The organism is Dolichospermum sp. LEGE 00240, from assembly GCF_015207875.1.
GTDB classification, from domain to species: Bacteria; Cyanobacteriota; Cyanobacteriia; order Cyanobacteriales; family Nostocaceae; genus Dolichospermum; species Dolichospermum gracile.
The window spans coordinates 57672-115342 of sequence record NZ_JADEVZ010000005.1 but is presented as its reverse complement, the minus strand read 5'-3'; the positions used below and the strand labels follow the sequence as shown (position 1 = coordinate 115342).

The 57671-nt window shown below is 36.7% G+C and carries 57 protein-coding genes, 1 tRNA gene and 1 pseudogene (2 of these 59 cut by a window edge); 26 read left to right on the top strand and 33 right to left on the bottom strand.

The window, feature by feature from the left end; translation table 11 throughout:
- From IQ226_RS02925 to IQ226_RS02865, 13 genes are all read right to left on the bottom strand, one after another.
- Window positions 1–48: the beginning of an O-antigen polymerase gene (locus IQ226_RS02925; protein WP_193891879.1), read on the bottom strand. It extends 1179 nt beyond the left edge of the window; 48 of the gene's 1227 nt are visible here — the first part of the coding sequence; the start codon lies at window positions 46–48; the stop codon falls past the left edge of the window.
- Window positions 49–132: 84 nt separating this feature from the next.
- Window positions 133–1236, bottom strand: a complete 1104-nt coding sequence (locus tag IQ226_RS02920; RefSeq protein WP_228039210.1) for a glycosyltransferase family 1 protein — start codon at window positions 1234–1236, stop codon at window positions 133–135.
- A 44-nt stretch (window positions 1237–1280) separates the two neighbouring features.
- A complete protein-coding gene (locus tag IQ226_RS02915; RefSeq protein ID WP_193891876.1) occupies window positions 1281–2423 on the bottom strand; it encodes a glycosyltransferase family 4 protein in 1143 nt (380 codons plus the stop codon).
- A gap of 16 nt (window positions 2424–2439) precedes the next feature.
- Window positions 2440–3210: a bifunctional 2-polyprenyl-6-hydroxyphenol methylase/3-demethylubiquinol 3-O-methyltransferase UbiG gene (locus IQ226_RS02910; RefSeq protein WP_193891873.1), complete on the bottom strand. Its 771-nt coding sequence runs from the start codon at window positions 3208–3210 to the stop codon at window positions 2440–2442.
- A gap of 24 nt (window positions 3211–3234) precedes the next feature.
- The gene (locus IQ226_RS02905) at window positions 3235–3897 is read right to left on the bottom strand and encodes a class I SAM-dependent methyltransferase (protein ID WP_051424356.1); all 663 of its coding nucleotides are present in this window, start codon (window positions 3895–3897) and stop codon (window positions 3235–3237) included.
- Window positions 3894–5342, bottom strand: a complete 1449-nt coding sequence (locus tag IQ226_RS02900) for an oligosaccharide flippase family protein (RefSeq protein ID WP_027402938.1) — start codon at window positions 5340–5342, stop codon at window positions 3894–3896. Before IQ226_RS02900 ends, IQ226_RS02905 begins: the two co-directional genes overlap by 4 nt.
- 358 nt (window positions 5343–5700) lie before the next feature.
- Window positions 5701–6291: a hypothetical protein gene (locus tag IQ226_RS02895; protein ID WP_193891871.1), complete on the bottom strand. Its 591-nt coding sequence runs from the start codon at window positions 6289–6291 to the stop codon at window positions 5701–5703.
- A gap of 102 nt (window positions 6292–6393) precedes the next feature.
- Entirely contained in the window at window positions 6394–7242 is an 849-nt protein-coding gene (locus tag IQ226_RS02890) for a Uma2 family endonuclease (protein ID WP_193891868.1), read from the bottom strand.
- A gap of 78 nt (window positions 7243–7320) precedes the next feature.
- Entirely contained in the window at window positions 7321–7893 is a 573-nt protein-coding gene (locus tag IQ226_RS02885; RefSeq protein WP_193891864.1) for a Uma2 family endonuclease, read from the bottom strand.
- 323 nt (window positions 7894–8216) lie between these two features.
- Entirely contained in the window at window positions 8217–8789 is a 573-nt protein-coding gene (locus IQ226_RS02880) for a Uma2 family endonuclease (RefSeq protein ID WP_193891861.1), read from the bottom strand.
- Between the two features lie 529 nt (window positions 8790–9318).
- Window positions 9319–11511 (bottom strand): polysaccharide biosynthesis tyrosine autokinase, encoded by a 2193-nt coding sequence (locus IQ226_RS02875; RefSeq protein WP_193891857.1) that lies wholly within the window; start codon window positions 11509–11511, stop codon window positions 9319–9321.
- Between the two features lie 455 nt (window positions 11512–11966).
- Complete coding sequence (galE, locus tag IQ226_RS02870; RefSeq protein WP_193891855.1) at window positions 11967–12962, bottom strand: UDP-glucose 4-epimerase GalE; 996 nt, start codon at window positions 12960–12962, stop codon at window positions 11967–11969.
- The gene (locus IQ226_RS02865) at window positions 12959–14377 is read right to left on the bottom strand and encodes a sugar transferase (protein ID WP_193891852.1); all 1419 of its coding nucleotides are present in this window, start codon (window positions 14375–14377) and stop codon (window positions 12959–12961) included. The genes galE and IQ226_RS02865 overlap by 4 nt, the downstream gene beginning before the upstream one ends.
- Window positions 14378–14925: 548 nt before the next feature.
- On the opposite strand from IQ226_RS02865, the gene IQ226_RS02860 reads away from it, so the two are divergent.
- Both IQ226_RS02860 and IQ226_RS02855 read left to right on the top strand, forming a co-directional pair.
- Complete coding sequence (locus IQ226_RS02860) at window positions 14926–16023, top strand: tocopherol cyclase family protein (protein WP_193891849.1); 1098 nt, start codon at window positions 14926–14928, stop codon at window positions 16021–16023.
- A gap of 33 nt (window positions 16024–16056) precedes the next feature.
- Window positions 16057–16130: transfer RNA gene (locus tag IQ226_RS02855), tRNA-Arg, on the top strand.
- A gap of 146 nt (window positions 16131–16276) precedes the next feature.
- On the opposite strand, the gene IQ226_RS02850 is transcribed toward IQ226_RS02855, so the two are convergent.
- Entirely contained in the window at window positions 16277–17320 is a 1044-nt protein-coding gene (locus tag IQ226_RS02850) for a 3-deoxy-7-phosphoheptulonate synthase (protein WP_193891846.1), read from the bottom strand.
- A 315-nt stretch (window positions 17321–17635) separates the two neighbouring features.
- A complete protein-coding gene (locus IQ226_RS02845; protein ID WP_193891930.1) occupies window positions 17636–18013 on the bottom strand; it encodes a DUF1823 family protein in 378 nt (125 codons plus the stop codon).
- 527 nt (window positions 18014–18540) lie between these two features.
- Between IQ226_RS02845 and IQ226_RS02840 the strand changes: the two genes are divergently transcribed.
- The gene (locus tag IQ226_RS02840) at window positions 18541–20646 is read left to right on the top strand and encodes a M3 family metallopeptidase (protein ID WP_193891843.1); all 2106 of its coding nucleotides are present in this window, start codon (window positions 18541–18543) and stop codon (window positions 20644–20646) included.
- Window positions 20647–20731: 85 nt separating this feature from the next.
- On the opposite strand, the gene IQ226_RS02835 is transcribed toward IQ226_RS02840, so the two are convergent.
- Entirely contained in the window at window positions 20732–20989 is a 258-nt protein-coding gene (locus tag IQ226_RS02835; RefSeq protein WP_193891840.1) for a hypothetical protein, read from the bottom strand.
- A gap of 384 nt (window positions 20990–21373) precedes the next feature.
- Here IQ226_RS02835 and IQ226_RS02830 point away from each other — a divergent pair, with 384 nt between their 5' ends.
- A complete protein-coding gene (locus tag IQ226_RS02830) occupies window positions 21374–22360 on the top strand; it encodes a cyanophycin synthetase (RefSeq protein WP_193891837.1) in 987 nt (328 codons plus the stop codon).
- A 3-nt stretch (window positions 22361–22363) separates the two neighbouring features.
- Here the strand turns inward: IQ226_RS02830 and IQ226_RS02825 are convergent, their stop codons facing one another.
- The gene (locus IQ226_RS02825) at window positions 22364–22714 is read right to left on the bottom strand and encodes a hypothetical protein (protein WP_027402922.1); all 351 of its coding nucleotides are present in this window, start codon (window positions 22712–22714) and stop codon (window positions 22364–22366) included.
- A gap of 466 nt (window positions 22715–23180) precedes the next feature.
- On the opposite strand from IQ226_RS02825, the gene IQ226_RS02820 reads away from it, so the two are divergent.
- Window positions 23181–23534 (top strand): type II toxin-antitoxin system VapC family toxin, encoded by a 354-nt coding sequence (locus tag IQ226_RS02820; protein ID WP_193891834.1) that lies wholly within the window; start codon window positions 23181–23183, stop codon window positions 23532–23534.
- Window positions 23535–23621: 87 nt separating this feature from the next.
- Here IQ226_RS02820 and bchH read toward each other — a convergent pair whose 3' ends face one another.
- Window positions 23622–27305: a magnesium chelatase subunit H gene (bchH, locus tag IQ226_RS02815; protein ID WP_193891832.1), complete on the bottom strand. Its 3684-nt coding sequence runs from the start codon at window positions 27303–27305 to the stop codon at window positions 23622–23624.
- A gap of 163 nt (window positions 27306–27468) precedes the next feature.
- Between bchH and IQ226_RS02810 the strand changes: the two genes are divergently transcribed.
- Both IQ226_RS02810 and IQ226_RS02805 read left to right on the top strand, forming a co-directional pair.
- Window positions 27469–28434 carry an N-acetylmuramoyl-L-alanine amidase gene (locus IQ226_RS02810; protein WP_193891829.1) on the top strand — a complete coding sequence of 322 codons (966 nt, stop codon included), beginning with the start codon at window positions 27469–27471 and terminating at the stop codon, window positions 28432–28434.
- Between the two features lie 388 nt (window positions 28435–28822).
- Complete coding sequence (locus IQ226_RS02805; protein ID WP_193891826.1) at window positions 28823–29146, top strand: type II toxin-antitoxin system HicB family antitoxin; 324 nt, start codon at window positions 28823–28825, stop codon at window positions 29144–29146.
- Window positions 29147–29257: 111 nt separating this feature from the next.
- Here the strand turns inward: IQ226_RS02805 and IQ226_RS02800 are convergent.
- The 3 genes and pseudogenes from IQ226_RS02800 to IQ226_RS02790 form a co-directional block, all read right to left on the bottom strand.
- A pseudogene (locus IQ226_RS02800) lies at window positions 29258–29531 on the bottom strand (XisI protein).
- 337 nt (window positions 29532–29868) lie between these two features.
- Window positions 29869–30255, bottom strand: a complete 387-nt coding sequence (locus tag IQ226_RS02795) for a type II toxin-antitoxin system VapC family toxin (protein ID WP_193891823.1) — start codon at window positions 30253–30255, stop codon at window positions 29869–29871.
- Entirely contained in the window at window positions 30252–30491 is a 240-nt protein-coding gene (locus tag IQ226_RS02790; protein WP_193891820.1) for a type II toxin-antitoxin system Phd/YefM family antitoxin, read from the bottom strand. Before IQ226_RS02790 ends, IQ226_RS02795 begins: the two co-directional genes overlap by 4 nt.
- 205 nt (window positions 30492–30696) lie before the next feature.
- On the opposite strand from IQ226_RS02790, the gene IQ226_RS02785 reads away from it, so the two are divergent.
- From IQ226_RS02785 to IQ226_RS02775, 3 genes are all read left to right on the top strand, one after another.
- Complete coding sequence (locus IQ226_RS02785; RefSeq protein WP_228039208.1) at window positions 30697–31161, top strand: hypothetical protein; 465 nt, start codon at window positions 30697–30699, stop codon at window positions 31159–31161.
- A 74-nt stretch (window positions 31162–31235) separates the two neighbouring features.
- Window positions 31236–31553, top strand: coding sequence for a hypothetical protein (locus IQ226_RS02780; RefSeq protein WP_193891814.1), 318 nt, complete (start codon window positions 31236–31238; stop codon window positions 31551–31553).
- Window positions 31550–31912 carry an aspartyl protease gene (locus IQ226_RS02775; RefSeq protein ID WP_193891811.1) on the top strand — a complete coding sequence of 121 codons (363 nt, stop codon included), beginning with the start codon at window positions 31550–31552 and terminating at the stop codon, window positions 31910–31912. The genes IQ226_RS02780 and IQ226_RS02775 overlap by 4 nt, the downstream gene beginning before the upstream one ends.
- Window positions 31913–32018: 106 nt before the next feature.
- Here IQ226_RS02775 and IQ226_RS02770 read toward each other — a convergent pair whose 3' ends face one another.
- The 10 genes from IQ226_RS02770 to ahcY all read right to left on the bottom strand — a co-directional run bounded on the left by IQ226_RS02770 (window position 32019) and on the right by ahcY (window position 37645).
- Window positions 32019–32351, bottom strand: a complete 333-nt coding sequence (locus IQ226_RS02770; protein ID WP_193891808.1) for a XisI protein — start codon at window positions 32349–32351, stop codon at window positions 32019–32021.
- Entirely contained in the window at window positions 32339–32758 is a 420-nt protein-coding gene (locus tag IQ226_RS02765; RefSeq protein ID WP_193891805.1) for a XisH family protein, read from the bottom strand. The genes IQ226_RS02770 and IQ226_RS02765 overlap by 13 nt, the downstream gene beginning before the upstream one ends.
- A 173-nt stretch (window positions 32759–32931) precedes the next feature.
- Complete coding sequence (locus IQ226_RS02760) at window positions 32932–33261, bottom strand: XisI protein (RefSeq protein ID WP_193891802.1); 330 nt, start codon at window positions 33259–33261, stop codon at window positions 32932–32934.
- Window positions 33249–33665 carry a XisH family protein gene (locus IQ226_RS02755; protein WP_193891799.1) on the bottom strand — a complete coding sequence of 139 codons (417 nt, stop codon included), beginning with the start codon at window positions 33663–33665 and terminating at the stop codon, window positions 33249–33251. Before IQ226_RS02755 ends, IQ226_RS02760 begins: the two co-directional genes overlap by 13 nt.
- 25 nt (window positions 33666–33690) lie before the next feature.
- Window positions 33691–34095, bottom strand: coding sequence for a type II toxin-antitoxin system VapC family toxin (locus IQ226_RS02750; protein ID WP_193891796.1), 405 nt, complete (start codon window positions 34093–34095; stop codon window positions 33691–33693).
- Complete coding sequence (locus tag IQ226_RS02745) at window positions 34095–34331, bottom strand: hypothetical protein (protein ID WP_193891794.1); 237 nt, start codon at window positions 34329–34331, stop codon at window positions 34095–34097. Before IQ226_RS02745 ends, IQ226_RS02750 begins: the two co-directional genes overlap by 1 nt.
- Before the next feature lie 192 nt (window positions 34332–34523).
- A complete protein-coding gene (locus tag IQ226_RS02740; protein WP_193891791.1) occupies window positions 34524–34745 on the bottom strand; it encodes a type II toxin-antitoxin system HicB family antitoxin in 222 nt (73 codons plus the stop codon).
- Window positions 34745–34930 carry a type II toxin-antitoxin system HicA family toxin gene (locus IQ226_RS02735; protein ID WP_370567069.1) on the bottom strand — a complete coding sequence of 62 codons (186 nt, stop codon included), beginning with the start codon at window positions 34928–34930 and terminating at the stop codon, window positions 34745–34747. Before IQ226_RS02735 ends, IQ226_RS02740 begins: the two co-directional genes overlap by 1 nt.
- A 333-nt stretch (window positions 34931–35263) precedes the next feature.
- Window positions 35264–36013 (bottom strand): hypothetical protein, encoded by a 750-nt coding sequence (locus IQ226_RS02730; RefSeq protein ID WP_193891789.1) that lies wholly within the window; start codon window positions 36011–36013, stop codon window positions 35264–35266.
- A 354-nt stretch (window positions 36014–36367) separates the two neighbouring features.
- Entirely contained in the window at window positions 36368–37645 is a 1278-nt protein-coding gene (gene ahcY, locus IQ226_RS02725; protein ID WP_193891787.1) for an adenosylhomocysteinase, read from the bottom strand.
- A 237-nt stretch (window positions 37646–37882) separates the two neighbouring features.
- Here ahcY and IQ226_RS02720 point away from each other — a divergent pair, with 237 nt between their 5' ends.
- Window positions 37883–38200: a helix-turn-helix transcriptional regulator gene (locus IQ226_RS02720; RefSeq protein ID WP_193891785.1), complete on the top strand. Its 318-nt coding sequence runs from the start codon at window positions 37883–37885 to the stop codon at window positions 38198–38200.
- A gap of 9 nt (window positions 38201–38209) precedes the next feature.
- On the opposite strand, the gene IQ226_RS02715 is transcribed toward IQ226_RS02720, so the two are convergent.
- Window positions 38210–39019, bottom strand: coding sequence for a hypothetical protein (locus IQ226_RS02715; RefSeq protein ID WP_193891782.1), 810 nt, complete (start codon window positions 39017–39019; stop codon window positions 38210–38212).
- A gap of 198 nt (window positions 39020–39217) precedes the next feature.
- Here IQ226_RS02715 and IQ226_RS02710 point away from each other — a divergent pair, with 198 nt between their 5' ends.
- The 5 genes from IQ226_RS02710 to IQ226_RS02690 all read left to right on the top strand — a co-directional run bounded on the left by IQ226_RS02710 (window position 39218) and on the right by IQ226_RS02690 (window position 44490).
- A complete protein-coding gene (locus IQ226_RS02710; RefSeq protein WP_370567068.1) occupies window positions 39218–40477 on the top strand; it encodes a mechanosensitive ion channel family protein in 1260 nt (419 codons plus the stop codon).
- Between the two features lie 190 nt (window positions 40478–40667).
- Window positions 40668–41603, top strand: coding sequence for an AAA family ATPase (locus tag IQ226_RS02705; RefSeq protein ID WP_193891780.1), 936 nt, complete (start codon window positions 40668–40670; stop codon window positions 41601–41603).
- A gap of 261 nt (window positions 41604–41864) precedes the next feature.
- A complete protein-coding gene (locus tag IQ226_RS02700; RefSeq protein ID WP_193891777.1) occupies window positions 41865–42128 on the top strand; it encodes a hypothetical protein in 264 nt (87 codons plus the stop codon).
- 271 nt (window positions 42129–42399) lie between these two features.
- Complete coding sequence (gene tcmP / locus IQ226_RS02695; RefSeq protein WP_193891774.1) at window positions 42400–43698, top strand: three-Cys-motif partner protein TcmP; 1299 nt, start codon at window positions 42400–42402, stop codon at window positions 43696–43698.
- Between the two features lie 42 nt (window positions 43699–43740).
- Window positions 43741–44490 carry a DUF5131 family protein gene (locus IQ226_RS02690; RefSeq protein WP_193891771.1) on the top strand — a complete coding sequence of 250 codons (750 nt, stop codon included), beginning with the start codon at window positions 43741–43743 and terminating at the stop codon, window positions 44488–44490.
- A gap of 280 nt (window positions 44491–44770) precedes the next feature.
- Here IQ226_RS02690 and IQ226_RS02685 read toward each other — a convergent pair whose 3' ends face one another.
- The gene (locus IQ226_RS02685; RefSeq protein ID WP_193891768.1) at window positions 44771–46153 is read right to left on the bottom strand and encodes a response regulator; all 1383 of its coding nucleotides are present in this window, start codon (window positions 46151–46153) and stop codon (window positions 44771–44773) included.
- A 544-nt stretch (window positions 46154–46697) separates the two neighbouring features.
- Between IQ226_RS02685 and IQ226_RS02680 the strand changes: the two genes are divergently transcribed.
- The 10 genes from IQ226_RS02680 to rfbC all read left to right on the top strand — a co-directional run.
- The gene (locus IQ226_RS02680) at window positions 46698–47372 is read left to right on the top strand and encodes a VWA domain-containing protein (RefSeq protein ID WP_193891924.1); all 675 of its coding nucleotides are present in this window, start codon (window positions 46698–46700) and stop codon (window positions 47370–47372) included.
- 52 nt (window positions 47373–47424) lie between these two features.
- Window positions 47425–48207 carry a PP2C family serine/threonine-protein phosphatase gene (locus IQ226_RS02675; protein WP_193891764.1) on the top strand — a complete coding sequence of 261 codons (783 nt, stop codon included), beginning with the start codon at window positions 47425–47427 and terminating at the stop codon, window positions 48205–48207.
- Between the two features lie 102 nt (window positions 48208–48309).
- Complete coding sequence (locus IQ226_RS02670) at window positions 48310–50502, top strand: tetratricopeptide repeat protein (protein WP_193891762.1); 2193 nt, start codon at window positions 48310–48312, stop codon at window positions 50500–50502.
- A 608-nt stretch (window positions 50503–51110) separates the two neighbouring features.
- On the top strand, window positions 51111–51884 hold the full coding sequence (rfbF, locus tag IQ226_RS02665; RefSeq protein WP_193891760.1) for a glucose-1-phosphate cytidylyltransferase: 774 nt from the start codon (window positions 51111–51113) through the stop codon (window positions 51882–51884).
- A 51-nt stretch (window positions 51885–51935) separates the two neighbouring features.
- Window positions 51936–53147, top strand: a complete 1212-nt coding sequence (lhgO, locus tag IQ226_RS02660; protein WP_193891759.1) for an L-2-hydroxyglutarate oxidase — start codon at window positions 51936–51938, stop codon at window positions 53145–53147.
- 131 nt (window positions 53148–53278) lie between these two features.
- Window positions 53279–54316, top strand: a complete 1038-nt coding sequence (locus IQ226_RS02655) for an NAD(P)-dependent oxidoreductase (RefSeq protein ID WP_193891757.1) — start codon at window positions 53279–53281, stop codon at window positions 54314–54316.
- A 215-nt stretch (window positions 54317–54531) separates the two neighbouring features.
- Window positions 54532–55500, top strand: coding sequence for a glycosyltransferase family 2 protein (locus tag IQ226_RS02650; protein ID WP_193891754.1), 969 nt, complete (start codon window positions 54532–54534; stop codon window positions 55498–55500).
- Between the two features lie 57 nt (window positions 55501–55557).
- Entirely contained in the window at window positions 55558–56571 is a 1014-nt protein-coding gene (locus IQ226_RS02645) for a glycosyltransferase family 2 protein (protein ID WP_193891751.1), read from the top strand.
- A 51-nt stretch (window positions 56572–56622) separates the two neighbouring features.
- On the top strand, window positions 56623–57459 hold the full coding sequence (locus IQ226_RS02640) for a phytanoyl-CoA dioxygenase (RefSeq protein WP_370567067.1): 837 nt from the start codon (window positions 56623–56625) through the stop codon (window positions 57457–57459).
- A 129-nt stretch (window positions 57460–57588) separates the two neighbouring features.
- On the top strand, window positions 57589–57671 hold the 5' end (the start) of the coding sequence (rfbC, locus tag IQ226_RS02635; protein ID WP_015078007.1) for a dTDP-4-dehydrorhamnose 3,5-epimerase. Its footprint extends 463 nt past the window's final position; the window shows 83 of its 546 coding nt (coding positions 1–83); its start codon is at window positions 57589–57591; its stop codon lies beyond the right edge, outside the window.

Sequence of the window (57671 nt, the reverse complement as noted above, 5' to 3'; positions counted from 1 at the left end):
AGTACCTAATAACAGAAGTATTTCAGGACTGACAATTTTTCGCCACATAACTAATTTACGTAATATAGATAACAAAATAAACGTATATGCTTGAAAGTTAAGAAAGTATTTTTCTGATTTTCAGAATAAGATTTACTTTAGTGAATCATACACTAACTGTGTTTGTTCTGCACAAGCATCCCAAGAAAAGTAGTTTACTCTTTCTTTACCTCTGATTATAATTTCTTTCGTCCTTTCTTGAGAAAAAAGAACTCTTTCCAGAGCATCAGCAATGCTTGCCAATTCGTAAGGGTTAAAATATTCACCAGCATCTGAAACTACTTCTGGAATTGAACTTGTATTACTACATACAACAGGACAACTAAACGACATTGCTTCTAGCGGTGGAATACCAAAGCCTTCATAAAGAGAGGGATAAACAAATGCAGAGGCATGAGTATAAAGATTTGCTAATATTTTATCATCTCCTGATATATGTATGAAATGATCATCATCAATATCAAAACTTTTAAACATCGCTATCTCATCATCTGAAAAAGATTTCACACCGCAGCATACTAATTTGAAATTATCAAAAATAACTCGACGACTAGCATATGCTTGAAGTAATCTTTTGAAATTTTTGTATTCCAGTCTTCTCTCTCCCACATAAAGTATGTAAGGCTCAGATACTTTTGGTGTTTCTTCAAAATTTTCATGACTTTGAAGAGAATAACCAAGATAGATCGTAGAGATTATTTTGGGATCTATATCCAAAATATCAATTAAGTCCTGCTTTGTATTTTGAGATATACAAATAATATGATCTGCACGTCTAATTGCCTCTGCTTTGATAATACTAAATTTGCTCTCTCTTTCTGACATCAAATGACCAAATTTTTCATGAATCATGTCGTAAACTGTAATGACAGTTTTACATTGTTTGGGTGCTGTGCGTTTTCTAGAATAGAAAGTTTCGTGAACAATATCAGGTTTACTCTGATTGAACCAGATTTTAGATAGTTCGACATTTACTGCATTTACAATTTTCGATGACTTTGGTATGACGGGGATATGCCATCCTTTAACTAAATCTGGGCTGCATTTTTCCAAATACTTATTGACATAAAAACCAGCAGCAATTTGTACTTCAAAATTATTAGCTTGAGCAATTCTAGTTGCTAGTTCATATATATATCTGGAAATACCGCCATATTTTGACCAAGAAAAAACTTGATGATCGTAAACTATTTTCATGATTTAATCGCGTGTAGTTGGGTTATTAAAACATTGAAGCAAGTTTAGGGGCAATTCTCAATTGCTTCTAAAAAATTTTCTCCAAATATATTTACATTAAATTCGCTCAAAATGCGCTGATTGTTTTTGAATATAAATTCAGAGTTATCAGCTTGCATAACTTTGAAAAAAGTTTCAATCAAGGCGTTACTATCACCGCACTTAAAAAGCCACTGGTTTGGAAGTACTTCTGCCATTCCATCTACATCTGAGGCAATTATAGGAAGACCATAATACATAGCTTCTAGCATTACTAAAGGTAAACCTTCATACCAGGAAGGGATAACTAACATATCTATTGCAGAGTAAATATAAGATAAGTCATTTTCCCAAGGGACGAATGTTACTATATCATTCATATTATTTGACTGAACAATTTTTCTGAGTTGTAATTCATCTGGTCCATCTCCAACAACAAAAAGCTTAATATTTTCGAGCTTTTGTCGATGCTCTAATAATGTTTGAACTAAAAAATCTTGAGCCTTATGTACAAATTGAACTCTACCAATAATGGCTAATATGTAATCTTCCTTAGAAATGCCATATTTTATGCGAGATTCTTCTCTGTTTTTTATTTTACACAAACTAGTATCTGGTCCATAGTAAACAACGGAAATATCGGAGCTTGCACCGCAGGTCAAAAGCATATTTTTAGAACTAGTACTGGTCGTGATAAACTTATCTGGTAACCTGTACAAATATTGTTGAATATTATTTAAAATTAATTCTTTAATTCCCTTACCGCTAATTTTTTTAGCCATCGGGATAAAGCTTATAGTTCTTTTTCCTTCTTTCTTAGCAGCAATTAATCCAGGAGAAGATAGCTCAATATATCCTTGAACCACTACTACAACATCAGGGCTAATACTTCTAATTAAGCTTCTGATATTTTTTATTCTTTGGTAAAATAACAGAATTTCAAAGCTGCGATATTTTATTGGAGTTTTGAAAGAAATAGGATAAAGTTCAATCCTATTATGGTTCTTGCTCATGCAATTTAATCGCTCACAAAGCCTTGTATTACCTTCATAAAATATGAAGCTGATATTTATATTTGTATTTTCTAGTAGGTATTTGACTGCATCAATTGCAGTAACTTGATGTCCACCAAACAAGTAAACATCATCGTAAAAAAGTATATGCTTCATCCTTTCCGTCTTCATATTAACTATTTTTTTCAATAACTACAAAAAAACCTGCTGTGAATAAAGATGGCTGTTTTTTTGCTAAAAAATTAACTAATGAGCGTATACCTAGCCTGGTCATATATCCAGATAATGGAACTGTATAGAATCTAAAAGAACGGTCATCAATAATAGTAAAACCAGCAGTGTTAAGCATTTTTTTATATCCTGAAAAAGTAAAAAAACGTAGGTGAGGATTATTCCATTCATCACTGTCTGGGAAGAAGTTATGTACATCAAGATCTGAACCCATCAATATCCTTAATCTACCAGTAAAATTCAAATGATTAGGCACATTAATAATTGCTTTTCCATCCTTTTTAAGAATCCGTTTTATTTCTGACATTAGGTTAAAAGGATTAATTAAATGTTCCAAGACATCAAGGCATATAATCCAATCTTGAGAGTTATCAGGAAAGCTTAATTTATCTTCTAAATTAGCTTGAACAACATCTAAACCAAGAGATTTAGCTGCATGAACGACATCCGACAAGCCTTCTACTCCTTTCACAATGTTATCTTCTTTAAAAATCTCAATATTTTGACCTAAGCCACAACCTAATTCTAGGACTTTACAATCTATAATATCGTATTTATCTTTTAAAAGAATTAGCTCATTAATAATATGATTTCTGCTGTTCTTGTCTCTTTTAAGTAGCTCTAGTGAGTAATTTATATTCATAATTATTTTCTTTGTTATTACTAATTGTTCAATTTGCTGGCTAGTTTTGTCTGTGGTAATAAATGGCATTAATTATCCATATTGTTAATTCTTCTAACGCTTTGCTAATAACGTATAATTTGAAGGTGAATTATATCTAGGGTTTAGCTTATCAAGCATAATTCCAATACAATTAGTAATTATGCGTAAAGGTAGAAGCCATCTACGTGATAAACGCAAATTTATGGATAATAAAATTTGCGCCCAATCTCCACCGTCTGGTTTAATCTCCCATTCAGAGAAACCCGCTTGGCGTAATAAATTTTCAAACCCATACTTCGTAAAACGATGAAAGTCATAAGGCTCTTCATGTAAAGGCCAGTAAAATGGGCCTGTCAAAATTAAAAATCCACCTGGTTTTAATACACGATAACATTCTCTGACCATTGCTTGTGGGTCGGGAACATGTTCAATTACTTGGGTAGTAAAGACAATATCTACAGTAGATGTATCAACAGGAATATTAACTGCATCACCTACTATATCTGGAGAGGAATCATCTGTTGTCCGATCCAAACCTTGGTAATAGCAACTCTTAAATAAATCAGCATATGGTTTATTACCGCAACCAACATCCAATACAAATGGTATGTTTTTAGATGTTTCTTGTAGTGCTTTTGCCGCAGCCCATTCAATGTTCTTCCACAAATAGTAATTTTGCAAATAATCGGATCTCCAAATCTTCAAATCTCTAGATGCAAGTCTTCTCTGATTCATAGCTTTATTCCTAACTTATTACGAAACTCTTTTTCTGATAAATAAGAAATCAAGATAATGCCAATTGAAAATAAAGTGGCATTATATATGTTTATTAAATTAATTCCTAGACTATTGCAATATAAATAAACTAATATTGTTAAGAATATTGCTACATAAATACTAGAGCCTTTAAAAAGCGATTTTCCTACTTCATAAACAAGTTTATTTGTTATCTCTGACATATAGAATAGAAAAATCCAAATGCCTAGCCAAACTACTAATGCGTAACTCCAGGCTAAACCAGTAGGACCGATTAAAAGAATAAATATGCCACCAATCACAAATTCTAAGACCGTCCAAGTTATATTGGCTATGGCAAATGTACGACCTCCTTTGTCTACCATTAGCATAGCACCTACTGGAGTTATTGCAAGCCCAGGAAACATTCTTGCAATAAGTAAGGGTAATAAGCCGATAGCAGCCGACCATTTACCATTCAATAAGTTTTCGTTAATACTTGGGACCGCAATTAGCATAACAACTAATATCGGACCTGTCAGTAAAGTTAATAACTTTATTTGATATTGACAAACTCGCCAACTTTCATCAAAGTTTTTTGCTTGTGCAAACATGGGTATGGATATTCGTGCCGAAATTTGAACAAATGCTTGGGATGATATGGAGCATAGCTGTAATCCCCAAGAATAGTAACCGACCCAAGCTTTTCCAAACATTACTCCAACCAAAATAATATGTAAGTTATCACGTATCAATGAAGCTGCTGTTGCACTCTGCAACCAACTACCCTCAGCCAGCAAATATAAAATTGCTTTGAATTTAGTCCAAGAAGGGATACAAAAGCTAGATTTATAAAATGAATTTATTAAAGTTATTCGGAATAAGCGACCTATCAATAATCCCCAAATAAATGAGTATATACCTGTGTTTATATAGAGAATCAATAAAGCTGCAATGCCTTTCTCAAGAACCATACCTATTGATTCAACCCAAGCTATCTTCATGTACTCAAACTTACGTTCTAATGCTGCCGTAGAAATAACCATCCACGGATAGGAAAGTAAGTAGATGCCACCAAATAAAGCCAGAAAGCGATAGTCTCTATTAATATCGGGAAAATAGTGTCCTAGAGGTTGCCCCAGAAGAATCATCATAATTACTAAAAACAAAGAAGAAGACACCATTAAAAATAATAGAGTTCCCTCTTCATCTTTACTTAGATTATTAGCTGATTTTATAATTGTATTTTTTAGCCCCCCATCTAAGGCTAACGTTCCAAAGCTTCCTATTGCTAATGCTATTGAGTAAAGTCCAAATTCTGATGGTAGTAGTGACTTTGAATAAACAAAATAAGATAATCCAGTAATTAAAAAAGCGATTATATTAGAACCAAAAAGACTAATAACGCTCCGAGATACTTGTTTAGAAGATGAATTAGAATTCATAAATATAATGAACCACAGGAGATAATGTACCACAAGAGCTATTTAGCTTTAACATTTTAGAGCGATCGCACTGCGAATAAACCAGTTTGTACAGCTATTATACAATTTAAGGTGTTATTGCTTAGTTAAGCCATTCTCAACCAGCCAAATACATCATCATCAGTTAATATTAACTCTATTCCTACTAATACGGGTAGAACACCGTTTCTTTTCATCGATATTGGTTTGGTGATTCTGAATATCGCAATAATTCCCCTAAGTTTATCAATTGATTTAAGAAATGACAACTTTTTTTTGAAATTTAATTTACTTAGCATGAGCCAATTTTCATTTTGGGCATATTTCCTGGCATAAATAACTAACTTTGTCCAAAAACATAGTTAAGTCCGGCAAATAATTTATCTAAATTAGATATACTATACTCTTGGATATTTTGAATAAAATTCTGTTCTCGCAGTTGTCCAAATTCCCATATTTTACCATTAGAAACAATACCATATAATAATTGTTCCCGTTGATTATTTATCTTCTGAGCGGCAATTAATTCGGCTAAACATTGTCCCCAACCTTCCTCAAAGTTGTCTTTTTTAGCCTCTACTAATATTAAATAAGGAGACTCAAAAACAATTTTGCCTCTAGGCGATCTTTTAGCAACAATATAATCAGGGATACCTGATAGTCTTTCATCAAAATTTAATGGCTGATGACTCCATATTAATAACTTATCTTTATACTTTTGCCAAATTTCAATTAAAATAGGAAAAATAACTCCTTCACAAATAGCATACTCTGAGTTAAATACAACTCCTTCCCGTAAAACCAATTCAAAACGATTACGAAAGTAATCATCAATCTCTAAGGGATTTTCTTGGATGAAATTCTCTTCTTGATAAGTTAAAGGAAAATCCCCTAAGACTTGGGCAATATTTTTGTACTGATTATAAGACATGATTTTGCTCTTTGGGGAGTATGGTTTGTATGCCGGGTTACTTCATTCTAGATCTTGTCAATGGTGATTTTAGAGAAATTCTTGATAGTTTTTTCGATTCTACTAGAGTTCATGGGGATTTATTCCCTTTGCCAGTAATTGTGCCAGCAACTTCTCCATTCTCTGTTGTTCTTGTGCTAGTAATAATTCTGCTCCTTCTGCTCTTTGTAGAGCCTCTTGAGCTTGCTGTTGTGCTTCCTGAGCTTGCTGTTGTGCTTCCTGAGCTTGCTGTTGTGCTTTCTGAGCTTGCTGTTGTGCTTCCTGAGCCAGTTCATGCTCCGTAGGTAAAAGAACCCCATCCAAAGTTGCCCACCGACACCAAACAGTATCGGCATAGCCAAACACCCCCGACCACTGCACTAAGGCTAACCCTAACTGCTTACTAACCAGTCTATTTTGGGCATCGGGAGTTATCGGCTCATAACCATCACTGCCCATACTAAACCCAGCAAAATCACTGGGATTAAAGGGATCAAACCAGAAATACTCTGGTACTCGCAGCCGTTTTTGGTAAATTTCTTTTTTCTCTGTTTTATCCCGCGACGCGGTGCTTGCAGACAGTAACTCTACTACTACATCTGGACTTTTACCCTCTTCCCAAGTTACCCAGCATTTACGCTCACCTTTGGGAACGTCTAGCACGGCAAACATATCTGGACCGCGAAAATCATGATTTTTTAATTGATGGGGGCTAAAATAAACAAACATATTTCCGCCCACAAAGGCATCTCTATCGCGTAGCCAATATGACAAAGGATCAACTAGTAAATCCATTTGCAGTTTATGGCGGTAAGTCTCCATGGGAATGCCATCATCGTAGAGTAATTCGTCTTGTGTCGGCGGCTTAACAAAATCTGGTGATAAACTATCTATCTGTGGGTTATTTAGTTTAGACAATGTTGATTCAGTCATATATCCTGCGATGGCATCCCCATAAGGACTAATTTAACATTGGTGGCGAGGAGATAACTTCTCTAAGGTATTGCTTAATTAAGCCATTCTCAACCAGCCAAATACATCATCAACAGTTAATTTTAACTCTACTCCTGCCAATACAGGCAGAATATCGGTTTTTTCCATTAGTATTGGTTGGCGATCGCACAAAAATACTAGAATACTTAAATCATCAGGATCAAGAAACCATCCTAATTTACATCCATGCTCCATACAATACAAGATATTGCCAATCACTTTATTTGATTTCTGTTCAGGAGAGAGAATCTCAATCACCCAATCGGGAGACTGTTCAAATCTATCTGGGACTTCTCCACTGCTAAGGAAAGGAATATGTTCCCATGTGAAAACTGCTATATCAGGAACAATTGAACGATTACCAAAGCTACACCTGAGTTCAGGAAAAGCATAGGCAATTTTTTCAGATTCACTCACCAAATTAATTTCGCTGCTAAGTTTCCCTTGCAGTCGGCTGTGTCTTCCTTTAGGCATGGGTTTTTGAATAATATCTCCAGCCAAGAACTCTGACGCAGGCTTGGTCTCCGGCATCATTAAGAACTTTTCTAATGTAATATCTTTTGTAATATCTTTTACGGCACTGATGGTCATATATTTATGATTGGGGTAGCCGACTGTGGAAATCGTTTAAGGGAACACCAAAAAATAAGTTACCCTTTTCGGCGTTGCTGATTAAGGGTATGAATTTCAGTCTCACGCAAAGGCGCAAACGTAAGATTTTTAAAGGTTCAATTTGGAAATTTCATACCTCGATTCAGCAACGCCCCCTTTTCAAACATCCTCTAAGAGAACTCCACAAAAAAGATGAACTGCTTGTATTATTAGCAGGCAAGATGCCTGCACTACAAGAAATTTTGGGATATTTTTTTATTGGAAGTCTCTAAGATTCTTATCTTATCCAATATATTGCTTAGTTAAGCCATTTTCAACCAGCCAAATACATGATCAACAGTTAATTTTAACTCTATTCCTGCCAATGCAGGCAGAATATCGGTTTTTTCCATTAGTATTGGTTGGCGATCGCACAAAAATACTAGAATACTTAAATCATCAGGATCAAGAAACCATCCTAATTTACATCCATGCTCCATACAATACAAGATATTGCCAATCACTTTATTTGATTTCTGTTCAGGAGAAGGAATCTCAATTACCCAATCTGGGGACTGTTCAAATCTATCTGGGACTTCTCCACTGCTAAGGAAAGGAATATGTTCCCATGTAAAAACTGCTATATCAGGAACAATTGAACGATTACCAAAACTACACCTCAATTCAGGGAAAGCATAAGCTAACTTCCCCTTTTTTGTAATCTGATTAATTCCATTACATAATTCGTACTGTAAACAACTGTGTCTTCCTTTAGGCATAGGTTTTTGAATAATATTTCCATCCAAGAACTCTAATGCAGGCTTGGTCTCCGGCATCATTAAGAACTTTTCTAATGTAATATCTTTTGTAATATCTTTTACGGCACTGATGGTCATATATTTATGATTGGGGTAGCCGACTGTGGAAATCGTTTAAGGGAACACCAAAAAATAAGTTACCCTTTTCAAACATCCTCTAAGAGAACTCCACAAAAAAGATGAACTGCTTGTATTATTAGCAGGCAAGATGCCTGCACTACAAGAAATTTTGGGATATTTTTTTATTGGAAGTCTCTAAGATTCTTATCTTATCCAATATATTACTTAGTTAAGCCATTTTCAACCAGCCAAATACATGATCAACAGTTAATTTTAAATCTACTCCTGCCAATGCAGGCAGAATATCGGTTTTCTCCATCAGTATTGGTTGGCGATCTCAGATATTGTTTCGAGGGTTATACCATAATTAGACACAGCTTTCCCCTGCTTCGGCCTTCTCAGTTATGAGCGGGTTGCGAGGGAGGAACTGAGATCAAAAGACCATCAAAGCTCAACTCCTAAAACACAGATAATTCAAGTTGTTTTTCAGGGGTACTAAGTAGGTTAGCATTGAAAACCGTCGTTATGGCAAGGCAAGGGGCAAGCCTTACCGCACATTAGCTTGCGATCGCTTCTCCTTATTTACTACTTTTTCTCCGTAATAATCCTTGTACTTGTAATAACCTCCATAACCATTTTCCTCACTAATACCATTCACGACCATTCCTAGAGTAAGCACTTTCGCCTGCTCAAGTAATGATTTGGCAGATTTCACCGCTGAATATTCCACAAGCCCAGGACGGACAACCAGCAATAAGCCATCTACGTACTTGCTAACAATCAGGGGATCAGTGACAGCAGTTAATGGTGGCGTGTCAATAATTATAAAATCATATTCATGCCTTGCTTCTTCAATTAAGTCAGCCATACGCTGGGAATCCAAAAGTGTGACTGGGCTGGGTGGAGTTCTTCCTGCTGGTAATATATGCAGCTGGGGAGATACTTCCTGGACAGCATTTTTTAACTGCACCTGACCAGCTAGGACATTGCTTAGTCCCAATAAATTATGTATTTCCCAAATGCTTTGTTGACGGGGACGACGCATATCGGCATCCACTAATAGCACTCGTCGTCCTGGCTGGGCGGCGGCTGCTAAGGCTAAATTTGCCACCACGAAAGATTTACCCTCTCCAGGTATGGAACTAGTCAGCAAAATTACCCGTAATTCTTTGTCAGATAGGGTGAATCCCAGGTTAGTCTGAAGCATTTCAAAGGATGTACTGACTGGTGAATAGGGGTTATTCAACATAGGCAATTCTTGCCGACCTTCCTGGGGATTCTTGGGATTCTTTTCAATATATTGGGGGATAGTTCCCAGTAAAGGAAAGCCCAACAGCCGATTGGCTTCTTCAATATTTTTGAGGGATTGATTCATGGATTCCAACACCAAGGCTGTTCCTGCACCCAAAATAATTCCTAAAAATCCGCCTAGTGCTAAGTTGAGGGGAATTTTGGGAGAAACGGGACGCTCAGGAACTAAAGCCTCAGATATAATCCGGGAATTACCGACATTCTGATTCTCCAATACTTCAATGAACTGGAATTGCTTGAGGAGTTCTTGATAAGTGAGTTGTGCTACGGTTAACTGCCGCTGTAGCTGTAGTTGTTGTTGTTCCAGTCGAGGCAAACTATCCAAACGTCTTCTGTTAACTATAAATATCCTTTGCAGTTCCTCTAGTTGTTTTGTTAATGCTAACCTTTCTACCTCTGATTTGACAAGGTCTTGAGTTAGTGATTGTTTGAGTTCTCCTATGTGCAAGTTCTCTTTGGGTAGGGATTCGGAACTACCAACTGTCTGGGTAATTCGCTCTTTGAGTACGTTTTTCAGGGATGCCTCTTTCATGACTAAATCCACGACTTTTGGATTGTCATTGGTGTAAAGACTTCGTGCTATTGCTAGTTCAGATTGTGTTTTTTGGTATTCTGTAAGTACCTGTTGTACACCAGGGGATTGACTTAAACTACTGAGATCAACGGCCTGTTGCGTACCCAATTTCATTTCATTCTGTAAGGCTACAGAACGAGTCAAGACCGCCGCTAATTCCCCTTGGCTTTTTGTAATTGCTTCATCTAATTTTCCTAGAGATTCTAAGCCGGTTTTGGCTTCTACATCCAGAGCGACTACTCGATTGTTTTCTTTAAACCTACGCAGGTTCATTTCTGCTTTTGTAACTCGTTTCTCAACCTCTGGTAATTGCTTAGATAAAAATTCTCGCGCTGATCTAGCTTCTGTACGATTGGTGCGAACATTACTCTCTAGGTAATATTTCATGATGGAATTTACCACCTTGGCTGCTTCCTGGGGATTTGTACTCCTGTAAGAAAGCTGCATGACATCCGTACCTCGGATAGTTTTCAGCTTCAATTTTTTGAGAAAAACTTCTAAGGAAAGCTGTTTGCCTTGATCATCAGTTAACTTCAGGGTGGTAATAGTTTTGTTAACAATGGGGTAGGAACGAATGATTTCGGATTCTGTATCTACTGGGTTGCTGAGGTTTGTCAGTGCGCCCAGTTCTCCCACTTGTTGGGAGAGACTTGTGAGTGATGAAGCACCACTTTTTTTAGTGAAAACCAATTTCCCTTCTGACTCGTAAACTGGTTTTGTTGAGTAAGTGACAAGGGCTGCGACTCCGAAGACAAGAGCAAAGACAACTGAGGCCATGGGCCAACGTCTTTTGAATATTAGCCAGTATTGTTGGATATCAATAGAGGAATCTTGGTCTTCTTGGTTAATGGACATAAATTAATTCAAGAAAATATACTAAGTATAGGACTTACACACTGGACAAATTGTAGATTATAGGACTTACGCACTATACAAATTAACCATGATGTGAATGAACGAAAATCCGTCGTTTCAGGCTTTAGGCGATTAACTTCTGTTCAATAGCGAACTGCTTGCAGCAGCGCTTCGCTATCGCTCAAAAATAATCAAAAAATCACGTTAAAATGCCCAAAACCCATACCTCATATTTGGTTGATCCTGTCAATGCGTAAGTCCTAGATTATCTGTTTGGACAAAAACTTCAATTATTCCACGTTTTGGGCGTTTAACTTTTGTAAAATAGCGATCGCCTATTAGGCAGCTTAATCACACTTGATAACATCAAACTCAGTAAACAATGCTCTTTTCTCACTATTTGACAAATTGAAGAGTTTTCCCAGTTGCACCCCAGGAAGTCTAATCGAATAGGTTCATGAAACTCTGCTCAGTAAAACTTTGCTTCTTTCCCAAGCGAGAAAGCTAGAGATGATATTATCTAGGTTATTATACTTGGGTTGCCAATTCAATACCTGTTTGATTTTTTCTGCATCAGCGGTAACACAGGCTGGATCTCCAGGACGACGCGCCACTTCAATGACGGGAAAATTTACTCCAGCAATTGTCTTGACCCGTTCCACAACTTCTCTGACACTATAACCTTTTCCATAGCCACAATTAAGAATTTGACTTTCACCATCCTGTTCTAGATAGCGTAACCCATCAACATGGGCTGCGGCTAGGTCTTCAACATGGATATAATCTCTAATTCCTGTCCCATCTGGGGTAGGAAAATCATTGCCAAATATCTTGAATTCTGGTTGGCGTTTCAGGGCTGCATTACAAGCATTGGCAATCAAGTGAGTTGCATTGCTTGAGTTTTGTCCGATTCTACCGCCGGGGTCTGCTCCGGCGACATTGAAATAGCGGAGAATTACATACCGCAGACGAGATGCCATTCCGTAGTCTTGAATCATCCATTCGCTCATCAGTTTGGAGCGACCGTAGGGGTTAATGGGCAGGGTAGGAGCAAGCTCTGTGACGGGATTTTCTTTAGGTTCGCCGTAAACCGCAGCTGTGCTGGAAAATATCAATTGCTTAACCCCCATGATACTACAGCAACGGAGTAAGTTGAGAGTGTTCCGGGTGTTGTTGGCGTAGTAATCAAGGGGCTGGGCAACGGATTCTGGTACAACTAGACTGGCGGCAAAATGCAGCACTGCACTAAATTGATGTTTGCCAAAGACTTGGTAAAGGCGGTCTATATCTCCTAAGTCGCCAACAATTAGCTGACCATGAAGTACAGCTTGTGCTACTCCTGTAGAACAATTATCATATACAACCACATCATAACCAGCTTCACCTAGTTGACGCACCACGTGGGAACCAATATAGCCGGCACCTCCTGTGACCAAGACTTTTTGATTCATCTGCCTTTACCTAATAAAACAACTCTGATGGTTTTCAAGACTATGACTATGTCCAACCATAAGGAATAGTTTTTGATGTAGTAAAGGTCGTAAGATAGCTTTTCATAGGCATCTTCTAGGGAAGCTCCGTAGGCATAAAGCACCTGGGCCCAACCAGTAATTCCTGGTTTGACTAGATAACGCATTTCGTAATAGGGAATTGCTTCTTTGAGCTTAACATCAAATTCTGGCCTTTCTGGACGCGGACCAATCAGACTCATTTCTCCACGCAAAACATTCCAAATTTGGGGGAGTTCATCAATTCGCAGAACTCGTAGCCAATATCCTACTCTGGTAATGCGGGAGTCCCGTTGACTTGCCCATTGTGCGCCTCTCTTTTCTGCGTCTTGATACATGGAACGGAATTTGTAAACCCGAAATGGTTTACCATATAATCCTGTTCGTAATTGGCTATAAAAAATTGGTCCTGGACTATCTAATTTGATGATCAGTCCTACGAGTATCATGAGTGGCGACACCAGCACAGACAACAGACCAGTGACGATTATATCCATAATCCGCTTGATTTTGAGTCTGTCACCACAAAATACGAGGTTAAACCCACTACTAAAGGCAAACCACTCATCCTCAAGTAGAGATGAGGGAAGTTTGTAGCATAGAGTTTCCCAAATATCAGGTAGACGGTACACGGGAATCCCTTTTAGTCGGAGTTGCATGAGACTCTGCACTTGTTGATCAGAGAGACTGATTTGAGTTCCTACTACCACTCCCGATAAGGGTTGATGACTCCAATAAGATAAGTCATTGAGAGAGCCTTCATGACTTAATTGGGGTTCGATTTCTGCTAATTCAGGGATATGTTGACCTGTTTCCGTCAGGATCACTAATCGCCCCAATGGATTTTGGGTTAAGAACATTTGGGCAAATTTTATGGCATGATTGTTGGCTCCTAGCATTAACCACCGACTTTGTTGGGCTTGCGATCGCCACCAATTAAATGCCCATATTCTTAAGATCATTGCCCAGATAGTAAAGATTCCCAGGTTAACTAGCAGTATACTCCGCATCCCAACTGGATTACGTTCCCAGTTTCCTGATAGATTAATTAACACGGAGGTTATGATGGCAACTATTAAACTGCTGATCAGGATGCGAGTCGGAGCTTGTAATCCAGCAATTTCTTTCTCTGGATGGTATGTATCTAACAAATACATTCCTGTTAAAGTCAGTATTATGAATCCATATACCAATGGATCAAATCCTGTCAATGGATGATCCAAAGTCCCGTAAGAACTAATTCCTAGACAGACAAATAGGCCAACAACATCTCCCATCATCAGAAATAGAGAGATCAAGCGTGGGAGTTTTACTAACTTAATAGGGACCCTATTAGTCTCAAATCCTATCTCTAGCATAAGTGTTTTTTTGTTAGCTTCGCTTGTAAAAACATAAACTTGTAGCAATGCTTCCCCTGGCTCTTCAGTTAATTTATAAACGAAAAGAGTCTAAACGGGATGATGTACAATCGTAGAAGAACAAGCACTATCTTGGATAAATATTCCCGAATGCACATACTTTACTACAATGTGAGATTTGACAACAGTTGGTAAGTAAATTTAAAATACGTTTACCTAATGTTAAACACTTAATCAGGACGTATTTAATCAACCGCCATACTCAGTTGCATAACTATTAAGCGTTGGAGTTGAGACTCAGTGATAGGAAGCGGGACAACATAGGATTGATTCCGAGACGCATCAAGCTAAGTATCATCGCGGAATGTGGAAGATGGTTGATAAAATGTCTTTTTGTAACAGGAGGATCTAACTTTTATTTTTGGCTGACATTTTTTGTTCAGTAATTGATGATGACGTTTAAAATACGGAATATGTAATGAATGCTCCATTTTAATCGAAAATTTCCCCATTGCCAATACCAAAAAATAAATAATCAAACATAACCTATGCTGAATATTCCCAAAAGTTTCTTTGATTTCACCCAAACTCCCCATAGCGGCTATCATTGGGATGGGAGCGATCGCCGTTTTTTTGAGGGCTGGTATTACCGCGTCACACTGCCCGAAATTCAGCAAACAATCGCCTTCATGTACTCCATCGAAGACCCAAGAGGCAATCTGCCCTACAGTGGCGGAGCAGCCCAAATCCTGGGTATAAATGATGAATACCTTTGTCGCACTTTTCCTGATATCAACAAATTTTGGGCAAGTCGGGATATTTTGGGATTAGGACATTGGGGAAAAACCAACTTACAAGTTTCACCTCTGTATCTTATTCCCAGTGAATTTGCACACCATATTCAAGAAGGCTATCAAGCCACAGCTACCTTAAACCAAGGCATAATTACAGATCCTACCACTGGTAATTATTGCCGATGGGAGTATGCAATTCAACCCATGTACGCATGGGGGAATCAAAATAGTCCTCAGCAATCAACCGCCGGTTGGTTATCATTTTCTCAGATATTTGAACCTGGTTGGCAAATTTTAATGGCTCATGGTTTAGCGAGTGGTTGGATAGATTGGCATGGTAAAATTTATGAGTTCACAAATGCCCCAGCATACGCGGAAAAAAACTGGGGTGGTGCTTTTCCCCAAAAATGGTTTTGGCTAAATTGCAATGCCTTCATCAATCAACCAGACTTAGCTTTAACAGCCGGTGGCGGCAAACGTGGTGTATTATGGTGGATGGAATCAGTCGCCATGATTGGTATTCACCATCAAGGCAAATTTTATGAATTTGTTCCCTGGAACTCACAGGTAACATGGCAAATTCAACCTTGGGGTAGATGGCAAATGCAAGCCAAAAACCTCAATTACGAAATTGAACTAACAGGGACTACTAATCTTCCCGGTACACCCCTCCGCGCACCCACGACTAATGGTTTAACTTTTTGTTGTCGAGATACCATGCAAGGGGAAATCACTTTAGAATTGCGAGAACTTAATAGCGGCAAATCTCAAGTTATCCTGACTGCAAGTAGTAATCTTTGCGGGTTAGAGGTTGGCGGTGATGATTGGGATGATTGTTGGCGATCGCAATAAAAATGCTGCTATTATGATATTTACGTTATCCTTGGGGTTGTAGCTCAGTTGGATAGAGCGAGCGCCTCCTAAGCGCTAGGCCGTGCGTTCGATCCGCACCAATCCCATTTGTATTTGTCATGTAGCTGCACTTTGAATTAAAGCGCAACTACAAAGCAGCTATTTTTTAGGTAAATTAACCACATTTTTAAGTCTCACGCAAAGGCGCAAAGACGCAAAGGAAGAAAGTAAATACATGAAAAATGCTGTAAGTTTACTCCAATTTAGCGTGAGCAGCTAAAATAATTCTTTCTGTTTCTTGCCAATTGATACATTTATCTGTTACGGAAACACCATATTTTAAATCTTCACGATTCCCTGTAATTACTTGACTACCTTCATGCAAATTCGATTCTAGCATCATGCCTACAATGGAATTATTACCATCCACTATTTGCTGAATAATATTTTCAAACACCAGAGATTGTAATCTGTAATCTTTATTAGTATTACCATGACTACAATCAACAACTATTCTTGGTGATAAGTTAGCTGCTTTTAATTGTTCCTCTACTAATTGAATATTGTCGGCATCAAAATTAGGCTGATTTCCACCACGCAAAATTACATGACCATGAGCATTTCCTCTAGTTTGAAATACACTCACTTGTCCCTTTTGATTAATACCCAGGAAATTATGGGGGGTTTTTGCTGATTTGAGGGCATTTACAGCAACTTGAATATTACCGTCAGTGCCATTTTTAAACCCTACTGGCATAGATAACCCACTAGCCATTTCTCGGTGTGTTTGCGATTCGGTTGTCCTTGCACCAATTGCAGACCAGGAAACCAGTTCGCTTATATATTGAGGGATGATTGGATCAAGTGCTTCTGTAGCAGTTGGTAATCCTAAATCTGTCAACTTTAATAGTAAGTTTCGGGCAATCAAAATTCCTTCTTCTACATGGAAAGAATCGTCCATTTTGGGATCATTAATTAATCCTTTCCAGCCTACAGTAGTTCTGGGTTTTTCAAAATAAACCCGCATAATTAACAGTAGTTTATCCTGAACCTTTTCTGCTAAACTTAGCAACCTTTCTCCATATTCTATCGCTGCTTTTGGATCATGAATTGAGCAAGGACCGACTACAATGAATTTACGTCGATCTTGAAAATCTAAAATATTTTCTATTTCTTGTCTGAATTTTAAAATTGTATTTTCAGCAGTTTTAGTTAAGGGTAATTTTGCCTTAACCTCATTAGGAGTTAGTAAAACGTGAGAACTCTTAATGTTAGTATTAATTAATTTGTTGATCATAGCAGAAATCTCTTGATTTGTGTTTACAGTAGTAATCCTACCTAAATTATTTGTGAACTCGGTTTTTATTCTTGTTACCCCTAAAGTAGTTAGTTAGAAAAACAAGTTGCACAAATTAGCCAAGATTACTATATGCAAGGGTAGAATATATTAATATACACAGTTTTGTGAAAAAATACAAGATAAGTCCGTGTTATTTCCATAACATTTAGACATAAAACAATAATTTAATGTTGCCAATCAGGGAAAAAGCTCATATCCCCAACTTCTCTAAGTAGTTGGGGATGTTTTGATCAATTACCAAATGTAGCAATTTTACTCAATTGTACCAGTAGTTACCAACATATAACTTAATAACCAATTTGCTGCTGTTGCTCTGCGAGTTTGTCGAGGACCAAATTCACCAATTTTGTAACCTTTAAAACCGAGTTTCTCCTTGAGTATCTGTTTATTTTCTTGGGGAATAGAACGAGTTAATTTCATGATTGCTGGACGAGAATCAATGAAATCCGGTGGTTGTGGATATTCATCTCGCCATGTTGGTGCTACTTGACTATTATCCCAAGTTTCTGTAATTGCATCATAACGATAACCTAAGTGATACCATAATAATTGGTTTACAGTAGTATCATCAATTGTATCGTTAATAATTGCCCAAATTGTTTGTGTATTTAGCGGTGGAAGATTAGACATGATTTTAAGAGAATAGGAAGGAATAGTTGACACTCTCATCCCTAAAGGGAGTGAGATTCTGCGGACAGAATATACTTAGATAACAAGTAGTCGGACAAAATTAAATTCACTCGTTGAGAGAGGGAACAGGGAACAGAAAAATCAGTTGTGTAATTAATTCTGTCCCATTACTTACCCAAAGGCATTTGGAAGAACTTTTGATTGTTAATCTTCCCCATATTGGTTTTCTATGATATGTCTGAGCTATCAAAAATAAATTCAGTAGTTATAAAGTTGCAGGAGTATGGTTTACGCCACACTACGCTACGCTATCAGAGTGAACTTTTTGTATAACTGGCATAGGAATAGAGGTAGATAAATCATTTTTCGTATAAAAACATACTTAGTTGATGCTAATCTCCTAACTTCTGTTTAGTAAGATTGCCATTCTAGCAACGCGAAATTTTGTCGCAACGCTAAATTATTAGTTATATAAAGAAAAATCAATCGTTGTTCCCCACTAATTCATCGGCTATTAACTCACTACCATGCGTGCAATTGCTACCATTGATCCGAATCCCCTACTTCAAAGCTGTGGTTTACCCGCATTTGCGGCTATTAAATCGGAGCAGGTCGAACCAGCTTTTAGTCATCTGTTGGCAGAACTAGAAAAGCAATTAATTGACTTAGAGGCAAATATAGAGCCTACTTGGAGCGGTTTAGTAGAACCTCTAGAAAAATTGACAGAAAGACTAAATTGGAGTTGGGGAATACTGAATCATTTAATGGGTGTAAAAAATAGTCCAGAACTACGTATTGCCTATGAAAAGGTACAGCCGCAAGTAGTTCAGTTTATGAATGTCCTGGGTCAAAGTCAACCTATTTATAATGCTTTCAAGGCGATTCGGAATAGTCCTACCTGGGAAACTTTAGATTCAGCCCAACAGAGAATTATCAAAGCTGCAATTCGGGACGCAGAATTGTCTGGTGTTGGATTAGAAGGAAAAGATAGAGAGCGTTTTAATAGCATTCAGATGGAATTAGCAGAACTGGCAACCAGGTTTGCTAATCACGTTCTAGATGCGACGAAAGGCTTTATTTTAGTTCTCGCCACCCCTCATGAGATTGATGGCTTACCAAGTAGCTTGTTGAGTCTTGCAGCCCAAGCTGCTCGTGCATCTGGAGAAGAAAATGCCACCCCGGAACATGGACCTTGGCATATTACTTTAGATTTTCCTAGTTATTTCCCATTCATGCAGCACAGTACCCGGCGGGATTTGCGGGAAAAACTCTATAAGGCTTATATTACCAGAGCATCTTCCGGGGAATTAGATAATAATCCTTTGATTATCCGAATTTTAGAGTTAAGAAAAGAACTAGCTAAATTAATTGGCTTTGAAACTTTTGCGGAACTGAGTTTGGCTAGTAAGATGGCTAAGGATATTCCCTCTGTCGAAAAGCTATTAGAAGAACTCCGTCAAGCTAGTTATAATGCTGCTGTCAAAGATTTAGAAAAACTCAAAGCTTTTGCGAAGGCGAAAGGAGCAGCAGAAGCCGAAAATTTGCAGCATTGGGATATTAGCTTTTGGGCTGAACGCCAACGGGAAGAAAAATTTGCCTTTACGGCTGAGGAGTTACTTCCCTATTTTCCCCTGCCTCAAGTTCTAGATGGGCTATTTGGGCTGGTAAAAAGGCTTTTTGGGGTGACTGTGACACCTGCTGATGGTCAAGCCCCAATATGGCATGAGGATGTTCGTTATTTCCAAATTGCTGATGAATATGGTGAACCCATTGCCTATTTTTACTTAGATGCTTACAGCCGTCCTGCGGAAAAGCGTGGTGGTGCTTGGATGGATGCTTGTATTCACCGTCGCAAAGTTACAGAAAATGGTTTGACTACTGTTCGCCTACCTGTAGCTTATTTGATTTGTAATCAAACTCCCCCTGTGGATGGTAATCCGAGTTTGATGGCTTTTGATGAAGTTGAGACATTGTTCCATGAATTTGGACATGGTTTACATCATATGCTAACCAAGGTGGATTATCTGGGGGCAGCAGGTATTAATAATGTTGAATGGGATGCGGTGGAATTACCGAGCCAGTTTATGGAAAACTGGTGTTATGACCGTCAAACCTTGTTTGGTATGGCAAAACATTATGAAACGGGAGAAGCATTACCGGAACATTATTACCAAAAATTGTTGGCGGCACGTAATTACATGAGTGGTTCAACTATGTTGCGGCAACTGGATTTTAGTAGTGTGGATTTGGAGTTACATTACCGCTATTGCCCTAATAGTCAGGAAACTGTGACAGATGTGCGACAGCGAATTGCTAAGTTAACGACTGTGTTACCACCATTACCAGAGGATGCTTTTCTGTGTGCTTTCGGTCATATTTTTGAAGGGGGTTATGCAGCGGGATACTATAGCTATAAATGGGCTGAAGTTCTCAGCGCTGATGCTTTTGCTGCTTTTGAGGAAGTAGGTTTGGAAGATGAGGCTGCAATTCAGGCGATTGGCAGACGTTACCGAGATACGGTGTTAGCACTAGGTGGCAGTCAGCATCCAATGGATGTCTTTAAAACCTTCCGGGGACGAGAACCCAGTACCAAGGCTTTACTCAAGCACAATGGGCTGCTGGCTGCTGTGTAAGTGAGGAATGGAAGGGATGAGGGAATGAGGAGAAGAGAAGAATATTTATCTGGAATTTTGCCTCTTACCTCTTGCCTCTTGTTGGTCACATGACAATTTCTTCCCGTTGGCAATCAAAGAAAAGCTCAAAAACAGTGTTAGGAATCATCTGACGGATGTGCTGAATATAGCCTTCTGCGTCAGAACGACTGCGAAAGCGGGAAACAATTACTTTTTCTTGTTCGGTAACGACACGGGCTACAGCCCAACCATTCAGCCTTTTTTTGTAGGCGTTATCTTCTCTTGCTGTGGGTATGGCTTGATTTTCTGAGGTGATATTTTTGTAATCCGTATTTTGTGGCATGATTATTTTATGCGTATTAATTTGAGTGAAGGACGTTAGTATGTCTTTTAGCTAAGGATGTACTAGCGTCTTTTATTGATGATGCCACCTTGTTATTACATATTTTCAAAGTTGTCAATACGTGATGCAACAATTTATCTTTTAATAATGTTTAGTTTTATTTAATGCCGATGAGTATTTACTGAATAATTTAGTGTTTAGGCATACATAAGAAATTAAAATCATTGTATAATATATGGCATAATTCAGGAGTCAGGAGTAGAACTGGCTTGGTGTATAGGTCTCCATTTAGATTTTGTACCTCATAAATACGTAACCTGCTGTATTTACGGATATTGCCATACTTCTTCAGGGTAATTTTGAAAGAATCCGAGAAAATAAAAAATGTCAATTACATCAATCATCCAAAAAGTAGCATTGCAAATAGGGGCGGTGGTTTTAGTTGAACCAGAATATGAATTTGTAGGGCATATTACGTTTAAAAATGGGAAGAAGTCAGTTTTTAGTCATGCCAAATTGAATATTAATGGTTTTGCATCAGCCGAATTAGCTAAAGATAAAGCCTACAGTAATTTTTTCCTGAAGCACTTTGGATATCGGGTGACAGAGGGCAAGACGTTTTTCAGTGATCAGATGTGTGCTAAAATAGATCACCCCCGAAATATTGATGATGGATTTAATTATGCACAATCAATGGGATTTCCTGTGATTGTGAAGCCGCTGAATCTGAGTCAAGGTATATTGGTGACTAAGGTGCATAATCAGGAGGAATATTATGATGTTGCTAATAAGATATTCCAAATTAAATCAGGGTTGATTGTTGAAAAGTTTTATAGTGGTAATGACTATAGAATTGTGGTGTTGGATGATGAGGTGATTACGGCTTATCAAAGAATTCCTTTATGTGTTGTTGGTGATGGTATATCTAATGTTTTGGAGTTGCTACAACAAAAACAGGAAAAAATTATTAGTGCGGGTAGAAAAAATGTGATTAAATTTGATGATTTTCGCATTTCCCAAAAATTAAAAACACAAAATCTTGATTGGGATAGTGTGATTCCCAATAATAATCTTGTCTATCTTTTAGATAGTGCTAATTTATCGAGTGGAGGTGAAGCGGTAGATTTTTCGGAAACTATTCATTCTGACTTTCAGAAACTAGCAATTAATATTACTAAGGATATGGGACTAAGATTAGCTGGGGTGGATATACTTACCGATGATATTACTATGCCGATGGTAGATTATACGCTGATTGAGATTAATGGTTCTCCTGGGTTAAATCACTATGCTGCTAGTGGTGAGGTAGCAGCAAAGAGAGTGGAAGGGCTGTATTTGAAAATTCTCCAAGTGATAGAGAATGATGGTTAAAGGTTACAAGTTTTTTCTGAGTAGTGATTCAAGTTCCTCTGACAAAGAGTTCATATCTGCGACTCTAGCTACAAGTAAACTATCATGTCCGGCATCGTTTAACCGAGATTTCCAATAGTTAATACTTTCAGCATTATTCATCCAAAAGTCAATGACTGTATCTACTACTTGATCTAAGTTCCAACCCCATTTAACGGGGATTGGTTCTATGGATGATAGAAAGGCATCTAATGTGCAAGTATGAGTTCCTATATATTCTATGCCTTGATGCTGCGGTTTTATAAAACTCTGTTGTTGGTGATTGAAAAAATGCAAAACAGGAGATACACCTACCAGATTGAAACTGTATTTAATCATTCTAGTCCTCCAAATGAATTTATCAACTGTCGAGAAACTTGAATTTTAGGCAAGAATCTATGGCGGAAAAGTCCGCTAACTCTATCTAGGAAAAGGAGAATTTTTGCCTACTACATCAGTTTGAAGATCAAGCTAGAAATTAGCACTCAAACCTTGTGAGTGCTAGGGTTTATTTGATTGTTACATTGTATTATCTATGATTTAGAGGATAATTTCAAGACTGTAGATAGCTTTTTTATTTTGTGTTATTGTAATTTCTATTCAGGTGAGGTACAAAAACTCCACCCCGCACGATTTGATTAGGAAATACTATATTCTAAATGTGTTGGGTTGTACTTTGGTTAACCCAATTTAGGACTAAGTGATAATCAAGTTTGAGTTAACAATTTTTTGCTAAGGCTATATTAGGAACTAGCGGACTGGATTATTATGTGTTTTTCAGTTAAAATAGCAATTGATATTAATGGCGGAAAAGTCGGATAAAAGAGAAGAGAATCTAGTAATATTCAATTCATTTACTCAAAGTTTAACAAAAATATATTCTATAGATGAAGAAACATCTAAAATTTGTGGTCAATTTCATGCAGAAATAATTAACAAATTTGCACCTAAAGAGAAAGAAAAAAGAAGAAAATTTAAAATCAAAGATGCGGGAATACATCCCAATGATTTATGGATAGCTTGTACAGCAATACAATATGATTTAACTATTATTTCTGAAGATAGTGATTTTAAGCAAATGAGTAAAGTAAGACCTCTAAAGCTAGAATGTTGGAAATCTCCAATAGCTTCAGAAGTGAAAACTGAAATTATTTAGCAGATGTTTTTTCTTGGTTCTCTAGAAAATTGTGAATGTGTTGGGTTGCACTTCGTTTAACCCAACCTACAATTAATTTGGGATTTTTTACGCGGTTACTCCTTCTAGTTCTTGATCAGTTAAATCATACAACTTCCGCAGTTTATCTAATTTATCTCCGTCAGCTTGCCATAAACCGCGTCCTGATGCTTCTAACATTCTCCCAATAATATTTCTAAATGCTTCAGGATTGGCTTTGCGTAATTTTTCTGCCATTTCTGGATCTAAAGCATAGGTTTCTGCTGCTTGATCATATACCCAATCGTCTTGAAAATCGGCAGTTCCACCCCAACCTATTAATGCTGTCATGCGTTGGGAAATTTCAAAAGCACCTCCAGAACCTTGATTAGCCATTGCGTCCGCCCATTTGGGGTTTAATAACTTGGTTCTGTATTCCATTCGCAATAAATCATCTAAATTGCGGGGTGTGGTGTCTTGAGAAAAACTTTCGACAAAACTGGCTTGTACTTTTTTGCCGCTTTGTTTTTCTGCGGCCTTTTTCAAACCGCCTGTGTTGGCATAATATTCCTGAATATCGGTTAATCCATATTCTACCGAATCTATTTCTTGAATTATGCGATCGCTAGTTTTTAATAGGGTCTGTAATACTTCTGGTCTAGCTTGTCCTTTATCATTTCTACCATAACTAAAGACATTGCGACTTTCCCAAGTATTCCCCAACTCTTCTCCAGATTCCCAATTACCATCAACCACTCTATCATTAACTAAAGAACCAAAATCACCAGAAGGATTAGAAAACAATCTGGCCGAAGAATTTTCCACACCTTTAGCTTTCAAAATCAAAGCGTGTTTTCTAATAAAATTCATTTCTTCTGGTTCATCAATTTCCGCAGCCCGTTGAAATAAATCATCCAACAATTCAATGATATTTACAAAACTATCTCGAAAAATTCCCGATAGATTTGCTAACACATCAATACGCGGATGTCCAACCTCAGCCAGAGGTTTTAAATCATATCTAACTATGCGTCCTGTTCCTTCCTTCACAGGTTCAGCACCTACCAATTCTAAAAGAATCCCCAAAGATTCACCTTTGGTTTTAATAGCATCCAAACCCCACAATAAAACCGCCACAGTTTCTGGATATTTCTTATTTTCATCCAAAGACTGAGAGATGATTTTCTTGGCAATTTCCTTACCTCTTTCAAAAGCCGCAGGAGAAGGCATCCGATAAGGATCTAAAGCGTGAATATTCCTACCCGTCGGTAAAACACCAGCACCATCACGCAATAAATCTCCACCAGGTGCAGGAGGAATAAATTCACCATTTAAACCTCTTAAAAGATTCGTTAACTCATCAGTAGATTGATTTAATAACCTTGTAATTTCCTCCTCCTCTCTGTGTTCTCTGTGCCTCTGTGGTTCGTTGCCAAAATAAGCATCCAAATAACCAATTAACTCCTCCTGATTTGGTGCTTCACCTAAAGTATGTAAACCAGAGGAAAAAAGACGATTTTCGAGAACTTGGAGATATTCATACAACTTGACCAAATAATGATCAAAAGCATGATTACTAAACATCCTCACATTTTCCGGTGTAAAGGGAATACCCAACCTTTTGGCATCATCAAAAGGACAATCTACCTCCAAACCAGTATCAACTATTTTTTTACAAATGCCTTCTTTTAACAGATAATTCTTTTCTGGATCTTCCCGATATTCGGCGATTAAATCGCGTAAATTCACCAACTCTTTGTATAAACCGGCGCGTCCATAGGGAGGGACATTGTGAGAAATTAATACTCCATAACCGCGACGTTTAGCTAATATTGATTCAGAAGGATTATTTGCGGCATAGATATATAGATTGGGCATATTTCCCAAGAGAATATCCGACCAAGAATAGCCAGTATTTCCTAATGGTGAACCGGGCAACCATTCTACCGTTCCGTGCATTCCAAAATGAACAACTGCATCAGCTTGAAAATCATTTTGTAGCCATTTATAATAAGCTGCATATTGGGGATGGGGGGTTAAATCTCTTTCAAACATTAACCGCATGGGATCACCTTGAATTCCCAAAGGTGGCTGGACACCTATCCACACATTTCCTAATTGCACACCACCAACATTAAACTCATCATTGTATGTTTTAATACCGCTACCAGTGAGGTATTTCCATTGTTTTTCAATGCGAGTTGTGAAAAGATAGCCTAACCATTTTTCTAATGTTCTGGCATTAACGGTATTTTTATTTTGTAGAGACGTTTCATGAAACGTCTCTACATTTATGGGATTAATTTCGTCTGCTTCTTTAACTTGGCGAATTAATTCTTCTCCATCTTCGGGAATTTCGCCGACATTATAACCTTGTGCTTTGAGTGCATGAAGTAATTTAATTAAACTACGGGGAACGTTTAATAATGCCGCAGTTCCCACTGCACCATAGCCAGGGGGAAAACCATATAAAATAATGGCTATTTTTCGTTGGGAAATAGGTTTTTGGCGGAGGGAAACCCAGTTTTTAACTCTATTAGTTAATCGCTGCATTCGTTCAGGAACTAAATAAATTTGTTCACCGACTAAACCACCGAGGGGAATTGTATCAATCGCACCATCTAATTCTGGTAAAGCATATAGGACAACACTTTGTAAACCGCCTACACCTTGGCGCGTCCAAGAGTAAATATCTTGAATTAATAAAGGTGCAGCGACGATATAAGGGACATTTTTGGCTGTGAGAATGCGTTTAGCTACTTCCACCTGTCTTCCGGCTTCCATTGAACCAGCCGGACCACCAACGAGGGGAAATCCAATGGTAGAAACTATGGCATCAATTTTTACTGCTTCTGTGGTAAGGGAAGGAGTTTCAATGTTACCTCTTTGACGTTGTTGGGTTTCGTAGTCACTGGTCATCCAATCTCTGACGGCTACGTGACCTTCTACGCCGTTGATAAAGATGGGTAAGGGGGTTAACCCGGCTTTTTCAAAATAGCGGATTAGTTGGGGAATATAGGGCAGTTTGGTGATAACGTGCTTTCGGTAAAGTAGGATACCGATGATTGGGCGCAGGCCCTGCGCCCCTACGTCCTGGTCTCTTTTCCGATACCATTGTAAATATTCACGCGGTGATCTAAAAAACCCTTGATATTCGGGATGTAATAAACCCATGTCGGGGGTTTCGATAGGTGGGGGTATATCTCCAACTTTTAAATCTAAGTATTTTTCCGCAATTGTCCAAAATAGGGCAGCGACGTTTTCTGAACCGCCGGCGTTCCAGTAACCATAGATAATTAACCAATTACGAAGGTCTTGAACTTTTTGGACGGGGATAAATTTTAATAACTTTGGTCCGATTTTCAGGAAACTGATATAACCGGCGAGTTTGTCTTCTTCTTTACCGTTGCTGAATTTGTCAAGGATGAATTTAACGGGTTTAGGCATTCCTGCGGGTTTGTCACCGATCGCAAATGATCCTATTTTGGTTAAACTAATTAATTCCAGTGCTGACTCGAAAATAAGACGGATAGGAATATTAGCGACGCGCTCTCGCAACCACACAACTTGGTCATAATCGAAGAGTAAACTGCCAAAGAACACATCTGCGTTTTTGAGGGCTGCTTCTACTTCCGGGCTATTGGTGGTAATATTGCGATCGCTAAATACTCGAATATCCAACTCTGGACACCGGGAATTAGCCAAATCAGCCGCTTTTCGGTACAAGTCCGCGTTAAACGATTCAAACCCAGCAATCAAGACAATGCGTTTCATGCGCTTTTGCTACGAAATATTTCTTTACATTGATCTTAAACATTTTTGGGGATTAATGGGGGAATCTCTACCTAGAGATTAAAATAATGTCTATGCTTTTTGGAACTAAATTAACCAGTAGCAGACTCTTGGCATAGCAACAAAGTCAATTAAGGAGATAAAAATGAAATTCGGCATTGATATTGGTCACAACTGCCCTCCTGATAGTGGTGCAAGTGGCATTAAATCGGAAGATAAGTTAACAATGGAAGTGGGTAACAAGGTTATCGCTAAATTAGAAAGTTTAGGACATACAGTAATCTCATGTAAACCAAATAGTGCCAGTACAGTAAATCAATCATTAGGTAGACGGTGCGAAAAAGCCAATAATAACCGAGTAGATTTTTTTGTATCTATTCATTTTAATGCTTTTAATGGACAAGCTAATGGGACAGAAGTATTTGCTATTAGCGACGCTGGCAGAAAAGTCGCCCAGAAAGTATTAGATGAAATTGTCAAATCTGGCTTTTTTAATCGTGGTGTTAAGAGTGGTTCTCACCTGTATGTTCTGAGAAGAACAAATATGCCAGGAATTCTCATAGAAGGTTGCTTCATTGATTCTGCCAAAGATATGCAAATATATGATGGTGAAGCAATGGCTAATGCCATAGTTGTTGGGTTAACAGGTAAAGTAGCAAGTACTTCTGTAAATCCTGCTTCTAATACGCCTGTAAATCCTGTTATAGATGAGGAACAGAATAAAGATAAGAGCATTCTCAGACTACAACAGGCTTTAAATCGGCTGAAAATTACTGATAAAAATAATCGTCCCTTAGTAGAAGATAATCGCATGGGAGCAGCTACATCTTCAGCAACGGAAAAATTCCAGAGAATTGTGGGAGTTTTACCAACAGGAATTGCTAGTAACACTACCTGGAATGCTATCAATCAGATATTAGCTAAACGAGTTATTCAAGGAACTCATGCTAGTGGCGTAATTATCAGGTACTTACAATTTCGTATAGGTGCTAATCCCGATGGTATTTATGGTTCGCAAACGGAAGCAGCACTCAAGAAATTTCAACAGCAAAATGGTTTAACTGCTGATGGTATTATTGGGGCAATGACTTGGCAGAAATTGATAGGTTAGGAGCATAAAGGATATTGCTGGTAAATAGGGGGTTTTACTCCCTATACTAGAAACAAATTTATATTTTTATAAGGGCTTGACTGTTTGATTCTAAACGTAGGGGTAAAGCCCGCCTGGGAATGAATTCCCAGTCTAATAGCAGAAGTCATCTGAAGATGACTAAATAACTCGGAAATTTTTGAGTAAACTAAAGTTTACTTTCGCTATTAGCCCGGAAATATGGCTTACGCCACGCTACGCTATCATTTCCGGGCGGGTGTGGAAGCCAACAGATAAGCCATTTTTAACTTAAGTTCTGGAGTTTAGACTAAAAACAGATATCAAGTTAGACAAGTTTTGGATGCAATCGAAAAATTAGCAGCAATTGAAGAAACTGAGGAATCGGAAAATGGTTAATCACAACCACTATACATATAGAGTTACTTGGTCACAAGAGGATCAAGAATTTGTGGGTTTGTGTGCAGAATTTCCTAGCCTGTCTTATCTTCATGAAGATAATCTTACTGCTCTCAAAGGTATTACAGAGCTAGTGAAAGATATACTAACTGATATGGAAACTACTGGGGAGATACCTCCAGAACCACTAGCCCAGAAGCAATATAGTGGTAAATTTCAGGTACGTATTACCCCGGCACTACACCGCAAATTAGCTATAGAAGCCGCAGAAGAAAAAGTTAGTCTGAACCGATATATCAGTTATAAACTTTCTTGATTATTGATTAATGAAATTTATTTTGTTGGAGGTTTTAAGCCTCCTTTTTTTATAATGAGTTTTAAACTAAGCAACTGCAAATTCTGTATATTGTCTGATATCGGCTGGTGGTCAGGCTAAAACAATTTGATTTTTAGGAATACCAGCGTTAACAAGTTCGTTGGCTATACCGTATTCTGTTCCGTCTCTTTGAATCCAGATTTTATCGTTGATTATGTCAATATGAACTAAACAACCATGCACTCGTTGATTATTTTCCCAGCAAGAGTGTTAGTAGTAGGTAATGGTTGGCTGTTTGGTCTATTATTAGTTGTCTTTCTAGTTCACCGTAAGCGTAGAGAAGTTGGGAATATTCAGTTAAGAGGGTGTTTGAAAAGTTTTGAATGTATAAATTGACCCCTCTCCAAACCTCTCCCCGACGCGGGGAGAGGCTTTGAAAACCCCATTCCCTGGTAGGGAAGGGGGGCAGGGGGGTTAGGTTTTTGGAGATTATGGGTTTCATCTGATACTTTTCAAACAACCTCTAAGATTTTTTGAATGATTTGGCGATATTTATCTAAGGTATCCATTGCAGTATAATCTCTTGTTTGGAGTCGAAGACAAGTAAACAAAGGCGTTGATTTTCTAATAAGATTTTACCAACTATTGAAATAGTTCTGAGTAGGTTTCTTGACGAATAGCGAGATATAAGCGTCGTTCAATAAATGGAATGAGACAAAGCTCTAATATAAAACATTGACGGAATAGGTATGAATAGCTGAATCTAATGTTACAATGGTCATATTATTTTGTAATGCTTGACAAATTAAAATTCTATCAAAAGGATCACGATGCAATAATGGCAGATTTACAAGTTGAGCAATAGTTTCTTCATCAAGATTGAGACTGTTAATTAGGTGCTGTTGACGCTGTTTAGGAAGGTATATTTCCGGTGATGCTGGTAAGGGTAATTTACCTAATTGATATTTTACGGTTGCTTCCCAAACTGAAACACAACTTAAATAGACATCGTTGTTTAAATCACGAATACTATTTTGTAAATGAATCGGTAATTTTACATCACCGCTAATAAACCATAGGAAAATATGGGTATCTAATAATAATTTCATTTACCCTCAAAACTATTCAAAATTTCATCAGGTAAGGGAGCATCAAAATCATCTGGAACAATGAACTCTCCAGCACATAAACCATAAGGTCTGAGTTGTGGAGATGTGGGGGAAACTGGTTTTATTTCTGCGATCGCTTTACCTGATTCGATGATAATTATACTTTCTCCTGCTGCTACTTGGTGAAGATAGCTAGTGAAGTTTTTCTGGATTTCATCAATGGTTATGGTTAACATGAGATGATTGTTTAGGAATGTTTCTAGTATATCAAGAAGTTATGAATATTTTTATCTCACGCAAAGGCGCAAAGACGCAAAGGAAGAATTGCAAGTACAAAGGTTTTTGTAATGTTACCTATTGACAAATGACAAGGGTTACGTATAATAGTACGTAATATCATATATTAAATCAGCGTTTCTGGAAAACGCGGGTATCATGTCAATGGCAATTTTTAGCAATGCGTTCTCAGATGAGCTAATTACAGCCACTGAGTTGAATCGTCAACCTGGACGAATTCTAGACAAAGCTTATGAACATCCAATTACTATTACTCGCAATGACCAATCTTTTGCGCTATTGCGTCGTGAAGATGTGGCTTATTTAGTGAAAGGGCTAACACAAAGTAAGGCTGTTTTTGAGGTGTTATCGGTTGCGTTTCGGTTATTATTAGGACAAAAAATAGGTTATGAGCATCCTTATGGATGGTTGAGCGTATTTGATGCTGATGAATTGCAAGAGTTTATTAAAGAAGTGAGTGAGGCTTTTCGCTTAACTGATACTTCTAATGAGGCTTGGGATTTGATTGATGCTATTATTCATGAATGGCATGAAAGTTCTACAGCTATTATTAGTCCTGAGTTAGCAGCAGCTTTTAATGATGAAAATAAAGAGGGGAAATCATGTTAAAATTTATGCCATGGTAATACTTGCAATTAAGCACAATTTAAGTTAAAATAATAAATAGAGTTCAAGTTAATGATATGACTCACATAACATCAAAAAAAATGGTAAGACGAGGAAGAATTTTTCCTGAATTGACTATATCACCAGAAGAATTAGCTAAACGAGAAGCGGAAGATGAAATATTTTATCAGCGTTGTCGAGCAATTTTTGATCGTGTCCGTTCTGAATATATGGAAAGTCATTATGGTTGGTATATTTCCATAGAACCCAATAGTGGGGAATATTTAATTGATCAGGATAGAATGCAATCTCATAAAAGAATGTTGGAAAAATATCCTCAAGCTAGACATTTCGTTTTTTGTTTGAATGAAACAGGGACAACTGGCACAATATGATAGATGGTTATTTTGGAGATAATGGGCAATTATTTTTTGAGATTGAATTAGTTACTAATGATGGCTTAAATCTTACTATAGATGCCCTATTTGATACGGGCTTTGCAGGTTTTATGGCTATTAATACACAAGATTTAGATGGATTAGAATGGGTGTATAGTGGGGAGGAAATGTTACGGACTGCTAAAGGTGAATCAAAATTTCAGATTTATTTAGGTCAAGTGATATTAGACGGAAAGCAGTATCAAATTCCTGTGAATGTGGGCAAAGGAATTAATGAGATTTTATTGGGTTCTGAGTGGTTAAAGTTATTGCGTTTAGTTGTGGATTTTCCAGAAGGTATTTTGACTTTGGGGTAATTTTTTTCTCACGCAGAGAACGCAGAGAAAGAGGTGTAGTTAGTGGTTATCGAAATTTGGAATCTTTGTTTACAGAATCAATGGATGATTGAGAGTTTATCTAAATCTAAACCGATGCAAAACCTGTAAACTGTCTCACATAAGGTGATCTAAAACCTAAAACAATATCTGTTTTCGGTACACCTAACTCTACTAATTGATGAGCAATTCCTTCTTCCGTAAAATCCCTTTCAATCCAGATTTTTCCATCTTTAATACTAATATGAATGGGACAACCATAAATTCTATTTTCGTCTTTCCATCCTGTATATAACAATAAATAAATATCCCGTTCTGTATCAAAAACAATTTCTGTATTTTCTAAATCTTCCTCTGCTTGGTCTTTTGCATATTTAGAGATAATATCTTTTACTATCTCTTGATAATTTAAGGTTTCCATAACACTATTTCCTCCTTATTAATGTCAAAAACTAATAATTTAATTTCATAAGTTTGTAAAACAGTTTGAATGAAACTATCAGTAAAAAACTCTTGATATATATCTTCAGATATAGCTAAATATAATACTCTTTCAGGGTCTTGCTGTCCTAATGCTATCCTATAATTTAAAAATTGACCAATTGCTGTATGAAATTCGGAAATTGCTGAAAGTCCGAGAAAACTTTTTACCTCTACTGCTATCTTTTGATTATCTTTCTCAGCACCAATTAGCTTTTCTGCTCCTAAATCTATCCTAATTTTCACTAATGCTGTTAGGCGTAAATATAAAGGATCATCAGTAATTTGCCAATTCTCTTTTTCTAATGCTATTTTAACTGTATTGTGAAATATATCTTTTGCTGACATAAAAATTTAAAGTGATATTTTATATTGGATTATACCTTGTTTTTTAAGTAATGGCTCTGTATTATATTTGTAAGTTGGGTTAAGCCGCATCGCAACCCAACGCAATCAAATTATAAAAATGTTGGGTTATGCCTACGGCACGCTACGCGAACGTTTTTCAACCCAACCTACAACTAACACACTGCAAAACCAGTAAATCCCCTCACAAAAGGAGATTTAAAACCTAAAACTATATCGGTTTTTGGTACTCCTAATTCTACCAGTTCACTAGCTACACCTTCTTCAGTTAAATCTCGCTGAATCCAGATTTTTCCATCTCTAATATCTACATGAATAACTGTACCATAAGCCCTTTCGTTATTCTGCCATCCTACATGAACTACTAAATAACTATTTCTTTCACTATCAAAAATTAACTCCTTTTCGGTTCCTTCTGATCTATGATTTTCGGTATGTCTTGCTAACACGGTTTTTACTAATTCAGGATAATTCATTCCTTCCATAAAACAATCTCCTGTTTAATAATTTCAAAAATCAATAATTTTAATTTATGTTCAGCAATTATTTCTTGAATAAACGGAATTAGAAAAAACTCTTTGTATATGTCATTACCAATTGCTAGATATAAAATGCGGTTGGGTTCTTTTTTTCTTAAAACAGTACGATAATTAAGTGTTTGTCCTAAAGCGGTATGAAATTCATTTACGATTGAGTCAGCTAAAAAAGATTTTACCTCAACTGCTATTTTTTGACCTTCTTTTTCTGCTCCTAAAAGTATTTCTGTTTCTAAATCAATTCTAAAATCAAGACTATCTACTGTAAATGATAAAGGATCATCAGTAATTAACCAACCATCTTTTTCTAAAGCTAACCTAACTGCATTGTGAAAAAAATCTTTCGCTGACATATAAAGTTAAAGTGATGATGTTTAATTATGTTATTTCCCAGTCTTGTAATTGTAATTGAGGAATGCGGGAAAACTCCCTAGTATTGTGTGTAACTAATATCAAATTATTAGCTAAAGCAATAGCAGCAATTTGTAAATCATAACCACCAATTGGTGTTCCTTTGCTAGTAAGTTCAGCACGAATATTACCGAAAATTATAGCTGCTTCATCATTAAAGGGTAAAGAGACGAATTTATCAAGAAATGCTTGTTGTAATTTTAAATTACTCTCTGGTTTAGCACTCCGCATAGCGCCATAGAATAACTCACTTTTCACAACAGAACAAACTGCAATTTCAGAAGTTGAGATACTATCTAATTTCTCTTTTAGATGAATATTTTTACCTTTAAGATAAATAATACAGGTATTGGTATCTAATAAGTAAATCATCAGAATGCTTCTCTTTCAGGTTGTTCTAATTGTGGATGTCTAATAAATGTTTCATCTTGGATACAACCATAAAAATCACTCAATTTCATGGTTTGTTCTGTGGCTGTTTCTTCTTTTGGTACAGCTATTTCATAAATAACAATAATATCAAATTCAGTTCCTTCTTTAGCCTGTGGTAAATGAATTTTTAATAGTCCATCTTTATCAATGCGGGATCGCAGTCTTAAACTTTCCATTTTTTAATTTTCCTTTCTCTAGTAATTTACGTTTTTTCGACATTACTTTATTTTATCATTGTTTTACATTAAATTCTATCCTACTTTCATTATTCTTTACCTAGTAATAATTCGTAGGTTGGGTTAAGCAAAGCGTAACCCAACGCAATAAAATTATAAAGATGTTGGGTTTTCTCAACCAAATCTACATAATTATGAAGCTATTTGATAAATTACAGGTTTATATCTTGCTTCGGGAATCGGTTTACCTTCTATTTTCGCAGCTTCTAACCAAGCAGCTTTGGCTTTGAGAACTTCTTGCAGCGCTTCTTCTTCTGTTAAACCAAATCCTGAACAATATTTTAAATCAGGAATATCAGCAATATAACCTTCATCTTCTTGACTGTAGAAAATATTAATGTGATAGTGTTTCATTATTCATTCTCCATAGTTAAGGAATATTTTTCAATTAATATTAAAAATTGCCGAATTTGATAAGGAATAGCTTTACCATTGCGATTGTGTAAGTTAATTAGTTCGGGGATAGTTGGATGTGTAAAAATGTGATGACTACCGTTGATATGTGATAGGGAAAAACCAAAGGCTTCAACTAATGTCACTAAATCATCAAATTGAAGATTTTTAGATCCTGAAAGAACTTTCTCCAGTAATTTACGCTTTTTAGATATTACTTTATTTTATCATTATTTTACATTAAATTCTATCCTAATTTCATTTAGTTAGATAAGTATAATTCTTTCCATTTTTTGATTAAGACTTGTTTCATTCCGGGATATGAGAGTATAAAAGGGAAATTGTTTGTGAAATCAATGTTATTTTTAATAGGATTCATATCCATTTCTTCACTACAGTCTACTATATTAATAACTCCATTAATTTTAACCTCTACAGCAGGAAATTTAACGCCTTTATCCCGCAAATATAGCAGTTTTTCACGTATCCATATCCAATCTATATTGTGAGTTATTTCTATCACCTTCTCTAGCAATGATACTGGCTGCATAGAAAATAGCTGATTCTGCATCTGCTAAAGTATTTTCATCGCTGTGTTGATACAGAATGATATGAAAAGTAGATATAGCATTTGGTGGAAAGGTTATATTTCCCGTAGAAGTCCATACACTAGGTATATGGATTCTAAGATTTAAGTCTTGTTCATCTAATTTTAAACATAGTATTTGCTTTGATTCCCAATTAATAAGACCTGAAATCGAATGATCTAAAAGATCAGGATATTCAGTGGATATAATACAAAAATTAACTTCATAATTTGACAAAAATGGTAATGTATTTTTCAGTTCTGATTCATAAGCGATTATTTCTGTTATGGTTTCTCTTGCTGTTTTACTACTTCTTTTTATTTCAATGATTATATATTTATATTTTTCATGATTAAAAAGTATTAAGTCTGGAAATAGCCTTTGTGATCTATCGAGAGAAATGCTTTTAGAAGCATTTGCTATAATATGGTTATTTTGCAAAAACTGTAGTACATTTCTAGCAGCAATTATTGCTTTTTTAGTTGACAAATAATCAATCAAAAATGATGGTAAAGAATCAGGTTCGTAGTAAGATTGATAACGGTATTCTATTGATTTTATATCTTCATCTTCTATAAGATCCAAAAATTTATTTTCTTGAATTGCGTTTTCTATAATTTTCTGAATTTCACTTTCTTTCATGAATTTATTACCTAATCATTTTTGAAATTGTCCTAATTCAATCAATCTTTCTTGGTGCGTTACGCTTCGCTAACACACCCTACTGTCTGAATCAGGATTTCCAGGATTTAAGGATGTACAGGATTAAGAGAAAACTAATCTTTAAAATCTGAAATATTACCAGATAAATATTCATACAAAATCCTGTAAATCCTCTAATCCTGGGTATCCTGATTCAGACAAAAAATATTTGTAATCTAAACAAACCAATTCTCATTATATCCTCCCTCTGCGCTCTCTGCGTCTCTGCGGTTCGTTAAATAAAAAAAGGGATAAGCAAAACGCCTATCCCCAAAAAATCAACTAATTAATGATTTACGTTCCAGACTGCCAAGAATTGGTATAGTCAATTTGATCTGCTGTCAAACTATCAATGAAAATGCCCATAGCTTGCAACTTCAAGCGAGCAATTTCTTCATCCACTTCTCTAGGAATAGAATGCAAACCAGCAGCTAAACTACCCTTATTCTTCACCAGGTATTCAACAGCCAAAGCTTGGTTAGCAAAACTCATATCCATAACTGCGCTGGGGTGTCCTTCAGCAGCAGCCAAATTAATCAAACGTCCTTGTCCGAGTACAACAACGGATTTACCATTTGTTAATTTATACTCTTCTGTGAAAGGACGGACATCCTTGATTTCCTTAGCATTAGCCGCTAAGTATTTCAAATCAAGTTCTAAATCAAAGTGACCAGAGTTACAAACGATCGCACCGTCTTTCATCACATCGAAGTGTTCACCGCGAACGACGTGCTTGTTACCTGTCACAGTAATGAAGATATCACCGTGAGGCGCTGCTTCCGCCATAGGTAGCACGCGGAAACCATCCATAACGGCTTCAATAGCCTTGATGTGGTCAATTTCGGTAACGATGACGTTTGCACCCATACCACGGGCGCGGAGGGCTGTTCCCTTACCACACCAGCCATAACCGACAACTACAACAGTTTTACCAGCTAATAAAATATTTGTAGCGCGAATAATCCCATCTAAGGTAGATTGACCTGTACCATAGCGGTTATCAAAGAAGTGCTTGGTGTCTGCGTCGTTGACGTTCATCGCGGGGAAGGTAAGAACGCCTTCTTTAAACATGGCGCGTAACCGCACGATACCAGTTGTGGTTTCTTCGGTGCTACCAATTAAATCTGCAATTTGGTGTTGACGATGTTGAACTAATTCTGCTACCACGTCGCTACCGTCATCAACAATGATGTTGGGGCGATGATCTAATGCTATTTGGACGTGGCGGTTATATGTAGCGGCATCTTCGCCTTTTTGAGCAAATACGGCAATTCCATGATCAGCTACAAGGCTTGCAGCTACGTCATCTTGAGTTGATAGGGGGTTACTAGCAATTAATACTGCATCAGCACCGCCGGCTTTGAGAGCGATCGCTAAATGGGCAGTTTCTGTGGTGACGTGGGCGCAAGCAGCAAGGCGTAAACCAGCGAATGGCTTTTCTTTCTCAAAGCGATCGCGGATTTGCTTCAATACGGGCATTTCTCTTCCAGCCCATTCAATCCGTTGTCTTCCCAAGGGAGCGAGGGCGAGGTCTTTAACCTCGTGCTTTAATATGGGAGCAGTTGCAATCATGAAGAATTATCCTCTAAAAAATAAAACAGGTCTATAAACCTTTACGTACTTTAACAATATTTTCTGACAACTAGCCATATTTTCTCGTAAATACTGATTCCCGATTTATCAGCAAAGGTAATTTTTCCATTTATATGGCAAAATATATCAGATTTGATATAACAAAAAATATGGAACAAACTGATAAACCTCTAGTTTGGTTCCATGGACAGGTGAAAACTGAGAAGATAAAATTTTATGGATCAATTAAAGAGAGAACGTCTAGAAGCTAAAGGTGGGAAAATTGGCACAGCGACAGAATTTTTGGAATTAACTCCAGAGGAAGCAGCATTAGTAGAAATTAAATTAGCTCTCAGTCGCAACTTGAAAGTAAGAAGACAAAATTTAATGACTCAGACTGAATTAGCTACTAAAATTCATTCTAGTCAACCCAGAATTGCTCATGCTGAAAATGGAGATGCTTCTGTTTCCATTGAGTTATTAATACGTGCAATGTTAGCTACTGGTGCAACTCCCCAGGATATCGGCCAGATAATTGCTAGTGTGCAGGGGTGAGAGTATTTTCTAAATTAATGAAGCCAAAGTTTGCATTAACAGATGAGATTCCTTACCAATATCACCTTGCAATAAAAATTGATACCATTGTTGTAACTGTTGCCGAGCTAAAGTATAAAGCGGATCATCAATACCTGAGTGAAAAAGTTCTATTATCGCCTGTCTTTGAGTCTTTCCCCGTCCTAAAATCCTCAACCAGAGAGTGGAAATATCTATAGGTAGTTCATTTGTAACAACGATAGTAGTAGAAAAAATTGCAGGTAAATTATAAACACCTGGAATATTCACAGCAGATGATTTAATTCCAAATCCTTGAAAATGGTCAGGAAAAATAGAGGGAACGATGATCAATTGAGTTTTATTATCATCCTCTTCCGATTTTTCCTGATCTATATCTTTTAAAGTTTCATTTACAGGAATAATCCCGCCATTAGTTTCACTTGTCCACGTTAAAAAATGATTTATACAGTTTCTTAGTTCCTGCGTGTTTGGTGTCCAGCGTAAAGGTTGAATAATACAGGGAGTTGAAGTAAGTTCTCCCAATAATCCCAAGGATATCCTAGATTTATTGATATCAGGTTCAAACAATACATCTACTATTTTTGCTTCCGCTACCACTTCGGGACTAACTAATATATTAGGGTTATTAGTAAAGAGTGTTTCTATATATGTACGTTCCCAACCAGATCGAGAAGGATGTTTATAGACTCTTAATTTAGGGTTGCGGGGAATAAGTTCATTCAGGAAAATATTACCATAATTACTAAGTAGTATAGAAAGATAATCTTGGGCAAAAATCACAAAAGATGGTCGAGACATAGGAAATTTTTCAGAAATATTCTTTCTAAGATATTATACATTTAATTAGCCATATTTTATCATAAATACCTATTAGCTAGTAGATACTACCTTTATCTTCAATATAAGTAAGATTAAGACCTGATCTAACTTTTGGCTTTTTCATCCTTCTCTGGTAAGACTATAGCAACCTTGCGAGTTACCCAAGGAGGTATTTGAGTGCTAGTTCAATTTTTAGCTATTACGGGTTCAATGATCATATCTATTGCACCTGTACCTAAAGCTACAGCCCAAACTCCAGAGAATTTACACAAAACTGCATTTATCAAAACAGCATTAACCCAACCAGAAACGCAAACTCAGTTTTTCCAACAAGTTGGTATTGCTACTGCTAGTACCATCACTATGATGATTATGAGTTGGGGAGTCCGTCGTTTCCAAAAGCGTTTAAGTAATGATTTATTACAATCCTCCGAGCCTAATTCCCTAGAGGATCAACCCATTACCAAATTAATTAATCAACAACAACAGCAACATATCCAAGAAGTTAAAACCAGAATATTTCAACTCGCACAAGCTGGAATTTGGGTCAGTGGTAGTTTAATTATTTTAGGACTATTTCCTGCTACCCAAGCCCTACAAATTGGGATTCTCACTATTGCCAAAATTCCCATCAAATTAATTATTGTTGGTGTGGGAACGTATGTCATAGTCCGGTTTACTTATGCGATCATAGATCATTTTACCTCTACCATCATTAGTGGTGGAGCATTACTAACTCCAGAAACTTCCGAACGTCTCCAATTGAGAATATCCACGTTTTCCGGTGTCACTAAAAGTATCACCACCATTATTTGGGTAGGTGCGGGAATTTTAATGTCCTTAATTGCCTTGGGAATAAATATTGTTCCTCTTCTGGCTGGTGCTGGTTTAGTTGGTGTAGCGGTATCTCTGGCTTCTCAAAACTTAATTAAAGATGCAATTAATGGCTTTTTAATTATTTTAGAAGATCAATATGCTTTGGGTGATATGATTACAGTAGGTACTGTGGGCGGTTTAGTCGAAAAATTGAATTTGCGGATGACTCAAGTACGAGATGCAGAAGGACGTTTAATTACAATTCCTAATAGTGAAGTCAAAATAGTTGCCAATCTTTCCAGTCGTTGGTCACGGGCAGATTTAACAATTCCAGTTTCTTATCAAGCTAACATAGATGAGGCTTTAGAATTAATAGAAAATGTCGCTTTAGAGATGAATGAAGATCCCGAATGGCAACATCAAATTTTAGAAAAGCCTAATGTGTTGGGAGTAGAGAATTTTAGCGATCGCGGTTTAATGATTCGTGTATTAATTAAAACCCAACCTCTTAAACAATGGGGTGTAGCGCGAGAATATCGTCGTCGCTTAAAAATCAGCTTAGACGCAGCCGGAATTTACATACCCGTACCCCAACAAGCAAATTGGGTAAATGGCTTTTAATTAAGATATTTGGGGCAACCACGGGGGGTTTGTCCCTACTCCTCACAATTACATTTTCCTTATCACTCAATTCAGTAATTGATAATTAAAAAAAATATATCATTAGCATTAGAATTAAATTCTTTTATATTTCCGCATTCAAGGCTATCATCAAGGACATTACCAAAGATGAGAACCAGAGGTGACAGTTATGAATGAGCAATTATTAGAAAAAGACGCAATTAATAGCATTGAAGATAGAGAGATTGACTTAGAAGGTGCTTTTCAAGAATCTCAAATCCAAGACATTCTCGATAAATTAGATCAGGAATTAGTCGGTTTAAAGTCCGTCAAAAACAAAATTAAAGAAATGGCGGCTTTATTACTAGTTGATCGCATTCGCAAAAGCTTAGGATTGGATGCAGGTGCGCCTAGTCTCCACATGACCTTTTTAGGCAATCCCGGCATGGGTAAAACCACAGTAGCCATGCGGATGGCAGAAATTCTCTATCGTTTAGAATATATACGTAGAGAAACCGTTATGTTAGTAACCAGAGATGATTTAGTTGGTCAAGGTATTGGCCAAACAGGTCCCAAAACCAGAGAAGTTTTAAATAATGCTATGGGTGGCGTTTTATTAGTAGATGAAGCCTATACATTATATCGTCCAGATCATCCTGGGGATTTTGGCTTAGAAGCCATTGAAATACTCATGCAAGTCATGGAAAACCAAAGAGATGATATAGTCGTGATTCTCGCCGGTTACAAAACACAAATGGAGCATTTTTTCCATAGTAATCCCGGCATGAATTCTCGCATTGGCTTACATATTGAATTTAATGATTATAGCGTTGACAACTTAATGATTATTGGTCAATCTATAGTCAAATCCCAAAACTATTGTTTTAGTCCAGATGCCGAAAAAGCCTTTCGAGAATATTTAATTAGACGTAAAACCATGCCTCATTTTGCTAATGCTCGCAGCGTTAGAAATGCCATAGATAGAGCAAGATTACGTCAAGCAAATCGGTTATTAAGTAGTGGGAAAAAATTAAATAAACAGGATTTAATCACCATTGAAGCAGTAGATATTTTAGCCAGTCGAGTATTTAGAGAAGGTGTTCCCGATTGTGAAACCGAAAGTTAGATAATTTGGTAATTGGTAATTGGTAATTGGTGATTGGTAATTGGTAATTGGTAATTGGTAATTGGTAATTGGTAATTGGTAATTGGTGATTGTAGAATAATCCAAAATCCAAAATCTAAAATACACCCTGTTTAGAGTATAAAATCTAACAGGGTGGATTTTTATTGTCCCCTTGGCAATATAGTAAATTTGTACTATACTAACAAAATAGTCTTCAAACCTGGAAAGACTTATGGAATAGGGATTTTAAGGACTACACCTATGATGAAGCATTATATTCTCAATCTTAACCCCACCGCCAAGCATGAATGGGATCGTTGTATTATCCGTGATCCTCTGACGGCAAAACGTCCAGATATAGCTAAAATAATTGCTGAAGCCGTAGGTGCAGATACAGGTAGTTATTTAGTCAGTGTAAATATTGAAGTCACGGTATTACAGGAAGCACCAGCACCATTACCCGAACAGCTTTCCCTACCGTTTCCAGAAACGAATACAGCATCAATGCTAAGAGAAGCAGCTTAAAGGCTTAATAATAAATCAACAAGGTTATCAGCTTATGTAATTAGTTGATAACCTTGTTAATTTGCAAGTTTACCTCACCAATTAATTATTAATAAATAAACTAGATTTCAGGATAAGTAGAATAATAGCCGCTATTGACAAAATTTTTTGCCCTTTTTTTGTCAAAAATTAAACTTTGTTGTGAATCGTTAGATTTTTTACAAATTTTGCTGGGATTTGCTAATCTAGAATACAAGTATTAAATGTTTTATTTAGTTCTTGAGGTTTAGCAATGTCCAAAAAGCAAAAAGATATACAACTATCTCTATTTGGTGACGAACCAGAATATTTCAATCGGAAAAGAATATGGACGGCTGCCAAACATCGGATCATGTTAAGGTATATACAAGCCTTCTGTTATAACTTAGGTGGTAGCAAACCCTTTCAATCACAGTATCTTAACTATGTTGATGGTTTTGCAGGAAAAGGTAAATATGATAGAGGAATTGGCATTGAGGACTTTATAGATAAATCAGATTTTTGGAACAGATATAAACCGAATTTTTTAGATACTGATGGTTCACCTTTGATAGCTCTTAAATTAGCCAAAATATTTGAACTTGAAGATCGTGTTACATTAAGATGCTTTTTTACAGAGAAAAACAAAAAAAGAAACCAAGAACTCAATATTAACTGTAATTTAATAGGGGAAGGATTATCTTACAAAATTTATAAACCTCAAAAATTTGATAAAGTGTTACCTCAAATCATGAGTGAATTAGACAACTATCCAACATTATTTTTTTTAGATACTTTTGGTGTTCAAGGAGTAACTTTTGAAGAAATATGTTCTATAGCTGATTATGTTAGTAAATATAAAGGGGAATTATTCATCCTATTCCATAATATCGCAGTTGCTCGCAGTGGCGGCAGATATAAAACAAGTTATAAAGATTCCAAGGAAGAGAAAATTATGGAAACATATACACAGCATCTAACTAAACTTTTAGGTAATAACTCAGATATAGAATGGAAACAAAAATGGCTTGAATACCAACAAGAAGAGCAAAAAGAGCAAAAATTTGAAAGATGGGTGCTTGAATACTTCAAAGATAGACTGCGGAAAAATAGTAATTTTAATGGAGTAGCTAGTTTTGAAATCAAAGAGGAGTATAATGATACTCGACCACAATATCATATTGTAGTTGGCAGTAACCATCCTCAAAAAGCTTTAGGTGTCTTTTTAAATGATTTTGTGTATCAGGAAAATAAATTACTCTTCCATCAAGATGATAAAACTGGTCAATATCATAAATTTATGGACGATGAATGGGAACGTCAAAATAATGAACGTATTTCCACAATTAAACCTCAAATAATTGATATTTTACACATAAAAAATCAAGATTGGATGACTTTAGATAATGCTATAACTATGATTATTCTTGAAATTGGCAACCTTGGTTACTTAAATAGGACTAAATATAGAGAAATATTTCTAAAGTTGTATGAAGAAAAAATCATAGAAGCTAGAGAATTAGGTGCAAGAGGTAAATTAACTTTGGAAAATTGCATCAGAGTAGTAAAATAATACTAATATACCAATCCTAAATTTGTTATTGAGTATAATTATATGTCAGTATCTTCAACAATAGAATGGACTGAAGCCACATGGAATCCTACCACGGGCTGTCATAAAATTAGCCCTGGTTGTCAGAACTGTTATGCAGCACGTTTTGCAGAACGGTGGCGTGGTATTCCTGGTCATCCTTATGAACAAGGTTTTGATGTAAAATCTTGGCATGAAAGAATAACAATGCCTCTTTCATGGAAAAAACCTCGCATAATATTTGTTAATTCCATGAGTGATTTATTCCTTGATGAAATTACAGAAGAATTTATCATCAAGGTTTTTAATGTTATGGAAGAAGCGCATTGGCATCAATTTCAATTGTTAACTAAGCGTCCAGAAAGGATGTTAGAAATATCTAAACTTCTCAAGAAATGGCCTTCTAATGTTTGGGCTGGAGTCAGTGTAGAATCACAGGCTTGGACATGGAGAAGCGATATTTTAAAAGAAATTCCTGCAAAAATTAGATTTTTATCTTGTGAGCCACTTTTAGGTTCTTTAAAACTTTCTTTGGATAATTTACATTGGGTGATTGTTGGTGGAGAATCTGGTATAGGCGCTCGTCCTATGAAGATTGAATGGGTACGGGATATTAGAGAACAATGTATTGAAGCTAAAGTGCCATTTTTCTTTAAACAATGGGGAGGAGTTCAAAAGAAAAAATTTGGTAGAGAACTGGACGGAAGAACATGGGATGAATTTCCAAAATCAGTAGATAGTAAAAATAAAGTTTCAGCATTGGCTATTAAATAAGAATTATCTAAAAATATGAGTAACCAAATCACAATTACTCTACCAGGTTAGCGATAGTATTAACTATTTCTGTTTCTTTAATACAATAATTTATTTATTGTTTTTGCTAATTCTTGATGGTTATTTGGTGTGAATAAAAAACCATTAATACCATATTCTACCACTTCCTCTAACATACATCTAATATACAAGGTTTGGTTGACGCAAAAACACCCAACACTTGCAAAAGTATATTGCTAATGGCTGACTGGGCGCAAGCCCTGCGCCCCTACGTGATGAATTATGCCAAGTGCATAAAGATAATTTTCAGCAATTCAGCGCGGGTAAAAGGCTTGGTTAAGTATCCAGACGCACCGACAAATCTCGCTTTTACCTTATCTATAATTCCCTTATTGCTAGTCACAAAAATAATGGGAGTATTTTTAAACATGGAATTATTGCGGATAATTTTACATAGTTCATAACCGTCAATTCCTGCCATATTCAAATCCAGTAAAATCAAATCCGGTTTATGTCTAATAATTGACATGACTGCTTTCACTGGTTCATTAATAGTCACCAAAGTAAAATTCTCATCTTCCAAATAACGACTGATTTCTTTGAGAATTGTCGGACTATCATCTACAGAAATAATTTTGTAAGTCTTTTGAGTAATTCTCGTATTGGTTTTGACTTTTTGTGAATCAGCTTCTATGTTACTATTAACAGCTTCATGTGAAAAATCCTCTGGAGGTAAATCAGCAACATCTGGTACTAGCTGTTGAACCGCTAGATGATTCTGCGAAATAATGGGAGTTTCTGGAGAAGAATCTTGACTGGGTGCTACATCCCCAACAAATAATTTACCCCTAATTAACTCTGTACTATCTTCAGAAAATAGTAATGAACTTCCACAAGTTTTTGGTAACTTATCAAATGGAGGATCTGGTTCATGTAATACTATCGAACCCTTCACAATATAGGGATATAAACTTAACGCTAGTTGCAACTCATCTTGATTGATAATAATCGCTAGATGACGCAAGCTAAAACCCTTCATCCAATTGGTAATATTTTCCTGGAGTGGTGGTAATCTTTTATCCTGAAACTTGCTACTAACTAACAAATATGGACGCTGATAGGGAGAAGATATGTATCTACCAAGATACCGCCAATTTTGTAACTGATTTTGGCATTTTTCGATGATATCATTAACATCTAATTGACAAATTCTGGTAAAATTTTCCAGTGGTTGTGTTAGTTCAAAATCGCCTGTTTTAACGAGGAGAAATGATTCAATTACTTCTTTAACTAATTCCTGAATCAGTAATTTTGCGTGATAAGGAAGGAGATGTTGTTCATTAACCAGCCAATTAATCGCTTCATATTCGGGAATTTGGTCGGGTAAATGATGATTATCTTCCGATTCAAACACCAAGCGCATTTGTACACGCACTTCATTATCAACTAAAGGAATTTGTGGATGGAGACGACGCATTTGTCGTTCTAATCTATCAAAGGGTTCTACTGAATGAGTCGCATAGATAATTTTTCCTTTTTCTATATATACCAACCACAATACAGAATTACTATGTGCTTGCAACCGGGTAGTTTCATAACAATTGCTTAATTGTCTTAATAAACCTTGGGGTGATAATTTGGTAAATGTGCCAGTATTTTTCATATTTTTACAATTTTTTGGGCGGATATATCAACATAGTCTGGGAAAAGATTAAATATCAGGCTGCAATATGATATCACCTGGAAATATGGTCATGATCACAAGTTGTTAAATTATGAATATCAATGAAAAACATTTTTTAAGAATTCTCCTCCTCCGTTGAATGTAACAGTTTTTGTAGTTTTTTATTTTGATTTCCTATCATTGGTCTGGATAAAAATCTCGGTTTTGTCATATTTTGTCACTATTTCATCTTGATCAACTATATAGTGATACCATTGAGTATGCTGAGACTTTTTTGGTAATTTAAATTCATCAATCTTCCGCCGGATCTGCTTACTTTTCCTGGATTGAACAGTAATGAATTAATTTACCCAAGGACAGACTTAAATCCCACATAGAATCTTTAAAAATTTATGGAGGTAAATGTATATATTGATTATTACAGCAGATTGCAACTCAACAAACTGGAGAATCTGCACCAAAAACTATATACTTTGAGTAAAAGGAAAATAAGACTTTGGACTATAACATAACACAAAAAGTTATGATTGATACATTTAATCTTGACGAAGTTGTAGAATTTGCAGAAAACCCCGAACCCCGTTGTCCATGCGTGTTATTGCTAGATACTTCTGGTTCGATGGAGGGAGAACGAATCGAAGCCTTAAATCAAGGTTTGTTGAGTTTAAAGGATGAACTGGTGAAAAATTCCTTAGCATCCAGAAGGGTAGAAGTGGCAATTATTACGTTTGATAGTAATGTTAATGTTGTTCAGGACTTTGTAACTGCTGATCAATTTAACCCGCCGATTCTCACAGCCCAGGGGTTAACAATTATGGGTTCGGCTATTCATAAAGCCTTGGATCTTATTCAAGAGCGCAAATCCCAATATCGGACGAATGGTATTGCTTATTATCGTCCTTGGGTGTTTATGATTACTGATGGTGAACCCCAGGGTGAACTAGATCATGTTGTTGAACAAGCGGCCCAAAGACTGCAAGGGGATGAGTCTAATAAGCGGGTGGCGTTTTTTACGGTGGGTGTAGAGAATGCGAATATGAGCCGATTAAGTCAAATCGCTGTACGAAGTCCCCTGAAATTAAAGGGATTAAATTTCATTGAGATGTTTGTTTGGCTGTCTGCTAGTATGTCGGCGGTGTCTCATTCTCAGGTAGATGAACAGGTAGCACTACCACCAATTGGCTGGGGATCTGTTTAATGAAAATTGCAGCTTGTTGTTTAAACTGAACTAGCTGTGGAAAACAAATTATATGAATACATCAAAACAGATTTCTCAATGGCGGATAGTGGCTGCTTCTGTATGTGGGACTAGTCACACAAAAAACCAGCAACTTTGTCAGGATGCTCACCATTGGCAGCTATTGGCTAATAATGTGTTGGTGATAGCAGCGGCAGATGGTGCGGGTTCTGCTAAACTAGGGAAAGTGGGATCAATGATTGCGGTAGAAACGGCCATAGATCATCTTTCTCGCCAAGAGATGACGAGTGATTCTCTGGCTAATGATGATGTTTTGCGTTATTTGCTCACTGATGCTATGTTGGTAGCCCGCACGTCTATAGAAACAGAGGCGGATGTTTGTAATCATCAACTTCATGATTTGGCAACTACATTGATTCTGATGATTGCTACACCAGAAGTTGTGGCTGTGGGGCAGGTTGGTGATGGCTTGGCTGTGGCTAAAAATGGTATGGGTAATTTGATAGCGTTAACCATTCCTAGCAATGGCGAATATATCAATCAAACAACTTTTCTCACGTCTCTTGATGGTTTGGAGACAGCACAATTTAAAATATGCCGGGACGAGATTGTTAATGTGGGTGTTCTGACTGATGGTTTACAAATGTTAGCTTTGAATATGATTGTTGGTGAACCTCACAAACCTTTCTTTTTTCCTTTATTTGAGTTTGTAGCAAATGCTGAAGATAGAGTATTAGCAAAAGAACATTTAATGCGGTTTTTAAGTTCTGATAAGATTACTCAGCGGACTGATGATGATTTAACTTTAATTTTGGCTGCATTTATTAACTCATAATTTATAGTCATTAGGGATTAAAGATAGTATGGCTAATACCATACTCTCGGATCTCTGAACTTTTGACGGATTCCAATCACCTCATATAACCTTTATTCTGCCATGCAGGTACTACGTCATCTTCCTAACCCGGAAATTCTCAACCTCTCTGTCAGCGTGGGACATGGTGGTGAGGCTTGTATCTATGCAGTTCCATCGGATGAGAATTTGGTAGCGAAAGTATATCATAAACCAACTGTCTCTTATGCCCAAAAACTGCGGGCGATGCTGGCTAATCCTCCTGTGAATCCGACGGATAATTTAGGGCATATTTCTATTGCTTGGCCACAGGAATTATTGCAAGCGGCGGATGGTAGCGGTAAGGTCGTTGGCTTTGTGATGCCCAGGATTCGGGGAATGCGACCGATTATGGATTTTTATAATCCGGGGATTCGCCGACAACATTGCCCTTTGTTTAATTATCAATATTTATTGCGAACTGCCCGAAATCTGGCTGCGGCTTTTGTGGCTTTACACGCCAGCCGATACTGTGTTGGTGATGTGAATGAGTCAAATATTTTGGTGAGTGATACGGCCTTGGTGACGTTGGTGGATACGGATTCGTTTCAAGTGACGGAACCGTTGCAAAATCTTGTTTATCGTTGTTCTGTGGGTAAGCCTGAATATACGCCTCCAGAATTACAGAATAAAACTTTTGCGGATTATGATCGGGAAATTTATCATGATTTGTTTGGGTTGGCTGTGCTGATTTTCCAGTTGTTAATGGAAGGAACTCACCCATTTTCCGGGATATTTCAAGGGGCGATCGATCCTCCCACCTACCAAGGGAGGATTCTGGCTGGACATTTTACCTATAGTCAAAAGAAACAAGTTCCTTATCTACCAACGCCTATTTCTCCTAGCTGGGATCTGCTTCATCCTAGGTTGCAGGATTTATTTGTGTGTTGTTTTGAGGATGGTCATGATCAACCTTGGTTACGCCCTAATGCTCAAACTTGGTTGTCGGCTTTAACGGCGGTGGAGGAGAGTTTGATGATTTGTCGGGTGAATCCTCAGCACCTTTATCATAATCATTTGGAGAAGTGTCCTTGGTGTGAACGGACTAAACGATTGGGTGGGAGAGATCCATTTCCGTCATTGGTGGCGATCGCTTCTAAACAACATCTACAACCACGCCAAAAACCGTCTAAACGTCGCCATATTCCCACTCCTCGCATTACTCAGCCATTAAGACCAAATTATCAGGTGTATCATTGGCAACCTATAGCTAACCAGCAGTTTTATCATCCTCCCGCTGGTCAAAAATTAAATCGGAAGGTATATGGTGTGATTTTCGGGGTGATGGGATTGGGTCTTTTGGGCTATTTGGATGTAATGATTAAATTTACCCGTCCTTTTGTTTCCCAAAATCCCTACACTCAACAAAGTTTGATGTCTCGTACACCTAATCAAACTGCTGATCTGCCAAGTCTTTCTTTTGCGGATTACTACCAGCGCGGTGATACTGCTTATCATCAACAAGATTATGAACAAGCAGTTGTCAACTTTACCGAAGCTACTAAAAAGAATCCCCAATCTGCCAAGGGGTATATAAAATTGGGTAATGCCCAATATAATTTAAATAATTATGAGGCGGCATTAGCTAATTATAACCAAGCTTTGAAGTTGAATCCTCAAGAGGTTAAAGCATATATAAGTCGCGGTAATGCTTACTATATGCTGGCTGACTATAGTAGTGATCCTGATAAGGAATACAAACAAGCGATCGCTGATTTTAATGCTGCCATCAATATAGATAAAACTGATGCGGAAGCCTATATTAGAAGGGGTATTGTCAGGTTTGAAATTACTAAATACATCAATAATTCTTTTCCAGAATACCAAAGGTCAATTGCTGATTTTACTCAAGCCATTAAACTCAATTCAGCTAAGGTAGATGCTTATTTTCAACGAGGTTTAGTCCGTTATCAAATAGCTCAATATAGCACCAATTATGCAGCAGAATATAAACAAGCGATCGCTGATTTTACTGAAGCATTAAAACTTAATCCCCGATTGGCTAAAGGTTATCTAAAACGTGGGATGGCTTACTATGAACTAGCACAATATGGAGAAGGTATAGCTGACAAAAATCATGTTCAAGCAGTTGCGGATTTAGAAACAGCCGCTAAAGTTTCTTTCGAGCAAAATGATATGGATAATTATCAACAGTCTTTGAGTAGTATTTGTATCGTTGTTGCTAATAAATGTGACGGTTTATTATCTAACGCAATTCTCACTGGACAAAGTAATTGATTTAGGAGTTCAGGAGTCAGGAGTCAGGAGTCAGAATAAGAAAGAAAGAAGAATAAAGAAGAAAGAAGGAGTTAAAATTATCTAAGGGGTGAATAATCTGTAGAAAGTAATAGTTAAAATTCACTCCTGACTTCATTAAGAAATTAGGAGTTTTGTTTTTGTGATTAAAATTACCATAGCGGAATGTGGCTTGAATGAGACACAAAATTCACGAAAAAAGACAAACACAAAAAGACTTTTATTCCTTCTTTTTCTCCTAAACTCCTACTATAAATATTTTACAGATAAAATATCTTAATTTACTTATTCTTTATGATTTTCTAGAAAATAACAGTTAAATTATGTTTATCTACCTAATAAAGAGAAAGAAAAAAATTATTTAATTTCTTTACCATCATTGTGCATTCTCTTCATTTCCATTACGTGAGTTCGACATAACGATAATTTGTGAAAAACTTACCCCACGTAGGAGTCTCAAGCCCTTATTCTCTCGTTGAAAAAATCATAACTCCGTTCGCGTAGCGTCTCCGAAGGAGAAACTCCGAACTCCTAACTCACGTTCCATTAGTTGAAATTATCATCCACCTGCAAATTTTTGAGGTAACTACATGAAAGCAGTAATTTTAGCGGGAGGTCTGGGTACAAGGTTAAGTGAAGAAACCAGTATCAGACCCAAACCAATGGTTGAAGTTGGTGGTAAGCCAATTCTCTGGCACATAATGAAAACTTACTCTGCTCATGGTATTAATGATTTCATTATTTGTTGCGGTTACAAAGGGTACATCATTAAAGAATACTTTGCCAACTATTTTTTACATATGTCAGATGTGACATTTGATATGCGATTTAATCAAATGAATGTCCATTCTGGATATGCTGAACCCTGGCGCGTCACCTTAGTAAATACAGGTGATAATACAATGACAGGCGGACGTTTAAAGCAAGTTCGTGAACATATTGGTAATGAAACCTTTTGCTTTACCTATGGTGATGGTGTAAGTAATATTAATATCACAGAATTAATTAAATTCCATCGAGAACAAAAGACATTAGCAACACTCAGCGCAGTGCAACCAGCAGGAAGATTTGGAGCAATTTCTCTAGGACAAGAACAAACTAAAATCACCAGTTTTAAAGAAAAACCTGAAGGTGATGGTGCTTGGATTAATGGGGGTTATTTTGTTCTCGAACCCCAAGTAATTGATTTTATTGCTGATACCTCAACTGTGTGGGAGAAAGAACCATTAGAAAAGTTAGCTGATTTAGAACAATTATCGGCTTACAAACATGATGGTTTCTGGCAGCCAATGGACACATTAAGAGATAAAAACTATCTTGAAGACCTTTGGAAAAGTGGTAAAGCTCCTTGGCAAGTTTGGTAATAGCAATTTTAGGTTTGAGATTTGAGATATTGGATTAGGGAAAGATTACTAATGTACGATTTTGCGATTATTGGTGGGGGAATAGTTGGACTTTCCACTGCAATGGCTTTAGGAGAGCGTTATCCCCATGCCAAAATATTAGTGTTAGAAAAAGAGAGCCAATGGGCATTTCATCAAACTGGTAATAATAGCGGTGTCATTCATTCCGGTATTTACTATAAACCGGGAAGCTTTAAGGCTAAATTTTCCCGTGATGGTAGCCGTTCAATGGTAGAATTTTGCCAGAAATATGATATTGATCATGAAGTTTGTGGTAAAGTAATTGTTGCCAGTAATCAACAAGAATTACCTCGCTTAGAAAATCTCTACACACGCGGGTTAGAAAACGGTCTTCCTGTTAAAAGAATTAGTCCTGAAGAAGTTAAAGAAATTGAACCTCATGTGAGTTGTGTGGGTGGAATTCGGGTATTTAGTACAGGGATTGTTAATTACAAACAAGTTTGTTTAAAATATGCGGAATTAATTCGCAATCAAGGGGGAGATTTACGTCTTAACACACAAGTTTTGAAAATTGTCCGCAGTGGCAAAAATCAGGTATTAGAAACTAACAATGGCAGGTTTGAAACTCGATTTGTGATCAATTGTGCCGGATTGCATAGCGATCGCATTGCCAAATTAGGTAAAGCTAATCCTGAAGCTAAAATCGTTCCCTTTCGCGGTGAATATTACGAACTTACCCCCGAAAAACGCTATTTGGTAAAAACTCTCATTTACCCAGTTCCTAACCCGGATTTCCCCTTCCTGGGTGTGCATTTCACCCGGATGATTGATAACACTGTTCACGCGGGTCCCAATGCAGTTCTCAGTCTCAAACGTGAAGGTTACAAAAAGACCGACTTTGACTTTAGGGATTTTGCCGAAGTTATCACCTATCCTGGCTTTTGGAAACTAGCAGCAAAACACGCTGACGAAGGGATTCAAGAAATTATTCGTTCCTTTAGGAAAACAGCCTTTGTCAAAAGTTTGCAAAAACTTATTCCCGAAATTCAAGCCAAAGATGTAATTCCCACCCATGCAGGAGTTCGCGCTCAAGCATTAATGAATAATGGTTCTCTGGTAGATGACTTTTTAATCATTAATGGTGAGAATTCTATTCATGTTTGCAATGCACCTTCACCCGCCGCAACTTCTTCCTTAGAAATTGGTAAAGCTATAGTTAAGCAAATACCAGAACCCACCCATTTCCACAGTTTAGTAAGTTAGTAGGGTGCGTCAGATACTAAAAATCGCTTAACTTTACTCACAAATCAAGTCTGACGCACCTTACAAAAGAATTTTATCAGCGGACTCTTCAAAAAGCCACTTAATTTACCACATCAAAAGTTTTAACAATCATGAAAATTTTAGTAACTGGGACAGAAGGTTATCTTGGTTCTTTATTGCCTTCTTTATTAATGCAAAAAGGACATGAAGTTCTAGGAGTTGATACTGGATTTTATAAAGTTGGTTGGCTATATAATGGAACTAACGTCACAGCTAAAACCCTAAATAAAGATATTCGTGATATCAATCCTGAAGATTTAAAAGGGGTAGATGCTATTGTTCACATGGCAGAATTATCCAACGATCCTACTGGACAATTATCCCCCACAATTACTTATGATATTAATCATTTGGGTTCAGTTCGCCTAGCTAATTTGGCAAAATCAGTAGGTGTCCGCCGTTTTGTTTATATGTCCTCCTGTAGTGTGTATGGTGTGGCTAGTGAAGGTGATATTACAGAATCATCACCAGTTAATCCGCAAACAGCTTACGCCGAATGTAAAACATTAGTAGAAAGAGATGTTCAACCATTAGCTGATGATGATTTCTCTCCTACTTTCATGCGGAATGCAACTGCTTTTGGTGCTTCTCCCAGAATGCGATTTGATATTGTTTTAAACAATTTGGCTGGCTTGGCTTGGACTACAAAAGAAATTAAAATGACCAGTGATGGTACGCCTTGGCGGCCATTAGTTCACGCTTTAGATATTTGCAAAGCCATTGTTTGTGCCTTGGAAGCACCCAGAGATATTATTCACAATCAAATCTTTAATGTTGGTGATACAGGCAATAACTATCGAGTTAAAGAAATAGCAGAAATTGTTGCCGATGTTTTCCCCGGTTGTCAATTATCTTTTGGTAATAATGGTGCGGATAATCGCAGCTATCGAGTATCTTTTGAAAAGATTAACACAAGTTTGCCTGGATTCAAGTGTGACTGGAATGCTCAACTTGGTGCTACTCAATTATTTAGTTTGTTTAAGCAAATTGATATGAATGAAGATACTTTCTTGTCTAGAGGATTCACCCGCCTCAAACAATTAGAATATCTAATTCGCACAGAACAAATTGACAAGGATTTCTTCTGGAATAAGCAGGAGAATTATTAATTTATTCCGAAAATATTGTAGGTTGGATTGAGCGACGGCAAAACCCAACATGATTAATAATTTTGTTGAGTTTCCCTGGGTCAACCCAACCTACATTTCTACATTTCCTTAACCAAACATTATTACATCAAGGTGGATTAAATTGAATCTTCTTAATTCAAGATATTCGATTGAAAAGCCTCTTTTAAATTTATACCAAGTTGGATTACCAGATAATGCAAAAGTTACTGACCATTGCTATTCCTACATACAATCGCGCTGGTTTACTGGATAAACAACTGGCTTGGTTAGCCACAGCAATCAAAGGGTGGGAATCAGAATGTGAAATTATTATTTCCGATAATTGCTCAACAGATAATACACCGGGAGTTGTGAAAAAATGGCAAACTGCTTTTAGTAATACTGTATTTATAGCCAATAGAAATCGGGAAAATATAGGGTTAATGCCAAACATTGCTTTTTGTCTTCAAGCTGCTGGTAGTAAATATGTTTGGACGGTGGGTGATGACGATCCAATTCAGGAAAAAACACTAGGTTACGTCATCAATAAAATTAAAGAAAATTCCAATTTATCACTGATGTTTCTTAACTGTTGTGGACGAGACAAAAACACAAATAAAGTTTTGGTAGAACACTGGTTTCCTAGCGATAGTGATGCAATTATTGTTGATAGTAAACCTGTATTTCAAAGGTATTTACAAGGCAGTTTTGGTGGCGTACTATTCATGACAGCTACCATTTATAATACCGAACTTGTGCAACAAGCTTTGCAAACTTGGACTACTTCCTGTAAAAATTTAGCATCCCAAGCATATTGGACTGGATTTTGTGCGGCTCATGGAAATATCATTGTTACTCAAGATAATTATTTGGAATGTACAATGCACGCTAGTTCCCTAGAGGAAAATCCTCGCTGGTCATTAATGATGCGATATGTTTACATTCCAGAGATTTATCTGAAGTTGCTAAGTTTAGGATATTCTGCTAAATTTTGTCAACGCATGATTCTAGAAAATATTTTCAAACTGAGTGATTGGAAAATATTATTGGGTGCTTTAAGAAGATGGCCAGTTCTAGCCACAAATATTATAATGACCTACTTGCAATTGCTAGGCAAATTTATCTATCAATTGAATTTCAATCAGAAAGAATCAGGAATAGATATTTCACATTTCAGTAATTAAATAAAAGATAAAATCCTTCTCGATTAACCAGATAAAATATTTTTGGCATTAAAAACTATGAGCAAACTACTAACTATTGCTATTCCTACTTACAATCGAGCCGAGTTACTAGATAAACAATTAACTTGGTTATCCCAAGCTATTCAAGGATTTGAATCAGAGTGTGAAATTTTAGTTTCTGATAACTGTTCTACAGATCATACCCAATTTATCATTAGTAAATGGCAAAATATTCTCAAAAATATCACATTCAAATCCCATAAAAATCCTGAAAATATAGGCGTAATGCGAAATATTTTTCATTGCCTAAGTTCTGCTACAACCAAGTATGTTTGGACAATTGGTGATGATGATCCAATTCAGGAAAGAGCAGTTGCCTATGTGATAGACAAAATTAAAAACATTGATAATTTATCATTATTGTTTCTAAATTTTTCTGGTCGAAATAAAATTACTGGTGAACCAATACATCCACCAAAAATAGTTGGTAATCGCTGGTTTGATGCGGATACAGAAGATGGTGAAGGTGATGGTAAAGCCATATTTGAACATTGTTTTCGTAAAAGTGTAGGAGCAGTAATTTTTCTAACGGCTACAGTATATCGTGCTGATTTAATTAAACGCGCTCTCCAAATTTGGCCAACTGCTAGTAATAATTGGATATCTTTAGCATATTTAGCCGGTTATTGTGCTGCTAATGGCAAAGTAATTGTGACTAAAGATATCTATTTAGAATGTATTGTTGGTGTTAGTTATTGGCAAAAAGAACCTAAGTCTGCACTTTTAATGCAATACCAACATATCCCTGAAGTGATTTTAAAACTTGAGCAAGTTGGTTATTCTAAAGCATATTGTTGTCGGATGCTTTTACAAAACTACCATGAGGTAGATTTGAAAGTTTTTTTAGGAGCGATGAGAAGATGGCCTGTATCAGCTATTAAGACAGTAGTTCCTTTTTTAGGGTTAGCTAGTGTGGCAGCATTGGAATTAATACCCATGAGAGAATTGAAAGTAGCGGAAACAGAAATGGAGAGAACAACGACTTCAGAAGTCAGAAACTATAAGGGATAAATCAGCAATTGCTTGGAAAAAATAACTTTTGATTGGGGAGGTATTTGAATTGTGATTAATAAAGTTACAGAAAAAATCTCAGTCTTAAAAGATGAGTTAGCTTATCAAGTGAAACTTTGGCAGCATCAGGGTAATTTACCTGCTATTAGTGCCAGAGACCAATTGATTGTTGATACTCTCAAAAAATCCGGTGTTTACATCACGTCGTTGGAAGATTTAGGTTTTTTATCTACGGCTACAATGTTAGCTACTGCTAATAGTTGTACCGATAGGATGGTAAATCCTAGAGATATTCATGCAGGATACAAATTACCACAAATTTATACGGTTACAGATTTACCAGAATTTTTTACTTGGGGAAGTGAATCCCGACTACAAAATATCATTGAGCATTATATAGGTTTACCTATTGCTTTTCATGGTGTTCATGTGCGGAAAGACTTTCCTAATGGAAAACAATTGGAAACTTTACTATGGCATAAAGATTCTGAAGATAGACGCATGATTAAAGTCATTATCTATCTAAATGATGTGACTGAAGAACATGGACCATTTGAATATATTCCCCTACCTGCTAATGCTTTAGAGCAGGTTAAAAATTATCAACTTGATTATGAGTTGTGGCGTGTTAATTTTTTGGGAATTAACGATGATAAAATGATGAAAGTTATTCCTAAATCAGCTTGGAAATCATGTCCTGGTAAAGCTGGAACTGTGATTTTTGCCGATGTGAGAAATATTTTACATCATGGGACTGTGCGAACCCAAGAACGATCAACTATATTTTTCACATACACGGCTAAATCTCCTAAGCGACCTGAACTTTGTACACAATATCATGATGATACCTTTCCCAAAATAAATCCCCAATTAGGATTAAAGGTATAAACCTAAAATGCAGAAGTTCAGGAGTCAGAATAATTGGTGTCAACCACGATCATGCCAGTGTTATTTCCTGAATTTTGCTATCTAAAATCAAAACCATTCTATTATCTTCAAAAAACTTCCGAAATAACCATGATTTTTACCTCTACTAAACTCGCTGGTGCTTTCATTATTGACTTAGAAGAAAAGCCTGATTCTCGTGGTTTTTTTGCTCG

Bases quoted from the DNA above. Each gene is read 5' to 3' on its own strand.
- IQ226_RS02760 (WP_193891802.1), bottom strand. From the start codon at position 33,261: ATGGAAGGAATGAATTATCCTGAATTAGTAAAAACCGTGTTAGCAAGA.
- IQ226_RS02745 (WP_193891794.1), bottom strand. From the start codon at position 34,331: ATGGAAAGTTTAAGACTGCGATCCCGCATTGATAAAGATGGACTATTA.
- IQ226_RS02875 (WP_193891857.1), bottom strand. From the start codon at position 11,511: ATGTCCATTAACCAAGAAGACCAAGATTCCTCTATTGATATCCAACAA.
- IQ226_RS02705 (WP_193891780.1), top strand. From the start codon at position 40,668: ATGAATGAGCAATTATTAGAAAAAGACGCAATTAATAGCATTGAAGAT.
- IQ226_RS02650 (WP_193891754.1), top strand. From the start codon at position 54,532: ATGCAAAAGTTACTGACCATTGCTATTCCTACATACAATCGCGCTGGT.
- IQ226_RS02790 (WP_193891820.1), bottom strand. From the start codon at position 30,491: ATGTTAACCATAACCATTGATGAAATCCAGAAAAACTTCACTAGCTAT.
- IQ226_RS02885 (WP_193891864.1), bottom strand. From the start codon at position 7,893: ATGACCATCAGTGCCGTAAAAGATATTACAAAAGATATTACATTAGAA.
- IQ226_RS02765 (WP_193891805.1), bottom strand. From the start codon at position 32,758: ATGTCAGCAAAAGATATATTTCACAATACAGTTAAAATAGCATTAGAA.
- IQ226_RS02900 (WP_027402938.1), bottom strand. From the start codon at position 5,342: ATGAATTCTAATTCATCTTCTAAACAAGTATCTCGGAGCGTTATTAGT.
- ahcY (WP_193891787.1), bottom strand. From the start codon at position 37,645: ATGATTGCAACTGCTCCCATATTAAAGCACGAGGTTAAAGACCTCGCC.
- IQ226_RS02865 (WP_193891852.1), bottom strand. From the start codon at position 14,377: ATGCTAGAGATAGGATTTGAGACTAATAGGGTCCCTATTAAGTTAGTA.
- tcmP (WP_193891774.1), top strand. From the start codon at position 42,400: ATGTCCAAAAAGCAAAAAGATATACAACTATCTCTATTTGGTGACGAA.
- IQ226_RS02805 (WP_193891826.1), top strand. From the start codon at position 28,823: ATGGTTAATCACAACCACTATACATATAGAGTTACTTGGTCACAAGAG.
- rfbF (WP_193891760.1), top strand. From the start codon at position 51,111: ATGAAAGCAGTAATTTTAGCGGGAGGTCTGGGTACAAGGTTAAGTGAA.
- IQ226_RS02845 (WP_193891930.1), bottom strand. From the start codon at position 18,013: ATGTCTAATCTTCCACCGCTAAATACACAAACAATTTGGGCAATTATT.
- IQ226_RS02720 (WP_193891785.1), top strand. From the start codon at position 37,883: ATGGATCAATTAAAGAGAGAACGTCTAGAAGCTAAAGGTGGGAAAATT.
- bchH (WP_193891832.1), bottom strand. From the start codon at position 27,305: ATGAAACGCATTGTCTTGATTGCTGGGTTTGAATCGTTTAACGCGGAC.
- IQ226_RS02835 (WP_193891840.1), bottom strand. From the start codon at position 20,989: ATGCCACAAAATACGGATTACAAAAATATCACCTCAGAAAATCAAGCC.
- IQ226_RS02750 (WP_193891796.1), bottom strand. From the start codon at position 34,095: ATGATTTACTTATTAGATACCAATACCTGTATTATTTATCTTAAAGGT.
- IQ226_RS02920 (WP_228039210.1), bottom strand. From the start codon at position 1,236: ATGAAAATAGTTTACGATCATCAAGTTTTTTCTTGGTCAAAATATGGC.
- IQ226_RS02850 (WP_193891846.1), bottom strand. From the start codon at position 17,320: ATGATCAACAAATTAATTAATACTAACATTAAGAGTTCTCACGTTTTA.
- IQ226_RS02740 (WP_193891791.1), bottom strand. From the start codon at position 34,745: ATGAAACACTATCACATTAATATTTTCTACAGTCAAGAAGATGAAGGT.
- IQ226_RS02655 (WP_193891757.1), top strand. From the start codon at position 53,279: ATGAAAATTTTAGTAACTGGGACAGAAGGTTATCTTGGTTCTTTATTG.
- IQ226_RS02780 (WP_193891814.1), top strand. From the start codon at position 31,236: ATGACTCACATAACATCAAAAAAAATGGTAAGACGAGGAAGAATTTTT.
- IQ226_RS02795 (WP_193891823.1), bottom strand. From the start codon at position 30,255: ATGAAATTATTATTAGATACCCATATTTTCCTATGGTTTATTAGCGGT.
- IQ226_RS02715 (WP_193891782.1), bottom strand. From the start codon at position 39,019: ATGTCTCGACCATCTTTTGTGATTTTTGCCCAAGATTATCTTTCTATA.
- IQ226_RS02730 (WP_193891789.1), bottom strand. From the start codon at position 36,013: ATGAAAGAAAGTGAAATTCAGAAAATTATAGAAAACGCAATTCAAGAA.
- IQ226_RS02680 (WP_193891924.1), top strand. From the start codon at position 46,698: ATGATTGATACATTTAATCTTGACGAAGTTGTAGAATTTGCAGAAAAC.
- IQ226_RS02820 (WP_193891834.1), top strand. From the start codon at position 23,181: ATGGCGGAAAAGTCGGATAAAAGAGAAGAGAATCTAGTAATATTCAAT.
- IQ226_RS02840 (WP_193891843.1), top strand. From the start codon at position 18,541: ATGCGTGCAATTGCTACCATTGATCCGAATCCCCTACTTCAAAGCTGT.
- IQ226_RS02860 (WP_193891849.1), top strand. From the start codon at position 14,926: ATGCTGAATATTCCCAAAAGTTTCTTTGATTTCACCCAAACTCCCCAT.
- IQ226_RS02755 (WP_193891799.1), bottom strand. From the start codon at position 33,665: ATGTCAGCGAAAGATTTTTTTCACAATGCAGTTAGGTTAGCTTTAGAA.
- IQ226_RS02910 (WP_193891873.1), bottom strand. From the start codon at position 3,210: ATGCCATTTATTACCACAGACAAAACTAGCCAGCAAATTGAACAATTA.
- IQ226_RS02880 (WP_193891861.1), bottom strand. From the start codon at position 8,789: ATGACCATCAGTGCCGTAAAAGATATTACAAAAGATATTACATTAGAA.
- galE (WP_193891855.1), bottom strand. From the start codon at position 12,962: ATGAATCAAAAAGTCTTGGTCACAGGAGGTGCCGGCTATATTGGTTCC.
- IQ226_RS02670 (WP_193891762.1), top strand. From the start codon at position 48,310: ATGCAGGTACTACGTCATCTTCCTAACCCGGAAATTCTCAACCTCTCT.
- IQ226_RS02895 (WP_193891871.1), bottom strand. From the start codon at position 6,291: ATGTCTTATAATCAGTACAAAAATATTGCCCAAGTCTTAGGGGATTTT.
- IQ226_RS02770 (WP_193891808.1), bottom strand. From the start codon at position 32,351: ATGGAAACCTTAAATTATCAAGAGATAGTAAAAGATATTATCTCTAAA.
- IQ226_RS02810 (WP_193891829.1), top strand. From the start codon at position 27,469: ATGAAATTCGGCATTGATATTGGTCACAACTGCCCTCCTGATAGTGGT.
- IQ226_RS02700 (WP_193891777.1), top strand. From the start codon at position 41,865: ATGATGAAGCATTATATTCTCAATCTTAACCCCACCGCCAAGCATGAA.
- IQ226_RS02890 (WP_193891868.1), bottom strand. From the start codon at position 7,242: ATGACTGAATCAACATTGTCTAAACTAAATAACCCACAGATAGATAGT.
- lhgO (WP_193891759.1), top strand. From the start codon at position 51,936: ATGTACGATTTTGCGATTATTGGTGGGGGAATAGTTGGACTTTCCACT.
- IQ226_RS02785 (WP_228039208.1), top strand. From the start codon at position 30,697: ATGGCAATTTTTAGCAATGCGTTCTCAGATGAGCTAATTACAGCCACT.
- IQ226_RS02915 (WP_193891876.1), bottom strand. From the start codon at position 2,423: ATGAAGCATATACTTTTTTACGATGATGTTTACTTGTTTGGTGGACAT.
- IQ226_RS02775 (WP_193891811.1), top strand. From the start codon at position 31,550: ATGATAGATGGTTATTTTGGAGATAATGGGCAATTATTTTTTGAGATT.
- IQ226_RS02675 (WP_193891764.1), top strand. From the start codon at position 47,425: ATGAATACATCAAAACAGATTTCTCAATGGCGGATAGTGGCTGCTTCT.
- IQ226_RS02690 (WP_193891771.1), top strand. From the start codon at position 43,741: ATGTCAGTATCTTCAACAATAGAATGGACTGAAGCCACATGGAATCCT.
- IQ226_RS02645 (WP_193891751.1), top strand. From the start codon at position 55,558: ATGAGCAAACTACTAACTATTGCTATTCCTACTTACAATCGAGCCGAG.
- IQ226_RS02830 (WP_193891837.1), top strand. From the start codon at position 21,374: ATGTCAATTACATCAATCATCCAAAAAGTAGCATTGCAAATAGGGGCG.
- IQ226_RS02685 (WP_193891768.1), bottom strand. From the start codon at position 46,153: ATGAAAAATACTGGCACATTTACCAAATTATCACCCCAAGGTTTATTA.
- IQ226_RS02905 (WP_051424356.1), bottom strand. From the start codon at position 3,897: ATGAATCAGAGAAGACTTGCATCTAGAGATTTGAAGATTTGGAGATCC.